Consider the following 56,555-nt stretch of genomic DNA (forward strand, 5'->3'; position numbering starts at 1 on the left):
TTCGTTGAAGAGGGCTTGGGCCAGGCAGGCCAGGGAGCGGGCCTGGGCCGGGCTGGTGCCCAGGGCTTGGGTGATCCATCCGGCCAGGGTGCGTTGTCCGCCGACTTCGAGGAGGTTACCGGTGGCCTGGATTTGGGCCAGGCGCAACAGGATGGCGAGTGTGGCCTGGTCCATGTCCTGCCACAGGTGGCAGATCTCGTCCAGCACCCCCGCCACCGCACCGGCCGGAGGTACCTCAGCCAGAGCGTGGGTGACCTGTTCCCTCGCGTGGCGCATCGCGGTCACAGCGGGAGAGTGTCCCGCCATTACCGTGTGGTGCGCGAAGGAGAAGGTCATGCTTCCATTGTATGCGCGAATAGAAGAAAAAGGAATGGAAGGCAAGAGGGAATGCGACCTGGAATGCCAGGTTTCTTTCCCTCGAGAAATGGGTTTGTGGATAACCCGCGAAAGCCGACCGGGTGTGTTATGTAATACGCCCCAGGCGGTAACCAGCCGCGACACGGGGCACCTTTGGGCGCAGGCCTGGGGGCGCTGCTTCCTTCGCTGCCGCTTTTCGTCCGAGACATTGACCAGCCGCGACACGAGAAACGATCCGCGCCGATCCCGGGCAGGAAAAAGCCCCCTGGGCAAGCCCCTGCCAAGGAGCTTGCCCAGGGATCAGGGGACGATGCCGGTCATGCTGTTCCGGACGACGGGGAGTTGGACCAACACCGGCGCGGGGGTGACGGGCAGGACACTGAGGGCATCCCCTGAGCGCAGCACGCGGGCGGCGTAGACCGGGCCGGAGCCCTCCAACAGCTCCAGGCGGACCGCGTAGCCGTCCTCGGGGTCGGCTCCCGAGGGGACTCCCCAGCCGTCGGTGTCGGTGCCCAGGACGTGGGTGGTACCGGCGGCGACCTCGGCGCGGACGGCGTCGCCCATGCTCCCGTCGGCGGCGATCGGGGTGGCCACGACTCTGGCGTCCTCGTCGACGGCGCCCAGGACCAGTTCCATGTCGGTGTCCTCGGGCATGTCCGGGATGACGGCCGTGGTGTCGAGGGGCCCGGTGAGGGGGTCGACGGCGGCGGTGTAGGCGGTCTCGACGACCTTCTTGCCGTCGACGGCCTCCGCGATCACCCCGGCGACGACGGGTCCGTCGGCCTCGACAACGACCGTTCCGGGGGCCTCGGCGAGGGCGCTCTCCAGGGTCAGCCAGGCGGACGCGGCCGGGGGGACGTTCAGGACGAGGGGCTCGTCGTCGGTGTCGTTGGGCTCCTCGGTCACCACGCGCACGCGGGCCTCGACGGGCTCGTCGCCGGGGGCGGCCACAAACAGGCGGCGGGTCCCCTCTCCCCCGGGCACTCCGGGGATCACGTGCTCTTCGTCGGGAGAGCGGGTGGGCGGGACCCAGTCGCCGGTGCCGGATGAGTGTTCGGCGAGCAGCGATGCCGCGACGCGGCCGGTGCTGGTGCGCACGTGGACGCCGAGGGAACCGGTGTTCTGGATGAGCTCGGTGACGTCGAGCTCGGTCGACTCCCCCGGCCCGAGGTGGATGCCCCTGCTCTCCGAGGAGTAGGAGGGGCCCTCCATGGTGTAGATGTCGACGCTGACCGTCGCCCGGAAGTCCTCCGGGTTGGCCAGGTACACGGTGAGGGCCTCCAGGTCGACGTCGTCGGGGTCGTCGGCGCCGGGCAGGGCGAACCAGGTGCCGATCGACGGCGCGGCGCAGCGGACCTCGGTGATGGCGTCGTCGGAGACGGTGGTCTGCGCCGAGTCCAGCCCGGACGCGAGGGAGCCCTCGGAGTGCAGGGCTGTGGGCTGAGTGGCGTCCCCGGTGTCGGTGCGCCAGACCCGGCCGGGTTCGGTGAGCTCCTCGCCGAGCGTCTCGGCGTCGGCGCCGCCCTCGTCCACCTCGGCCAGGGGGACGGCCCACAGCTCGCCCTCGTCGTCGCGGCTGACCCGGGGCGCGAAGGCCGCCACCGAGCTGTCTGCGTCGTCGGACGACTCGTGCGGGGCCGGACAGACCCGTGCAGCCAGGTCCGGGCGGACGGTGTCGGGCTCGGAAACGCCGAGCTCGGCGTTGACCGGCCGGATCACGAACGCCACCCCGAACAGGGCGAGCAGCGCCAACGCGACCAGCCCGAACAGGGCGAACCGGTTCTCCACGATCAGTCGCATGTCCTACCCCTCGTCCTCGGTGCGGCGCCTTACGGAGGCCCGGCGGGTTCCGGCCCTTCGTGTACCCCTCGTCCCCCGGCGCTTGCCTCGGACGACCGGGATGGACCCGGTGGTGGTCGGCCCCGGGTCGGGTTCCGGATTCTCCTCCGGGACGTTCGCGTTCTCCGGAGCCGCGCGGCGGGACCTCCCCGAGCGGCGGGGACGACGGGGCCGGGGCATCGGGGTGGCCTCGATGAGTCGGCGCTCCTCCTCCGTGCGCACGCCCGGGGCCGCGAGCACCGCCACGATCAGCAGCAGCACCCCCTGGGTGATCCGCCAGGCGGTGTGCACGAGGTCGGTGTGCCACACCCGGAGTTCGCCGCCCTGCACCGGGAGGGCCCAGGCCTGCGTCCCGTTCTCGGTCTCGACGGGGGTGAGGTCGGCGCCGTCCAGCGTGGCCCGCCATCCGCCGTCGGCGGGTTCGGCGAGGGCGAGGCTGCGGCCGGTGTGGCCCCCACCGATCTCGGCGGTGAGGTGGTCGGCGGGGCCCTCCACTCGGAGCGCCTCGGCCTCGAGACCGTCCTCGGAGACCACGCGCAGCGCGCCGGTGGGTTCGGCGATCCGCCAGAGACCGTACTGGTTGGACAACGACTGCCTGCCGAGCCCCGGGGTGCCGTCGAGGGTGTCGACCATGGTCGCGTCGGCGGGCCCGCCGAGCTCCGGCCGGGGGTAGAGCACGTACTGGATACCGTGGTCGAGCAGGGAGACCAGCTGGTCGCTGCCCTGGCCGGCCGCGAGTTCGGCGACAGCCTGGTCCATAGCGGCGCGGTTGGCCGGTTCGGGGACGATGCGCTCCTCCCCCAGCCGGGGCTCGCGCCCCCGGACCACCACGTAGTCGACGCTGCCGTCCTCGGCGGGGGTGACGATGACCGTGCGGGGTTCGGTGCCATCGGAGCTCACGCTCTCCAGGGCCCCGGGCACGGCGCGGGGCGCGTTCGCGGTGACCGGCCCGTCCACTCCCTCCCACATCCACAGGGCGGCGGCCGAGACCGGCGTGGCCAGCGCGAGCAGGGCCACGGCCAGCGCGAAGTACCTCCGCAGGCCTCCGTGGCGGATCATGTTCCCGAAGGCGCGGGCTGCGGTGGCGGCCGTCAGGAGGACGGCGGTGGAGGCGAAGGACAGGGCGACGCCGGGCCAGACCTGCGCGGGCGGGCCACCGAAGTAGGGCTCGATGACGATCCGGCTGGTCAGGACGGCGACGAGCATCCCGAACAGGGCCAGGCTCCAACCCGCCGCGACCAGCATGCGGTTGCGCAGCAGCAACAGGGAGCACAGTGCGGCGGCGATGAACCCGGCGGTCACCCAGAACGGGGGCGTTCCGGGGCCTCCCGGAGACAGCATGAGCAGTTCGGTGGGGGTCGCCCCGGGGTTGGACAGTTCGGGCCGGTGCAGCCCCGCCTCCAGCAGCCACAGGCTGGGGTGCCGCAGGAGTTCGAGGGTCCAGGGCATGAGGAGCACGGCGGGCGTGCCCAGGCTGATGGCCACGCTGACGAAGATCCGGCGGCCGAGGTGCCCGAAGGCGAACGCGACCAGCACCCCCGTGACCAGGCACAGCAGCCAGACGATGGGCACGAACGCGGTGGCCACTGTGAGCGCGAGGCCCAGCCCCCAGGCCGCCCTGCGCGAGGGTTTGGGCGGCATCGAGACCAGGCGGACCAGCAGCAGTCCGAGGATCGGCAGCAGCGCGTGGACGAGGGCGGTGCCCAGCCTGCCCTGCGCGACGGCTCCGGTGGCCATGGGGAGCAGGGCGTAGGCCCCCGCCATCCACAGGCGTGCCGGGCGGAAGCGCAGCACCTCGCGTGCGAGTAGGTAGGAGGTGAGTCCGGCCAGTGGGACGCACCCGAGGAGGATCACCATGACGGCGATCCACGGCTGGCCGAAAGTGAGGGTGGACAGCAGCGCCAGGAACCCGACGTAGGGCGGGACGGCCCCGGCGGAGCCCACGCCGCTGTCCGGGTGTCCCGCCAGGTAGAGGTTCCACAGGTCGAGGGCGTTACCGGTGACCGGCGGCAGCGCCCCGCCCGCGAGCATCCCGCCGAGGAGGAGGGAGCGTTCGGCGATGATCGTCACCACGGTCAGGCCGATGACGAGCAGGACCCCCGGTTGGAGGACCACGCGCCGCAGGAAGGACGTGGAGTCGTCGGCGGGGCCGTCGTCCTCCTCACCCGGTGGCGCGGTCACCGCCTGGTGGCGCCCTGCGGTGTCGGTCATCCGTTCCCCAGTGAGGATGCCGGTGACCGCGTCGGCGAACTGCCGCATGGCCACACCCCGGGCCAGGAACGGGCGGATGGCGCTGTAGGTGCGGCGGCGGTCGCGGCGGCGACGGAACCGGGCCCGGGCCAGGCGGAACGGCCTGCCGTAAACGAGGGTGATCGCGGCCGCCTCGTCCAGCGCGTTGGCCGGTTGTTTGATGAGCAGGTACATGACCACGCGCAGCAGCGAGCCGACGGAGTTGCGCAGCAACGCGAACACCATGCCGCCGACGGGCAGGTTGGCGAGCAGCACGAACACGGCGTGCCTGCGGTCCACACGGCGGGGGTGGTTGCGGGTGGCGGTGATCCGCCTGCGACGGCGGGCGGAGGCCTCCGCGTGGTAGGCGACGGCGTCGGTGACCAGGCGCACCCGGAGCCCGGCCCCGCCCACACGCCAGCAGAAGTCGATGTCGTCGCGGAACAGCGGCAGCGCCGGGTCGAACCCGCCGAGGCGTTCCCACACGTCGCGGCGAACCAGCATGCCCGCGCTGGAGACGGCCAGGACCTGGCGGGTGCCGTCGTGCTGCCCGTGGTCGAACTCGCGCTGTTCGAGGCCGGTCTCGCGGCGGCCCGCGCCGTCGATGGTCACGCCCGCCTCCACGAGGAGGCGGCGGTCGAACCAGTCGCGGAGCTTGGGCCCGAGGACCGCGCTGCGGGGGTCCTGTTCGGCTGCGGCGAGCAGGTGTTCGAGGGCGTCCTTCTCCGGGGTGAGGTCATCGTGGATCAGCCAGATCCACTCCGTGGCGTCGTCCTCGAACCCGTGCACCTCGGTGGTGGACCTGGGCAGGTCCAGCGCGGCCTTGACGGCGTCGCCGTAGCCGGTGCGGGCGGGCAGGTCGATGACGGCGTCGGCCGGGAGGTGGTCGGCGAGGACGTCGGGGCTGCCGTCGGTGCTGCCCGTGTCTGCGGCCACGACCCGCTGTACGGCGCGGGTCTGGGCACGGAGCGCGGACAGGGTTTCCGGCAGCCATCGTGAGCCGTCGTGGGACACGATGACCGCGGTGACGACGTGGCGGGCGGAATCCAGGTCAAGCACGGCTGTGGTCGGTTCTCTCCGGGAGAAGGGGCGGGCCCGTGCGCGGGCCCGGGGTGTGCCGACCGGGGCGGTCGGTGGGCGCCTGTGCGCGCCGGGGCGGTTCGCGGACGCGAACGCGGGACATCACGATACGCCACCCCGCACCATTACGGATCATTTTGGTCGGGGGCGTGAGGGTCTCCCATAGTGGCGCATTCGACACTCAGCGGACCTGTCGGACCAATCCTGTCCAAGGGCCCGAAGGGTATGGAACATGAAAAAGGCGCGCCCGGGCTCGTGGCCCGGACGCGCCGTGACGCGTACCCCTACAGCATGTCCGCCAGGAAATCGAAATCTCCCCCGGCGGCCTTCTTCAGCCTTCGGCGCTCGCGCTCGGAGAGTCCCCCCCAGATGCCGAAGCGCTCGTCGTGCTCCAGCGCGTATTCCAGGCACTCCGCACGTACCTCGCACGACTGGCAGACCTTCTTAGCCTCCCGGGTCGAGCCGCCCTTCTCGGGGAAGAACGCCTCCGGGTCGGTCTGCGCGCACAGGGCACGTTCCTGCCAGCCCAGATCTTCGTCCGAGCCGTGCGCCAGCGGGATGACCTCGCTCATGCGCACCTCCTGTTGCCCCCCAATAGATGTACCCGACCCTTTTCGTCCCCCGGGTCGGGCGAAAATCCCACATTGGAATTACACGCGCGCGCATCACTGTGAGTCAAGCGCACTGCGTGGTAATCCACTGAATATCATGTAACCCACCTCCAACGGCAGGCCCGCGATGTCCGTCTTGTGGATTACCACGCAATTCACGTACCTTCCCAAGGCGTGGAGAGCGTGGCGAACCGAGTCGGTTCAGCGCTGGCCGTCGGTGCCGTACCAGTTCTGCTGGCCGTCGGTTCCGCCCTGTCCTTGCTGGTCAGAGCCGTATCCGGAGCCGGAACCGTACTGGCTGCCGTAGGTGCCGCCGCTCTGGTCGGCCGCCTCCGACCCATTGTTCTCGCCGGAGTTAAAGAATGGTTCAACTCCGGGGTCGGCCTGGGCTTCCTGCCCCTGCTGACCCTGGTCCTGGTACCAGCCATTGGCGATGGCGTCCTGGGCCTGCTGGTCCACGGCGGGCTGCGGCGCGTACTGCGAGGGGTCGTAGGCCTGGCCGTAGGACTGCTGGGCGCCGGTCCCGTACGCCTGCTGCTGCGCGGCGGCGTCCTGGCCGTAGGCGGCCTGCTGACCGGAGGCGTCGTAGTTGTACGCCTGCGGCTGGCCGGAGGTGTCGTAACCGTAGGCCTGCTGGGCGGCGGGGTCCTGGCCGTAGGCGGCCTGCTGCTGGGCGGCGGCGTCGTAACCGTAGGCCTGCTGGGCGCCGGTTCCGTAGGCCTGCTGCTGAGCGGCAGCGTCCTGACCATAGGCCGCCTGCTGACCCGAGGCGTCATAGCCGTAGGCGGCCTGCTGCTGGGCAGCGGCGTCCTGACCATAAGCCTGCTGGGCGCCGGTCCCGTACGCCTGCTGCTGAGCGGCAGCGTCCTGACCATAGGCCGCCTGCTGACCCGAGGCGTCGTAACCATAGGCCGCCTGTGGCTGGGCAGCGGCGTCGTAACCGTAGGCCTGCTGCTGGGCGGCGGCGTCCTGGCCGTACGCGGCCTGCTGCTGGGCAGCGGCGTCGTAACCGTAGGCCTGCTGCTGGGCGGCGGCCGGGTCGGTGGACGGGTAGCCCGCCGGGGCGAAGGACTGCTGCGCACCGGTCGCGGGCGGGAACGGCTGCTGGTTGTACATCTGCTGCTGCGGCTGCGCCCGGGGCACCACGGTGGGGTCGTTGAAGATCTTGATCAGGTAGAACCCGAAGAAGCCCAGCACCGCACCCTGGGCCGCGCGGCCCAGGAACCCGGCGAAGACGATGCCGCCAGCACCCGGCGGAATATCGATGAAGCCGCTGATCAGGGCGATCAGCCAGAAGAGCAGACCGACACCGACCAGGATCATCGAGGTCAGGATCACAGGGAAGGAGTTGGGGCGGGTCCGCTCGCTGGTCAGTACCAGGCCGACCACGACCACGAGCAGGAGCGTGACGGTGAATCCGAAGAAGTCGCCACCGTTCGCCACCATCGCTCCGGCGAAGCTGGACTGCGGTGATGCGCTGGAGCCGATGATCACCGAGATGAGCCCGGCGAGCATGTGGACGCCCAGGGCGCCGAGCAGGACCCAGGCCCCGGGCAGGCGCAGGCGGTCGAGTGTTTCGTTGTTCAAGAGAGGTTCCCCTCTGCTGCTTCGCCGTCGCGTCGGAGGAAGCTTGGCAATCGTCGGGCTGTCGGGTGGATCGGCCAAGGCGCGCTCGAGAGGCATGGGGACAGCGAGCGCGGGGCCGATGAAGTGGGATGGCGACCACCGTCCGATGGTTCACACACCGTCGGTACCGGAAGGGTCACGCTGGATCGTACCCACGCAGGGGCAGACGACCCATACTCGCCCCCAGCCTGCCAGACTTGGGCGCATGCGGATAGTCGTACCGGCTGGCGGTATCGGCGGCGCGCGCTTCCTCCGTGGCCTCAAGGCCACCCTGGGAATCGACGCCGCGACCGAGTCCGACCAGGCCACAGACCACCAGATCACCGTCATCGGCAACACCGGTGACGACATCACCCTCTTCGGTCTCCGGATCTGCCCGGATCTGGACACCGTCATGTACACCCTCGGCGGCGGGATCAACGAGGAGCAGGGCTGGGGCCGTACCGACGAGACCTTCACGGTCAAGGAGGAACTGGCGGCCTACGGCATGAAGCCCACCTGGTTCGGGCTGGGTGACCGCGACACCGCCACCCACATCGTCCGGGCCCAGATGATCGCCGCCGGGTACCCGCTCTCCGCCATCACCACGGCCCTGTGCGACCGCTGGCAGCCGGGAGTACGGCTCATCCCGATGACCGACGACCAGGTCGAGACACACGTGATCGTCAACGACGAGGAGGGCCGCCGGGCCATCCACTTCCAGGAGTGGTGGATCAGGCACCGGGCCGCGCTGCCCGCCGAGCAGATCATCAGCATGGGTGCCGAGAAGGCCAAGCCCGCCCCCGGCGTGGTCCGCGCCATCCGCAACGCCGACGCGGTGATCATCCCGCCGTCCAACCCCGTGGTGAGCGTGGGCTCCATCCTCAACATCGAGGGCATTCGTGAGGCCATGGTGGGCAAGACCGTGGTGGGCGTCTCTCCGATCATCGGTGGCGCCCCCGTGCGCGGGATGGCGGACGCCTGCCTCAGCGCCATCGGCGTGGAGACCAGCGCGGGCGCGGTCGCCGACCACCTCGGCTCCGACCTTCTGGACGGCTGGCTGGTGGACGAGGCCGACGCCGACACCAAGGTGGACGGTGTGGAGGTGCGGTCCCGCCCGCTGTACATGAGCGACCCGGAGTCCACCGAGGCGCTCGCCCGTGCCGCCGTGGACCTGGCCGTGGAGCTGTCCGCGCGAGGGGAGCAGGGCCGTTGACCGTCCAAACGCGCTCCGAGAGCGACCACGAGGCCCAACCCAGGGTGGGTGAGCTGCGGGTCCGCGGGCTTGCCGGAATCCCCGAGGTGAGCGCGGGCGACGACCTCGCCGCGCTGGTCGCCGACGCCGTGGCCGCTTCCGGCCAACCGCTGGTGGACGGCGACGTCCTGGTGGTCACCTCCAAGATCGTGAGCAAGGCCGAGGGGCGTTCCCAACCGGGTGACGACCGGGAGGCGGCGATCGACGCCGAGACCGAGCGGGTGGTGGCGCGGATGGGCCACATCCGGATCGTGCAGCACCGGTCGGGCCTGGTCATGGCCGCCGCCGGAGTGGACGCCTCGAACGTCGCTCCCGGCACCGTGCTGCTGCTGCCCGAGGACTCCGACGCCTCGGCGCGCGCCCTGCGGGCCCGCCTGGCCGAACTCCTGGGCGTGCGGGTGGGCGTGGTGGTCTCGGACACGTTCGGCCGCCCGTGGCGGATGGGCCAGACCGACGTGGCCATCGGCGCGGCCGGGATCACGGCGGTCCAGGACCTGCGCGGCACCACCGACTCCCAGGGCAACGTCATGGAGGCCACGATCAACGCGGTGGCCGACGAGGTCGCCGCCGCCGGTGAGCTGGTCAAGGGCAAGACCTCCGGGGTGCCGGTGGCCGTGGTCTCGGGCCTGGGCGACCTGGTCACCGAGGAGGACGGCCCCGGGGCGGCGGAACTGATCCGCCCCGCCGACGACGACCTGTTCCGTTACGGCTCCCGGGACGTGGTGGCGGCCCGGCGGACCGTGCGCTCCTTCACCGAACAGCCGGTGGACCCGGCCCTGGTGCGCCGTGCGGTGGCCACCGCCGTGACCGCCCCGGCGCCGCACCACACCACTCCCTGGCGGTTCGTCCTGGTGGAGTCCGCGGAGACCCGTGAGCGGCTGCTCGACGCGATGCTCCGGGCCTGGGTGGAGGACCTGCGCGGCGACGGGTTCACGGAGGAGCAGATCGCGAGGCGGACCAGGCGCGGCGACGTGCTGCGTGGCGCGCCCAGCCTGGTGGTGCCGTTCCTGGTCGCGGACGGGGCCCACCCGTATCCGGACGAGCGTCGCGCCGACGCCGAGCGGTCGATGTTCCTGGTGGCCATGGGCGCGGGGGTGCAGAGCCTGCTGGTGGGCCTGGCTATGGAGGGCCTGGGCTCGGCGTGGATCTCCTCCACGATGTTCTGCGCCGACGTGGTGCGCGAGGTCCTGGAGGTGCCCGAGGACTGGCGTCCGATGGGCGCGGTCGCCGTGGGCTACGCGGCCGAGGCGCCCAAGGACCGGCCGCCCCGGGACCCGGACGCCTTCATGGTGGTGCGCTGACCCCGAGGTCGTCGGCGGCGCGTCCTCCGTCGCGGCCCGTCCCCGCCCCGGCATGCTGGGGCGGGGGCCGGGCCGTCGGAGGGAGCCGGTATGTCCGTCGAGCACTACGTGATCGCCACGCTGGTCGTGGTGGTCGCGGTCATCGTGGGCCAGCTGGTCGCCGGGCGGATCAGGATTCCGGGCGCGGTGGTGCTGGTGATGCTCGGCATGCTCCTCGGGGTGGTGCCGTGGATGAACTCGATGTCCATCGCACCGGAGGTCATCCTCCTGGTGTTCCTGCCACCGCTGATCTACAACGCGGCCTTCTTCTCCTCGCCCAGGGACATGCGGGACCTGGCGCGGCCCATCATCGTGATGTCGGTGGGGATGACGCTGGCGACGGCGTTCGGTCTGGCCGCCGTCATCCACCTGCTGATCCCTGACGCGGGCTGGCCCGCCGCGATCGCGCTGGGCGCGGCGATCGCCCCGACCGACGCGGTGGCGGCCTCGGCGATCCTCAAGAGGGCCGGTACCCCGCGCCGGGTGCTGACCATCCTCGAGGGTGAATCCCTGATCAACGACGGGGTCGCGCTGACGCTGTTCAGTCTGGCGATCACCGCCATGATGCGCCCGCTGACGCCGGGGGACGCCTTCCTGGAGCTGGGCAAGGTGGTGCTGGGCGGACTGCTCTACGGCGTCGTGGTCGCGGTGGTGATCGCGTGGGGACGCAGTCGGATCCAGGACCCCTCCCTCCAGTTGATGACGGTGCTCATCACCCCCTTCGTGGCCTACATCCCCTCCGAGATGGCGGGGTTCTCCGGGGTGCTGTCGGCCGTGGTGGCCGGGTTCTACCTGGGCACCCACGGTGAGGGGCTGCTGCCGCCCCGGGTGAGGGTGAGCGGCCAGACCGTCTGGAGCACCCTGGTGAGCCTGTTGGAGGCGATGCTGTTCGTGCTCCTGGGGTTGCAGCTGGACTCGGTGGTGCGGGCGGTGCGGGAGAACTTCGCGTTCGTCCAACTACTGGCGGTGGCGCTGGTGGTGACGGTCACCGCGATGGTGTTGCGCATGGTGCTGATGTTGTTCCTGACCTCAGTGCAACGTTTCCTGACGAAATCCCGGCTGGACGTGTCGAGCTTCCGTGAGCGCGTCGCGATCGGCTGGAGCGGGATGCGCGGGGCCGTGTCCCTGGCCATCGCGTTGTCGTTGCCCGCGACCCTGCAAGGGCAGGAGTTCACCGAGCGGGGCGCGCTGATCTTCATCGCCGGCGTTGTGGTGATGGGCACGCTCGTGGGTCAGGGCACGACACTTCCGTGGCTGCTGCGCAAGTTGGGACTGACCGACGAGGGCACCCGACACAAGGAGTTCCTGCGCGCCGAGTACGAGATGGACTGCGCGGCCGTGCGCAAGGTGGACGAGATGCTCACCGAGGGTGATCTGGACGACAAGTCAGCGGACGCCATGCGCGATCGGTTCAGCAAGCGGATCGGGCACGTGAAGGGGCTGCTGGACGGGGACGGGGCCGACCTCGCCCAGGTCAAGGAGGACGCCCGGGACCGCAAGGAGACGCTGGCCCAGATCAACCAGGCCCGCCGTGACTCCCTCATGTCCCTGTACCGCTCGGGGGACATCGACTACGACGTGTTCACGAAGCTCGCGCGTGACTTGGACATTCGGGACAGCGGGAGCGGTCACTACGGAATGTGACTGGTACCGGGTGCCCAAGAAAACCACAAACTTTCCTAACCATTTCCGTTGACTGTCGCGGACCGTAACTTTAAAGTTTCCTAACAATTACCGGCTCACAGAGCACGCCTTCGTCACCCCGCTCGACGAAAGGAGCACTCCCCATGCTCAACACCCGGAACACCAGGCTCGCGATCCTCAGCGGCCTCGCCGCGGCGGCCACCGCGTTCGTCACCTCAGGCGGCGCACTGGCCCCGGAACCCGCACAGGCCTCGACCACCCCCGAATCAGTCGAGACCCAACAGACCAGCCAGTGGCTCACCGGCTACTGGCACAACTTCGACAACGGCTCCACCGTGATGCCGCTGTCCGACATCCCCAGCGAGTACAACCTCGTGGCGGTCGCCTTCGCCGACAACCACCCCGAGCTCGACGGCGGCATCACCTTCAACCTGGCCAGCGACGAGCTCAACGGCTACACCGACGCGGAGTTCCGTGAGGACATCGCCGCCATCCAGGCCGAGGGCCGCAAGGTGATCATCTCCGTGGGCGGCGAGATCGGCCACGTGGACGTCACCAACCCCACGCAGGCGCAGAACTTCGCCGACACCACCTACGAACTCATGCAGGACTACGGGTTCGACGGCGTGGACATCGACCTGGAGCACGGCATCGACGCCGAGCACATGACGAGCGCCCTCCAGGACCTCAGCGGCCAGGCCGGGTCCGAGCTCATCATCGCGATGGCCCCCCAGACCATCGACTTCCAGAGCCCCAGCGCCGGGTACTACCAGCTGGCCAGCAACATCTCCGACATCCTCACCATCGTGAACATGCAGTACTACAACTCGGGCTCCATGCTCGGATGTGACGACAGCGTGTACCAGCAGGGCACGAGCGACTTCGTCGCCGCGCTGGCCTGCATCCAGCTGGAGATGGGCCTGAGCCCCGACCAGGTCGGACTGGGCCTGCCCGCCGTCCCCTCCGCCGCCGGAGGCGGCTACCTGGCGCCCAGCGGCATCGTCTCCGCCCTGGACTGCCTCGAGACCGGCAGCGACTGCGGCTCCTTCTCCCCCGACACCCCGTACGGGCAGATCGGCGGCGTGATGACCTGGTCCATCAACTGGGACGCCACCAACAACTACGACTTCGCGAACACCATCTCGGCGCGACTCCAGTAACCCCGACCCCGCGGGGTCACTCCCACCCCGCGGTCAGCGCCCCGTCGCCTCACTCCCATCCCCGACGGGCCGCCCCGAGAAAAAGGGGCGGGACGCCATCCCCCCGGCGTCCCGCCCCTCCTTCGTGACCGGACCCAAAAACTGAGAAATACCCACCTGACACACAGGTCCTGGTAAGAGTGGAAATACCCCAGCTCTGATGGGGACACAAATCATGAGACTCCGGAACAAATGCACGCGCAGAAGCATGTGCAGTTCGAGTCCTCCTCGCAATCCCACCTCACCCGAGGTCAGAGCCTTCGAGGCGCACCACCAGAGGCAGCGTGGTTTCCCTCGGGAAAAACTCTCCCAAGTGTTCCTGTGGGAGGCTCAGGAGTTCACGGGCACGCTTATCCCCGCCCCAGCGTTGAAAGGAACCACATGGAACGTCTCTGGGATGTCGACCCCTCAGCACGCTTCGCGAGGCGTCTGGGCAGGACCGCAGCGGAACTCGAGGTGAGCCGGGTCAACGACGACTGCCCGGAGATCTGGGAGCTCGACAACGGCGACGTGGCGGTGGTGGGTCGCGACGCGACCGAACTCTTCCACGACCGGCTTCCGGAGGGCCTCAGGGTCGGAAACGACGAACGCCTCGTGGTGATCCCGGGGAGCATGCTCCGATCCGCCAAGAAGGACATCGCTGACGCCTGACCCCCTCCTCGCCCCAACGTCCCTTCCCGGACGTGTGGTGGGCCGACGCTCCCAACACGGCCGTGGCCGGTGCGGTCCTCACGGCGCTGGGACGCCGCAGAGGCTGACCGAGGAGGGGCGGGACGCCAGCCCCCGGCGTCCCGCCCCTCCTTGGTCGTTCCTGGTCAGGCCAGGGGGAGCCGGGGGCGCAGGATGCTGGGCGCCACCCCGTCACTGGCCTCGGCGACGCGGCGGCGCTCCTCCGGGACCGCCCCGTAGGTGGTGGTGCGCTGGCGGACCGGTCGGCCCGTGGGTTCGACGAGTGCCTTGATGTCGCTGATCGTCTTGTACGAGCCCTGGCCGGAACCGGCCATGCGGCTGATGGTCTCCTCCATGAGGGTGCCGCCGACGTCGTTGACGCCGCCTCGCAGCAACTGGCGGAAGGTGTCCTCTGCGAGCTTGACCCAGGAGCCCTGGATGTTGTGGATGCTTCCGTGCAGGAGGAGACGGGCCAGCGCGTGCACCGCGCGGTTCTCCCGGACGGTCGGTCCCGTGCGGGCGAGCCCGGCGAGGTAGATCGGCGCGTTGGTGTGCACGAACGGCAGCGGCACGAACTCCGTGAACCCGGGCCTGCCGTTGCGCTCCATCGACCGTTCCTGGAGTGAGCGCAGCAGCTTGATGTGCGCCACCCAGTGGTGAGGCGAGTCCACGTGCCCGTACATCATCGTGGACGTGGTGGGAATGCCCAGGTCGTGGGCGTTGGTGATGACCTCGATCCACTCGCTGGCGGGGAGTTTGCCCTTGGTGAGCACCCACCGGACCTCGTCGTCGAGGATCTCGGCCGCGGTCCCCGGGACGGACCCCAGTCCGGCCTCCCGGGCACGGGTCAGCCACTCGCGCACCGGCAGGTTGGTGCGGGCCGCGCCGTTGACCACCTCCATCGGGCTGAAGGCGTGGACGTGCATGTCCGGGACGCGTTCGCGGACGGCCCTGGTGATGTCGAAGTAGGCGGTCCCGGGCAGATCCGGGTGGATACCGCCCTGCATGCACACCTCGGTGGCACCGGCCTTCCAGGCCTCCTCGGCGCGGTCGGCCACCTGGTCCAAGGACAGCGTGTAGGCGTCCGCGTCGGTGCGGCGCTGGGCGAAGGCGCAGAACCGGCAGCCGGTGTAGCAGACGTTGGTGAAGTTGATGTTCCTGGTCACGACGTAGGTGACGTCGTCGCCGACGGTGTCACGGCGAACCCGGTCGGCGAGGTCGGTGAGCGCGTCCAGGGCGTCGCCGTCGGCGTGCAGCAGGGCCAGCGCCTCGGCGTCACTGAGCCCGGCCGGGTCGCTTTCGGCGCTGCGTAGGGCGGCGGCGATCTCGGGGTCCAGGCGTCGGGGTGTGGCTCCCTCACGGTCCACGCCGGGGGCGAGTTCGTCCCAGTCGCCGTAGACCGCGTCGAAGTCGCCGCGCCGGTCACCGGTGCGGCCCTCGGAGTCGATCTCCGTGTGCAGGTCGGTGCGGCCGGAGGAGGTCAGGACCGCTTCGGGCTCCTGCCAGGGGCGTCCCACCAGGGGCGCGTCCTCGCGGGCCAGGCCGGTCTCCGGGTCCACGAGCGCGTGGACGTGCTCGCGCAGGCGCGGATCGACCCAGGGTTCGCCCGCCCGGATGTACTCCGGGTACACGGTGAGGCGTTCACGCAGGGTGAAGCCCTGAGCGGCCGTGCGGGCGGCGAGGTCGTCGATCTGCGGCCAGGGGCGCTCGGGGTTGACGTGGTCGGCGGTGAGGGGTGAGACACCGCCCCAGTCGTCGATGCCCGCGCGGATCATCAGCTCGTATTCGTCCACGCCGCCCTGGTCCGCGCCGATGAGGTTGGGCGGCGCCTGGACGTGCGCCTTGGGACCCATGACGAGGCGGGTGACGGCGATGGTGGCGGCCATCATGTCGCGTTCGGCGTCGGGGCGGTGCATCATCGCGGTGTCCGGCTTGGCCCGGAAGTTCTGCACGATGACCTCCTGGACGCCGCCGTATCGGCGGGAGACCCCGCGCATCGCGAAGATGGACTCGGCTCGGTCGGCGACCGTCTCGCCGATCCCGAGCAGGATGCCGGTGGTGAAGGGGACGCTGGAACGCCCGGCGTCCTCCAGCGCGCGCAGCCGTACGACGGGGTCCTTGTCGGGGCTGCCGTAGTGGGGCTGCCCCTTCTCGGTGAACAGCCGCCTGGAGGTGGTCTCCAGCATCATCCCCATGGAGGGGGCGACGGGCTTGAGCCGTTGGAGGTCCGACCAGGTCAGCACGCCGGGGTTGAGGTGCGGGAGCAGACCGGTCTCCTCCAGGACCATGATCGCCATGGCGCGCACGTAGGAGAGGGTGTCGTCGTAGCCGCGTGAGTTGAGCCACTCGGCGGCCTGTTTCCAGCGGTCCTCGGGGCGGTCCCCCAGGGTGATCAGGACTTCCTTACAGCCCATGGCGGCGCCCTCGCGGGCGATCTCCAGGACCTCGTCCGGGGACATGAAGGGCGCGTCGAGTCGGCCGGGGACCGTGGCGAAGGTGCAGTAGTGACAGCGGTCGCGGCACAGGCGGGTCAGGGGGACGAAGACCTTGCGGCTGTAGGTGATGACGCCGGGACGGCCCGCCGCCTCCAGGCCCGCGTCACGGGCCCGTCCCGCGTACTCGAGGAGTTGGTCGAGGTCCTCGTCCCGGGCGTGCAGCAGCACCTCGGCCTCGGTGACGTCGAGAGTCTTGCCGTCCCGGGCGCGGGCCAGGGCCCTACGCATGGCGGACGCCGTCGGTGTGGGAATGGGGGCAGGGTCGTTCGCACCACTCATAACGGCTCAGCCTACGCGTCCGGCGGTACCGGGTCTCGGGCGCCACCCGGTGACCGCGGCCCCGATCCGGCCTGTGGACAACCGGGGGCGCCCCGCGCGCCCGGCATAGGCTTGGGGGGTGCTGACTCGGCTTCGACGGAACTCCTGGGTGCGCCTGGCCCTGCTCGCGGTGGTGTGCGCGTGCGCGGCCGCCGCCCTCTACGCCAACTGGACGCAGGCTCGGGCCGCCGTCTCCGAACTCCCCCTCTGGGTGCTGCCCACCGCGGTCCTGGCCGGGATGCTGGGGCTCGCCGCGCAGATGATGGCGTGGCGGTCCCTCCTGGCCGGACTGGGATCGCCGTTGCCGAGGGCGGCTGCCGCCCGGGTGATGTTCGTGGGCCAGCTCGGCAAGTACCTGCCGGGGTCGGTGTGGGCGTTCGTCGCCCAAGTGGAGCTGGCCCGCGACTGGAGGGTCCCGAGATCACGCGGGGCTGCGGCCACCTTGCTGGCGATCGCGGTGACGGTGGCCGTGAGTCTGGCGGTCGCGGCCGTGGCCCTACCGCTATCCTCCGCCGAAGCGGCCCGACGGTGGTGGTGGGCACTCGCGGCCGCGCCGGTGCTGTTGGCCTGCCTGCACCCGAGGGTGTTGGGGTGGGGAGTGCGGTTGGCCGCGCGTCCGTTCGCGCGGTTCCGCGAGGTGGCGGACGCCGGTCCGCTGGTGATCGGTGGGCGTTCGGTCGCGGCGTCCGTGGCCTGGACCCTGGTGGCGTGGGTGCCGTTGGGCGCGCACGTGTGGTTGCTGACCTGGGCCGTGGGCGGCGAGGCGCTGAGATCGGTGGGTCCGGCGGTGGGAGCCTACGCGCTGGCCTGGACCCTGGGCCTGCTGGTGGTCTTCGCGCCCGCGGGGCTGGGGGTGCGCGAGGTGGTGTTGGTGGTGGCACTGGCCCCGGTGGTGGACGCGGGCGCGGCCCTGGTGGTGGCGGTGCTGTCGCGTCTGGTGATGACGGTGGCGGACGTGGGTTGGGCGGGATTGTCGCTCCTGTCGTCCAAGCCCCCACAGGCCGAGCCTGACCCCGGATCGGGGACGGGCCCGGAACCAGACACGAGGGCGCGTACCAGCTCCGGCTCAGGCTCCGGCTCCGGCTCCGGCTCCGGCTCCGGCTCCGGCTCCGGCTCCGGCTCCGAAGAGGATCTCGGGCCGGGCCGCCAGCGTTGAGAGGCGTGCACTGGGCCAGACCGTGTTGCCGGGACGAACCTGGCCCAGCGAGCCGAGCCGCGCCCCCGGGCACGCGAGCGCCAGGGCGCGCACCGCTCCGGCTCTGAGGAGGAACAGGGGTTCAAGCAGCAGAGTCGTCCGCGGAGCCCGGGCGGACTCGCTCGCGAGCGCTCGAAGGCCCCGGGTCTCGACCGAGCCTCTGCGTCGAGAGGTACGGAGCCGAACCGGTCTCCGGCGCGGGCGGGCGATCGGGGGTGGGGGGAGCGCGAAACCCGAACCCGCCCGGCAGCCCGGACGCTCGCACAACAAAACAGGAAAGAAACCTTCTTTTTTGCTTGGGTGCGGCCTATGCTCATGCCGTATGAACTGGGCCCCCCGCTTCCCACGTGTCCTGTCCGCCCTCGCCGTGACCCTTGTGCTGGCACCGGCCACCCTCGGCGCGGCCGAACCCTCCCCCGAAGGCCCCTCCCACGCCTACGTCAGGCCCGCTGACGTCTCCTGCGACCAGGGCTCCGGCACTCTCACCGTGATCGGGCAGCTCTTCCCCGTGGTGAGCAGCTCCTCCGACGGCCAGCCCGAGGTCTCCCTGTCCCTTGCCGCCGAACTCGAGCCCGAGGAGGAGACCGGCGAGGAGGCCACGACCGATCTCGAACTCGTCGTGGTGCCCAACCCCGAGCCCCTCCCGGGGATCAGCGCCGACGACATGGCGGCGGCCGCCGAACGGGCCGGAACGCTCACCGCCGACCTCTCCGGCAGCGACGGCAGGCTGCTCACCGGTGACGATCCGCCCACCCTGGCCTGGGAGGACTGGGAGCCCCCGCTGGGCTTCTACGAGGTGCGCGTGGCCACCGAGACCTTCACCCTGCCCGGGTTCGGCGACTGCACGGTGAGCGCCGCGACCCCGGTGAGCAGCGTCCAGGTGGGCACCGAGGACGAGTTGGAGGAACAGCGCGCGTCCGGCGACGATACCTCCGGCCTGCGCGAGTACCTGCCGTGGATCGTGCTGGGCGTGGGCGTGCTCGGCGCCGTCTGTCTCCTGGTGCCCGCCGTACTCCACCTGCGCCGCCGGACCTCCTGAGGTCAGGCCGACAGCAGCCGGTCGGTGTAGGCCCTCCAGTACGGTTCGGCCTCCACCGGTCGGACACCGTCTCTGAGCCGCGCGGGCACGCCCGGCTCGTAGAAGGCGGCCAGCGCGCGGGCGAGGTCGCCCGTGTCCCCCGGCTCGCAGAGCAGGCCGTCCACACCCTCGCGCACGTGGTCGGCCAGGGTGCCCGCCCGGGTGGCGATCACCGGCAGCCCGTGCTCGTGTGCCAGCCACACGTTCTGGGTGGCCGTCGCGGAACGGTAGGGCAGCACCAGGGCGTCGGCCTCCGCGAGCAGCCCGGGCAGCTCGTCGGCGGGCACGTACCCCTCACGGAACCGGACCCGACCGGTCAGGCCCAGCTCCTTGGTCAGATCGGCCAGTTCCGTGGAGCCTCCCCAGAACTCACCGGCCACGGTCAGGGTGACGTCGTCGGGCGCCCCTTCGGCCAGGGCGCGCAGCAACACGTCCACACCCTTGTACGGGCGCACGATCCCGAAGAACAGCAGGTTGCGCTTCTCCTCGGGGGCGTCCGAGGCGGGCGCCGCCCCGGTCTCGGGCAGGTGCGGCGGCATCTCCGCGACGACGGGGCGCGGTCGGTCCGGACCGAGCAGCCCCTCGGCGAGGTGAGCCTGTTCGGCCGAGTGGGTGAGGACCCCGTCCACGCGACGCAGCAGCGCCCGGACCAGGGAGACGTCCACTGCTCGGCGCTCGTGCGGCAGGACGTTGTGGCACAGCGCCACCACACGGGTTCCCGAACCCCGCCGCGACCTGATCCCGGCGAGGACGCCGAGGTAGGCGGGGACCTGCACCGGCGAGAAGAGGGTGAGCACCACCAGGTCGTTCTCGTCCGCGAGCCGCCTCCCTGCGCGCCACCAGCCGTCCGGCCGGTACCAGGCCAGTTCGTGGCGGGTGTCCGGGGAGGGCTCCCCCTCGGGGTTCGTGATGGTCTGCGTGCCCGGGTAGAGCGCCGCCGGGTACTGCGCCCGCCACGACTCGATGCCCGTCTCGTGGCCGAGGGCGCTCAGCCGGTGCGCGAGCTCGGTGGTGTGCCGGGCCCCGCCGCCCTTGTAGGGGTGCGCGGGGCCCACGAGGGTGATCCGTCCCGTCACGGGTGCTCCCTCGAACGCACGATGAGGTCGGCCAGGAGCGCGATCGCCGCGATGATCAGCCCGGCCATGAGGATCATGACGGTGTTGTTGGGCATGTAGAGCGGGTTGCGGATCTGGTCGTAGACGAACTTGGCCGTACCGATCCCCAGCAGCCACAGGGCGGGCGGCATGAGGACCTTGAGCGGGTTGAAGTACATGACCATGCGCAGCACCTGGAGGATGTACCTGTAGGCGTCACGCACAAAGTGGAACTTGGACGTGCCCGCCCGCTTCGCGTACTCGATGGGCACGTACCTGAGGGGGTGCTGGTTGGACAGGAAGGCCAACGTGATGGTGGTGACGCAGGAGAACCCGGGCGGCAGCAGCCTCAGGTAGGGGCGCGCCACGTCCCTACGGAACACCCGGAGCCCGGAGTTGAGGTCGGGAATGCGGGTGTTGGTGAGGCGTTCGGCGACCTTGCGGATCATCCACTTGGCGGGGACCCGCAGCGCCTTGTGCGACCCCATCTCCTGGGTGCGCGCGCCCACGACCTGGTCGATCTCGGGGTCGCTGTCCAGCATGGCGACGAGCTCGGGGATGCGCTCGTTGGGGTAGCTCATGTCGGCGTCGGTCCACACCACGAACTCGCCGCGCGCCCGTTGGCTGCCGATCCGCCGCACGGTGCCCGCGCCGCCGTTGTGCCCGAAGGGGACCACCCTCATGTGGGGGAAGAGCCCCTCCACCTCACGCAGGCGACTCAGGGTGTCGTCGGTGGAGGCGTCGTCCACGGCGAGCAGTTCGTACCCGTACCCGGAGGCGTCCATCGCCGAGGAGATCCGTTTGATCTCGTCGACGACGTGCTCCTCCTCGTTGTAGCAGGGCAGGACGATCGTGACCCTCACCGGCGGGGCGTCGTGCTCCGGGGCTCGGTCCTGGGCGTCTGGGTGGCTCATGGTCCTTCTCAGCGGGGTGGTCGGGGGAGGGGGCGGTCTCACGCCGGATCGTTCGTGGCGGGCAGGACGGCTGTCCACACGCTGCCGTTGAAGGTCCAGTGTCCGGTCGGGGGCTCCATGAGGGTACTCGGGTCCATCTGGGCGACGACGTGGAAGTGCCGTTCGGGCTCCACCTCGGAGTCGGTGAGCTCGTCGAGCTGCTCCCAGTGCGAGGCGGCCAGAACGGCGTCGCGGCCCCGTTGGTGCACGGCGCGCACGACCCTGTCGACGGTCTCCGGGGAGGCCTCGTCGAGGGCGGCTGTGGGCACACCGCAGACGTTGCGCAGCAGCGGCATGTAGTTGCCCGCCATCCCGGAGTCAACCACGACGACCGAGGCGTCGGGTGGCAGTGACGCGCAGAGTTCCTCCGTCGCCGCCACCGTGCCCACGTCCTGCCGGTACCCCATGATCCCCCACGCGGAGGTGACCACCCCGGGCCCGAGGAGGGCGACCGCAGCCCCGGCGGCCACCACGGCGGGGAGCGAGCGGACCATCGAGGTGGTCCGGGAGTGGCGCACGGAGTTCTCGCAGTAGCGGGTCAGCCAGGCCAGGAACCACACCGCGAACAGCACGAACGCGGGGATCACCAGCACGATCAGCCGCCTGCTGGCCCAGGGGTGGTCCGGGGTGATGGCCGGGCGCAGCAGCGTGGTGGTGACCGTCCACACGAGCAGCATGGCGGGCAGGAGCCACTGGAGGTCGCGCCGCTGTGTGAGGCGCCGCAGGACCAGGGCCACACCCAGGGAGGCGAACAGGACGGCGCCGAGGCCCACGTACCAGCCCACCCAGTACAGGCTCATGTCGTAGTAGGTGCGGCTGCCCTCGATCGGCAGCCCCTCGATCTCCTGGACCGAGGCCACCCACTGGTCGGTGAAGTCGCTCCCGTGCCCGTAGTCGGGCCAGAGCAACGGGCGCACGGCGAAGCCCACCATGACAAGCAGCGCGGCCAGCGCCATCGCGTTGGGCAGCCAGAGCACCCGTTCGGTGTGCGGCAGCCCGAAACGCCACAGGGCGGCGGTGAGCGCGACGGTGGCGGCGATGACGGCGGCGCTGATGAGCAGGAGGGGGTTCATGGAGTCGGACAGGTACTCCAGGTACGGCAGCGAGTAGCCGTATCCGGCGACCAGCCCGTAGGCCACGCCCACGCTGAGCCCGGCGAGCAGGGGCAGCGCCTGCCCGCGCCGGGCGACCAGCAGCAGGCCGACGAAACCCACCACCGGCAGGAGGTCGCGGATGGCGTCGATGCGCACCAGCACGCCGAGACCGAACACCAGCCCGGCCACCAACGCCAGTGCCTGCGGGCCACGCCACCGGTCGGTGAGGGCACGGCGGCTGCTCAGGGCGTCGAAGGCGATCACCATGCCGCCCAAGAGCAGGATCTGGGCGAGGGGCTCGCTGTAGGTGAACCGGCTGACCCACTGCTGAGGCAGGCACACCGCCAGGATCAGGGCGGCCAGAGGAGCCCAGCGCGCGCCGACCAGGCGGGCGGTGAGCCCGGCGAAGGTGAGCACTCCCAGCGCGCCCAGCACCGGGGTGGCCACCAGCATGCCGTCCAGCCCGCCGAGCCAGTAGCCGACCGACAGCACCAGCGGCGCCCCGGCCATGAACTGCGGCCAGATGACGTCGTCACGCTGGTAGTGGGCGAGGCTCTGGTAACTGAGCGCGGGGTCGTCCCCCGCGATGAGCTCGGCCTGCGTCGGGATGGGCAGGAAGCCGTTCTCCGCGATCCAGGCCGTGTACATGGCGTACGAGGCCGGATCGCGCCGGATCACCAGGGCCTCTGCGTGGTACGCGATCTGTACCGCGGCGAAGGCCACAGTGATGAGCAGGACCGCGGCCACCGGCCACCAGGGCACCTCCTCCTCGTCCGGTGGGTCCGGAAGCACGCGCGGCACCAGGGCGCACGCCGCGACCACGGCGGGAAGCCCCAGGACGAGTCCGGTCAGCGGGGTGAACTGGCCGAGGACCAGCAAGGGGAAGGCGACGAGGAGCCAGGCCGAGAGGGCGATCGCGGGGAGCGCGGTCACACGGGCGAGGAGCCGTCCGGGAAGCAGGCGCATGAAGCAACTCTGGCACTTCGTCCCGCGCTACGCACACTCCGTCCCCAACCATGGCGGGACCGTGACAAAGGGGGTTCGGGCCCGCTGGAGCGGCCGGTGGGAGCGCCTAGCATGGGCGCCATGTCCGACTCTCCCGCGCGACTCTGGCGCGCCCTCGTCTCCTCCGATCCCTCACGCCCGTTCGTGACCTCCCACGACGACCTCGGCGACCGGATCGAACTGTCCCGGGCCACTCTCGACAACTGGGTGTCCAAGACCTCGAACATGCTCGTGGACGGTTTCGGCACGCAACCGGGTGACCGGATCACGCTCGCCCTGCCGCCGCACTGGCAGTCAGTGGCGTGGGTGCTGTCCTGCTGGTCGGTGGGGGCCACCGCGGTGCTCTCCGAGGACGGCGCGGAGCCCGAGGTCATGGTGGCCGGTCCGGACCGTCTGGAGGCGGCGCAGGACAGCGGTGCCGAGGAGGTCGTGGGCACTTCACTGGACCCGCTGGGCCTGCCGCTGCGCGATGTCCCGCCGATGGTCACCGACTACACCGTGGAGGTGCGCGGGCACGGCGACCACTTCCCCGCCTACCCGGTGGACGCCGCCGAGCCCGCTCTGGAGTCCGCAGGGCGGATCTTTACCGGCGCCGAGGTGGTGACTGCCGGACAGGAGCTGGCCAAGGCCTGGGAACTGGGCGAACGGGACCGGCTCGCGGTGGTCGTGGCGCCCGACGCCCCGCTGGACGCGTTCGGCGGGGACCTGTCCGTGCTCACCGCCGCGATCGCCTCCGGGGTCCCCCTGTTGCTGACCCCACCGCCCGCCGAGGGCGACCTCCAGCGGTTCCTGGACCGGATGGGGGCGGAGGGCGTGACCGTGCTGTACGGCACCGAGCCCGTCGGTGACCTGCCCTTCCGCCGGGTCTCGCTCTAGGCGTGGCTTCCGGATGCCTGGCCGGTGGCTGGCCGTCACCGGTGCGAGCGTCCGCCGCCCCCACCGGTGCCCCGCTGGGCGGGTTCCGCGGAGCCGCGCGACAGCGGGTACCCGCACAGGCCGGGCCGTTCCGAGCCCCACCGGTGCGGAGAGAGACCTGGCAACGCGAGTGCGGCGTGACCCAAGAACCAAGGCCCGGGTGCCGCGAGGGTTCCCGCCTACGTCCCGTGGGCGGGAACCCACCGGCCCGCGCTCCTGCGCGACTCCGCGCGGGACGGTTCGTCCGGCGCTGAGCCCCGGGCCCGTTCGGCGCGGGCCCTCACCCGCTCGGCGCGGGCCCTCACCCGTGCGGTCTCACGCGCCTCTTTCTGGGCCCTGCGTGCGGCACGCTCCTCGCGGGCGGCCCGTTCGGCCTCGGCCCGGTAGAGGTCTGCGGCCTGTGCGGCGAAGTCCGGGTGCATCATGTCCCCCTCGGTGATCCGTGTCCGCCGGGGCTGCTGCTCCCGGCTGGTTACAGACTCCGGCTAAGGCCCCCGGCCGCACATCGGGAGACTTCACCAGACAGCGGCGCCGTGCCCCGCCTCAGACGAGGCGGAACACGGCGCGGGGACGTCTGAGGTACCTCAGAGGGCCGGTGTGGGGATGCTCGGACCCGGTTCCCTGACCGGGCTCAGGACTCCCGGTAGTAGGCGTCCGCGACGACCCCGGCTCGCTTCGACTCGTCGTAGGTGTACACCTCGCGACCGTCCACGAACACGCGCTGGGCGCGGCTCATGATGTCGAGCGGGTCGCCGGACCACACCACGACGTCGGCGTCCAACCCGGGGCGCAGGGAACCGACCCGGTCGTCCAGGCCCATGATCTCGGCGGGGTTCACCGTGAGCGCGCGGATCGCGGAGTCGCGGTCCATGCCCTCCTTGACGCACAGGATCGCCTGGTAGACGAGGAACTCGATCGGGATGACCGGGGCGTCGGTGGTGAGGGCGACCTTCACGCCCGCGCGGTCCAGGATGCCCGGGTTGGCCAGGGTGCGGTTGCCCACCTCCACCTTGGAACGGCTGGTCATCAGCGGACCGGTGATGACGGGGATGCCGCGCGCGGCGATCTCGTCGGCCAGCAGGTGGCCCTCGGTGCAGTGGTTGATGATGAGCCGGTAGCCGAACTCGTCTGCCAGGCGCATGGCGGTGTGCATGTCGTCGGCGCGGTGTACGTGCTGGCACCAGGGCACCTCGCCGTCGAGCACCTGGACGAGGGTCTCCAGGGTGTTGTCGCGGTCGAAGGGCGTGCCCTCCTGTGCGGCGTGGTCCCGCTTGGTCCGGTAGTCCTCGGCCTTGGTGAAGGCGTCGCGGATGACCGCGGCCACGCCCTGCCGGGTGGAGGGGAGGGTGTCCTTCTTGCCGTAGACCCGCTTGGGGTTCTCACCGAGGGCGCTCTTGACGCTGGCGGGCTCCTTGAGCAGCCGGTCCTCGACGCTGCGGCCCCACATCTTCAGGGCGACGGTGCGGCCGCCGATGGGGTTGCCGGAACCGGGCTTGATCACCGAACTGGTGACGCCCCCGGACAGGGCGTCGGCGAACCCCTGGTCAGCGGGGTTGATGGCGTCGATCGCACGCATGCGGGCGCCGTTGGGGTCGGTCATCTCGTTGGTGTCGTCACCGGCCCAGCCGATGGTCTCCTCGTGGATGCCGACGTGGCCGTGGGCCTCGACGAAGCCGGGCAGGACCCACTGGCCCGCCGCGTCGACGATCTCCGCGCCCTCGGGGACCGTGACGTCCGCGGCCGGCCCGACCGCGGCGATCTTCCCGTCGGAGATGAGGACCGTGCCACCGTCGATGGGGTCGCCGTCGACGGGAACCACGTATCCGGAAGTGATTGCGATATCCATGGCGGGCAACCTAGCCCATGCACGGTCACGTTCCCAAGGGTGTTCCGTGACCGATCACCCAACACATCGTCATTCCTGGGACCAGCGCGCGGTGAGGAGTTCGGACTCGGGGCTGAGGTCCACACTGGACTCCTCGATGGAGTCGCGCACCATGCGGCAGTGGCCGACGTCCTCGGTGTCCCCGGTGAGCTCGCCCCCCTGTGCGGCGAAGGCGTAGACCATGCTGGGGCGGTCGGCGAACTCCATGATCCGGAACGCGCCGCCCAGTCCCGGGTGGTGCGGGGTCTCCTCGGGGATCACCGCGAGGCTGACGATGCCCGCCTTGACGAGGTCGGCGAGGAAGTTGCGCTGGCCGTTGAGGACCTCGGCGCCGCCTTGGGGCCGCTGGAGCACGGACTCGTTGAGGACCACGCGCAGGGCGGGGCCGTCGGGGCCCGTGGTGGCCGCGCGCTCGGCCATCTCGTCGTCCACCATCGCCTCGATCTCCTCGTGGTCGAGGTTGGGGTGGCGGGGTTCGAGGATGGCCCGCGAGTACTCGCGGGTGCGCAGGAAGACGGGGACCGCCATCGGCTGGTGCTCCCACAGCTGCGCGGCGTGCGTGCCGAGCTCGCTCATGTCGCCGAACTCGCTCGGGAAGGCCTCGGCCTGGAGGGTGATCGCCCAGGCGTCGACCAGCTGGTGCTCGGTGCCCAGCGCCGTGTCGACCCGTTCGACCAGGGATCTTGCCGGGCGGCAGTGCGCGTCCTCGACCTCGCGGAGTTTGTCGTCGGTGACCCCGACGTTCCTGGCGAGCTCGGCGCGTGAAAGTCCCAGGTCGGAGCGGGCCCGCAGCACCCGTGCCCCGAAGGGGAGCCACATCGCCGACGGCAACGCGGTGTTCACGTCCATAACCTCTCCCGTTCTCGGCCGGTCAGCAGACACCTGAGGGGACATGTGGTGACGTACCCTCTGTGCGACGCCCCAGCCCCTGTGGTCCGACCTTCTCCCGGCTCGGGGCGGCTGGTCAAGCGACCGGGCGGGTGCGGCCATCCGTGATAAGTCAGTACAAAGTCGATGATGTCGCCCCAGCGCTGTCGAGTGTTTCCCCCGATTGGAAGGTCCGTTGGTCTACTTCGCCCTCTTCCTCGCCCTCTTGTCGCTCGTCTTCTGGGTGTACGTGCTCTTCGACGTCATCGGATCCGACTCCGCGAGGATCCGTCTGCTGCCCAAACCGGTGTGGGCGGTGATCGTCCTGCTCCTGCCCAAGGTGGGCGCCGCGCTGTGGTTCCTTCTGGGCCGCCCGCCCCGGGACCCCGTCCTCGCCCAGGGCCCGGCCGGGCCGCCGCCGCCCTTCCCCGAGTACGAGCACCCCGGGCGCGCCCGCGCGATCTCCCCGGAGGAGGACGAGGCGTTCCTGCGGCGCTGCCGCGAGCGCGCCGAGGAGCAGCGCAGCCGCGCCAGGGAGATCCAGGAGCGCGAGTCCCGGGAGCGCCAGGAGCGCGAGCACGGGCGCGGCGGCTCCGGGGAGGAGTCCGGTTCGGACGAAACGAGCCGCGACCGCGACGGGGACGAGGACCCGATCGGCCCGTCGTCCTGACCACGCCCCCGAAGGCCCCGGCGTGCCCCGGTAGGGGCGGTCGGGCCAGCCCAAGGGACCGGTGTCCGACCGTCCGCAGTAACCTGTGTGCCGCCCCGCCGCGAACCTGACCCCGGAAGTGAACCGATGAACCGCTTGACCCTGCCGGTAGCGATCCTCGCCTCCACCGCCCTCCTGGCCACGGCCGCGTGCCAGAACGACGAGCCGGAGTCACCGAACCCGGAGTCGCCGGAGCCGGAGTCGAAGGCCGAGGTGGAGGTCCCCGACGTCGACGGGGCCACGCTGCACACCAGTGAGGGTGACATCGAGGTGGAGCTCTTCGCCTCGGACGCCCCGTTGACCGTCACCAACTTCGTCGAGCTCGCCGAGGGCGACGGCCCGGTGAACGAGGAGACGGGGGCTGCCGAGTTCTACGACGACACGGTGTTCCACCGCGTGATCGACGGTTTCATGATCCAGGGCGGCGACCCGACCGGGACCGGCCGCGGCGGCCCCGGCTACCAGTTCGAGGACGAGTTCGAGTCCGACCACGGCTTCGACGAGCCCGGTCTGCTGGCCATGGCCAACTCCGGCCCCAACACCAACGGATCGCAGTTCTTCGTCACTGTGGCCCCCACTCCGCACCTGACCGGCATGCACACCATCTTCGGCAAGGTGGCCGACGAGGACTCAATGGCGGTCGTGGAGGCGATCTCGACGGTCGAGACGGACAGCGGCGACCGCCCCACCAGTGACATCGTGCTGGAGTCCGTCACCATCAAGCGTTCGGGGGACTGACCCCCACGCCCCCGGCCTCGGGGGCAGTCACGACGGCGGCGGTGCCCTGTGGCACCGCCGTCGTCGTGCGGGTGGTCGGGGTCAGCGACGCCGCTTGGCCATGGCCGCGCGGGCGCGTTCGACAGCCGGGCCGATCGCCTCGACCAACCGGTCGACGTCCTCGTCGGTGGAGGTCCGGCCCAGGGACAACCGAAGACTGCTCAGAGCCCTGTCGGGGTCGGCCCCGGTGGCCAGCAGCACGTGGCTGGGCTGGGCCACGCCCGCCGAGCACGCCGAGCCGGTGGAGCAGGAGATGCCCCTGGCGTCCAGCAGCATCAGCAGCGCGTCGCCCTCGCAACCGGGGAACGACAGGTGGGCGATCCCCGGGAGCCGTAGCCGCGGATCACCGTTGACCACCACGTCGGGCACGACGTCCCGGACCCGGGACTCCAGCTCGTCCCGGAGCGCCGTGAGGTGTTTGGCGTGCTCCTCGCGCCCCTGGACGGCGGCGTGTACGGCGGTGGCGAGGCCGCGGGCGAACGGGGCCGACAGCGTGCCGGAGCGGATGTCGCGCTCCTGTCCGCCGCCGTGCAGGACCGGGGTCGGGGCGAGGCCGCGGGCGACCACCAGGGCGCCGCTGCCCACCGGTCCGCCCAGTTTGTGGCCGCTCAGTGTCAGCGCGCTCACGCCGCTCGCCGCGAAGTCCACCTCGACAGCGCCCAAGGCCTGTACCGCGTCCGTGTGGAAGGGGACGCCGTACTCGGCGGCGACCTCGGCCAGCTCACGCACCGGCTGCACGGTGCCGATCTCGTTGTTGGCCCACATCACCGAGACCACGGCCACGGACGCGGGGTCGCGCTCGATGGCCGCGCGCAGAGTCTTCGGGTCCACCCGGCCCAGGGCGTCCACGGGCAGTTCCTCGTGGACCGCGCCCTGGTGGTCGGCCATCCAGCGCGCGGGGTCGAGCGCCGCGTGGTGTTCGACGGCGCTGACGAGGATGCGTCTGCGCGCGGGGTCCTCGGCGTTGCGTGACCAGTACAGGCCCTTGATCGCGATGTTGTTCGACTCGGTCCCGCCCGCGGTGAACACCACCTCGTGCGGGGTGGAGCCCACCGCCTCGGCGACGCGTTCTCGGGACTCCTCGACGGTACGCCGAGCGGCCCGTCCGTGGCCGTGCAGGGACGATGGGTTACCGAGGGAGCCGAGTTCCGCCGCCACATCGGCGATCACCTCGGGTCGGACCTCGGTCGTGGCTGCGTGATCCAGATACACCATGGCGCATTCCAGGATACGTCCGACCACATCCGCACCTACCCCCCTGCCCCTCCCCCAACGCCGTCCACAGGCCGACCACTCGTTCCTCCGGACCCGGGTCCGGACCGATAACCTTGGAGCATGCCTGACTCCGCGCCCACGCCGTCCACCTCGCCCGCCACTCCCGCCGGGGAGCACTGGCCCGCGCCCGTCGCGCGGCAGCCGGTGCGTGCCCGCGTCAGCCTGCCCGGTTCCAAGTCCGTCACCAACCGGGCGCTGATCCTCGCGGCTCTCTCCGAGACCCCGTGCGTGGTGCGCCGACCCCTGGTGAGTCGGGACAGCGAACTCATGGTGGGGGCCCTGCGCGCCCTGGGCATCCAGGTGAGCGAGCTGCCCTCGGACGACCCCGGGGTCCCGGACCTGTCCGTCACCCCGGTGTCCCCGCACGGTCCGGCCAGCGTGGACGTGGGCAACGCGGGCACCGTCATGCGCTTCGTGCCGCCGCTGGCCGCGCTGGCCACGGGGGACGTGCACTTCGACGGCGACCCGCGCGCCCGTGAGCGGCCGGTGGACGAACTACTCGCGGCACTGCGCGACCTCGGCGCCGACATTGACGACCAGGGGCGCGGCGCGCTGCCGCTGACCATCCACGGGACCGGTGCCGTACGCGGCGGCGAGGTCACCCTGGACGCCTCGGGTTCCTCGCAGTTCGTGTCCGCGCTGCTGCTCAGCGGCGCCCGCTTCACCGAGGGCGTGCACGTGCGGCACGAGGGGCCGCCCGTGCCCTCCCAGCCGCACCTGGACATGACCGTGGAGATGCTGCGCGCCGTGGGCGTGCGGGTCACCACCGGCGAGAACTCGTGGCTGGTGGAGCCCGGTCCGGTCCGCGCCTCGGAGATCACCGTCGAGCCCGACCTCTCCAACGCCGCACCCTTCCTTGCCGCCGCGCTGGTCAGCAAGGGTGAGGTGACCGTGCAGGGGTGGCCGGAGAGCACGACCCAGCCCGGCGACGCCCTGCGCGACCTGTTCACCCGGATGGGCGGGGAGGTCTCCCGTTCGGGCCAGGACCTGACCCTGCGCGGAACCGGGGAGATCCACGGGATCACCGCCGACCTGCGCGACGTGGGCGAACTCACCCCCACCATCGCCGCCGTCGCGGCCCTGGCCGACTCCCCCTCGCGGCTCACGGGGATCGCCCACCTGCGCCGCCACGAGACCGACCGCATCGCCGCGCTGGCCGCCGAGATCAACCGCCTGGGCGGGGACGTGGAGGAGCTGCCCGACGGGCTGGTCATCCGGCCCCGGCCCCTGCACGGCGGGGTGTTCCACTCCTACGACGACCACCGCATGGCCACGTCCGGCGCGGTGATCGGGCTCGCGGTGCCCGGGGTGGAGGTGGAGAACATCGCCACCACGCGCAAGACCCTGCCGGACTTCCCCGGCCTGTGGTCGGAGGTCCTGGCATGAGCCGCACGCGGGGCGGGGGACGCCACCTGGACGAGGACGACATCCGAGTGCGTGCCCGGGGCGGCTCCAAGCCCCGCACCCGTAAGCGGCCCAAGCACGAGGACGCCGTGGAGGGCCTGGTCACCGCGGTGGACCGGGGCCGGTACCGCTGCCTGGTGAACGGTGTCCCCGTGGTGGCGATGAAGGCCCGCGAACTCGGCCGGGGATCGATCGTGGTCGGCGACCGCGTGGACGTGGTCGGGGACCTGACCGGCAGACCCGACACCCTGGCCCGTGTGGTCCGGGTGCGCGAGCGCGCCTCCGTGCTCAGACGCACGGCCGACGACACCGACCCGGTGGAGCGGGTGATCGTGGCCAACGCCGACCAGCTGGCCATCGTCTGCGCCCTCGCGGACCCGGCTCCGCAGCCGCGCTTCGTGGACCGTTGCCTGGTGGCCGCCTACGACGCCGGGCTGGAGCCGCTGCTCTGCCTGACCAAGGCCGACCTCGCCTCGCCGGACGAGATGCTGGGCACCTACAAGCCGCTCGGGCTTCCCTACGAGGTGCTGAGCCCGGAGGGTGACCTCGACGAGCTGCGTTCCCGCCTGGCGGACCGGACCACGGTGTTCGTGGGCTCCTCCGGCGTGGGCAAGTCCACCCTGGTGAATCGGTTGGTCCCGGGCACGGACCGCGCGGTGGGTCACGTGAACGCCGTCACCGGGCGCGGCCGCCACACGTCGACCTCGGCGCTCGCGCTGCGGTTCGAGGGCGGCTGGCTCATCGACACCCCGGGGGTGCGGAGCTTCGGCCTGGCGCACGTCTCCCCCGAGGAGATCGTGTCCGGGTTCCAGGACCTCGCCGAGATCGCCGCCGACTGCCCGCCCGCCTGCTCCCACCAGCCCGACTCCCCGGAGTGCGCCATCGGCGCGGCTCTGGAGCGGGGTGAGGTGGACGCGGAGCGGGTGGCCTCGCTCCGCAGGCTGCTCAGCAGCCGCGAGGGCGACGAGGACACCGACACCACCGCTCCCCCGCCCGGACCCCACTCCTGACCCGGCGGCCTTCGGCGACCGGGTCACGCCGTGCTTTCGACCGGCTGGTCGGCGGCGACGCTCAGGGGACCCGTGGCATCGGTGGTGGCGCTCAGGTGCTGGGGGCTCCGGAGTAGTCGGCGGGAAGGCGGTGCTCGCGTCCCCAGGCTCCGAGGGGCTGCAGGGTGCGGTTCAGGCTCCGGCCGAGATCGGTCAGCGAGTACTCGACTCTTGGCGGAACCTCGGCGAAGTCCTCACGCCGCACGATCCCGTCGTCCTCCAGCTCACGCAGGTGCGAGGCGAGCACCTTCTCCGTGATCCCCGGCAGGGCACGGCGCAGCTCGCCGAACCGGCGGGGCCGCTCGTCGAGCGCCCACAGGACCAGAACCTTCCACTTGCCGCTCACCACGTCCATCGCGGCGTCGATCCCGCAGTGATACGCGAGCTCCCCGCGTCTGGCGGTCATGCCACCACCCCTTCCACCCGTTCGCTTACCCCGAAGTGCGCACCCACTCCAAAGTGCGTACTTGTCCTGGGGCGAGCGCGACACAAGCCTAGACACATGACCAACGACATCAAGCCCCGCGTCGTCCTGCTCGGACTCGGCGCGATGGGCACCGCCCTCGCCAGCGCCTGGCTCTCCGCCGGCCACCCCCTGACCGTCTGGAACCGCACCGCCTCACGGACCGAACCCCTGCGCGCGCTCGGCGCCGACGTAGCCGACACGGCTGCCGAGGCCGTCGCCGCCGGAACGCTCGTCATCACCTGCCTGATGGACGACGCCTCCGTGGGTGACGCGCTGGAGGGCACCGAACTCGGGGGCAAGGACCTGGTGGACCTCACCACCGGCACCCCGAACGAGGCCGAGGCCCGCGCCGAGTGGGCTCGGGAGCGCGGTGCCCGCTTCCTCAGCGGCGGCATCATGTCGAGCCCCTCGATGGTGGGTGTCCCCGAGGCCGGGGGCTACGTGTTCTACAGCGGCGCCCGCGAGGTCCTGGACGAACACGAGTCGACACTGGCGGCCGTCCTGGGCGTGCGCCACACCGGATCCCGTCCAGGTTCGGCCGCCCTCTACGACATCGCGCTGCTGAGCGCCATGTACGGCATGTTCGCCGGGATCACCCACGCCTTCGCACTGGTGCGTGCGGAGGAGATGCCGCTGAGGGAGTTCTCGGGCCTGCTCACCTCGTGGCTCACGGCCATGCTCACGTCCACGGACACCGTCGCCGAACAGCTCGAGAGCGGTGACCACACCAGAAACGTACAGGCCAACCTGGCCATGCTGGTCTCCGGTTTCCGTACCTTCGAGGTCGCCGCGCGGGAGCAGGAGGTGGACTTCCGACTGCTCGCGCCCTACCTGGAACTCCTGGAGGAGCGTCTGGGCCAGGGGTACCCCGACGAGGGCACCTCGGGCGCTGTCGAGCTGCTCGTGCGGCGGGCCTAGTCAACCGAGGGGCCGAGGCGTCCGGCACAGCGCTGGTGCTCGTCACGAGCCCAGGCTCAGAGGTCGACGGTCCCGCCGCAGCGCCAGTAGTGGGTCCGATCACTCTCCATGAACCCCTCGTCCACGAGGCTGCGACGCAACACCACGTGGTCCGCGCTGTACCGGCTCAGAACCGTGTTGAGCTGCTCCTCGGTGTAGCGGACCCCGGGTTCGAAGGCCCGGGCGACGTGGTCCAGGAGGACGAGGCGGTCGGGACGGCGGACGGGGACGGACGTGATCCTTCCTCCGGGCATGTACGCGCGCAGCACCTCGGCGCGTTCGGTACGTCCACGCCCTTCCGTCACCCTCGCCTCCTAGCGGTCCACCGGCAGCATGCCGTGCACGACCATCTCCACCCGGCGGGCCGCCAGGTCGGGGTCCACGGGTTGGAGCGCGTACGAAACGGTCAGTCTCAGGGAGACGTCCGCCACCGCGTCGGCGGTGTCGGGGGGCACCTGCGGGCAGTGCTCCGCCAGGGTCCAGGCGATGCGTTCCCGCAGGGCGTCCAGGAGCGGCGCCGACCGTGTGGTGAGCACCGGGAGGAGCTGTTCGTCTCCGGTGACCAGGGCGAGCAGCAGGGGGTTGTCCCGCGCGGCGAGCAGGACCATCCGGGTGGTGCGGCTCACCGCGTGCGCGGGGTGGTGGCCGTCCGCCTCCAGCATCTCCTCGACGGTGTCCAGGAGCGTGGTGACCTCCCGCACGACCACGGCCTGGAGGAGGCCCTCCTTGCTGCCGAACACGTTGTAGAGGGTCTGCCTGGACACCCCCGCGGTGGCGGCGACGTCGATCATCCGCCGCTCACCCCACCGTCCCGCCAGCACCTCGGCGTGGGCGGCGTCCATCAGCCGTTCGCGGACCCCGGTGCCCTCCCGGGGCCGTATGTCTGTGCTCACGCCCCCATCCTCGCATTCGCGCCCCCGGATGTTCCTCCCCCTAACACTCTGGTCACGCCGGGGGCGCCGCTTTGGGCATGTTCGTGCCTGGGAGGGTAGCGTTACCGGCCATGGTGTCCTATGACGATGATCTGCGGCTGGCCCACGTGCTCGCCGACGCTGCCGACGACATCGCGATGAAGCGATTCCGCGCCCTCGACCTGGTTGTCGACACCAAACCGGACCTGACCCCGGTGACCGAGGCCGACCGCATGGTCGAGGAGACCCTGCGGGGCGTGCTCTCCCGCGCCCGCCCGCGCGACGCGGTGGTGGGCGAGGAGTACGGCCGGAGCGGCAACAGCAACCGCGTGTGGGTCATCGATCCCATCGACGGCACCAAGAACTACGTGCGCGGCGTCCCGGTGTGGGCCACCCTCATCGCCCTGTTGGAGGGCGACCGCCCCGTGGTGGGCGTGGTCTCGGCCCCCGCTCTGCAGCGCCGCTGGTGGGCCTCCAAGGGCAGCGGCGCCTGGTCCGGGCGCAGCCTCTCGAAGGCCTCCCGTTGCCAGGTCTCCAAGGTTCAGGACCTCGCGGACGCCTCGCTGAGCTTCTCCTCGCTGACCGGCTGGGAGGAGCAGGGGCGACTGGAGTCCTTCCTGGGGCTGACGCGGTCCGTGTGGCGGACCCGCGCCTACGGTGACTTCTGGTCCCACGTGATGGTCGCCGAGGGCACCGTGGACATCGCCGCCGAGCCCGAGCTCTCGCTGTGGGACGCGGCTCCGCTGCCGATCATCCTGGAGGAGGCGGGCGGCCGCGCCACCAACCTGCGCGGCGACGGCTTCGAGGACGGCGGCCCCCTGGTGTGCACCAACGGAGCCGTCCACGACCAGGCGCTCACCTGGCTCAACGGTGGTCCCACCCCGTTGCGCCGTCCGGAATAGCCGCCGAACGGCCACGAAAAGCACCTGCGCGATTACTTTCAGTAGTAACGTGCGCTGTGTGCTGACCAAGACAACCCACCGGCGCCGCGCGGTCGCGCTGTGCGGCGCGGTCCTCATCCTGGCCACGGGGTGCGCCCAGAGCCACGGCCACAGCCCGCAGCAGCTCAGCGAGATGATCGCCGACACCGTGCGCGACTCCGCCGCGTCGGGCCCGCTCGGGCTCGGCGTGCCCGACACCCTGTTCGACCCCGCCCGCTACTCGTGCTCCCCCGCCGTGGATCCGGTGCTCCCCGGCGGCTGGCGCAGCGAAGCGCCGCGCGAGACCGTGGAGGACGAGAAGGCCGTGGAACTCGGCCTGTCCGACTCCGAGGGCGACCACTCCGGACCGGTCGCTGCCACCGTGACCGACCCTTCCGGGGAGACCGCAACCGCCGAGGCCGAGCCGGACGACTCCGGCTGGGCACGCCTGGTCTACCCGGACGCCTTCGACGGCGCCGAGGAACTCGCCACGGGCGTCCACACGGTGGTGTGGTCCGACGCGGGGACCGGGGCGCCCATCACCTGCGACGGTTTCGAGGTCGAATAGCGCGGTCACTGTGGTGACCCCGCGTGGCCGGGAACGGCCAAGGGAATATTCGTTCAGGCATGAACCGAAAACCCCGGCACTGGCGATGGGTCTGTTGAAACCCCGCGACTCGCGGGGCGACCCGGCGCCGCCCGATGCCGCGCCGGGCCCTACAGACACACGGGAAGGGGCTCCATGCTGCGTTCCCTCACTGCTGGGATCGTGCTGGCCTTCGCCGGTTCCCGAGCCAACGTGGCCCGGACCATCCTGTCCTGCGCGGGCATCGTCGTCGGTGTCGGCGCCCTGATCATGGTGGTGACCGCGGGCGAACTCGGCCAGCGCTACGCCACCGCCTTCGGCGAGGCCAACGCCGGACGCGCGGCGACCATGGAGGTCACCGTCTTCGACAGGATCACCGACCTCGACGCCTTCGAGGAGGACCTGGGCCGGGCGGGCGGGCTGGAGGTGTCGCTCCACAACAGGACCGAGTCCCCGCCGCCCCTGCGCCAGGGAGACCAGGTCTTCCGTGACGTCGACATCATCGGAGTGGACGTCGCGCTCGGCGACATCCGCCGCGTCAACCTGACCCAGGGCCGGTGGTTCACAGAAGCCGACCTGGACTCGCGCGCCCCGGTGCTGGTGGTCAACGAGGCCCTGGCCGAGGAGCTGGGCGACTTCACCGACGTCCAGCTCGGCCACGGGCACTGGTCGAACGTGCGGATCGTCGGCGTCACGCAGAGCTCCGTGTACGAGCAGGGTTGGCACAGCGCCTACCTCCTGAACGCGCCCGTCACCGGGGAGATCCTCTTCGGCCCCTCCTGGTCGCCCGAGAAGCCGACGGCCTCGCAGGTCACCTACGTCGCGCGGATCGACCCCACCGACTCCGCCGCCGAGGAGATGGACTTCGGAGAGGAGTTCACCGACCGCCTCGCCTCCGCCAGCTGGCGCTGGGGGATCGACAGCCGGGACAGCCTGATGGCCTACCGCGCCGACAACTCGGAGATGACCGACGAACTGATCGGCTACCTCTCCATCGGGCTGATCGGTGTCGCGGTCATCACCCTGACCACCGGACTGCTCGGCGTCCTCAACGTCGGACTGGTCACCGTCCGGGAGCGGCGCCGCGAGCTGGCGACCTACCGGGCACTCGGGGCGAGCCGGTTCACGCTGTTCGTGGCCGTGGTGATGGAGGCTGTGGTGGTCGCGGTCGTGGCCGGCCTGATCGCCCTGGCCCTGTCCTGGTTGCTGGTCGCCGTGGCCGCGGTCGTCATCGGCAACCTCATGTGGCTGCCGCCCGACATCAACATGACCGTTCCGCCCTCCGCCGCCCTGGTCGGGCTGGGCAGCGCGGCCGTCGTCGGGCTCTTGGCCGGGATCATCCCCGCGATCCGGGCGCTGCGCGCGTCCGTCGTCGCAGGGCTGCGGGAATAGGAGACACAAGTGAAGAAGTGGATCATCATCGGCGCGGCCGTCACCCTGGTGCTCGGCCTGGTCGGTTCCGGCTATTTCCTGCTGTCCAGCTTCGGCGGTTCCGGCGGGGAGGAGTTCCTCGGTGAGGCCGCGGTGGACGTCGGCGGCGCGCCGATCGACGTGGAACTGGGCACGGTCAGCTCCCTGCTGGTGCTCGACGCCACGGTGCGGCCGGAGCCGGGCAAGGCGCTCAAGGCCCCTCGGGGCGGGACCGTCACCCACCTGTGGCTGAACGACGGTGACGCGGTGGAACAGGGCGCCCCGATCCTCAACGTGAGGGTGCCCGCCGACACCGCCGCGGCCACAGGCGAGGAGGACGGGGACGACGCTCCCGCCTTCACCGAGGTCTCCCTGTACGCGCCCGCCGACGGGACGATCAAGGGCATGGGCGAGGTGCAGGTCGGCGACGTCCTGGAACCCGGCGCGGCCGTGGCGACCGTCGCCCCGGACCGGTTCCGCGCGGTGGCCACGGTCCCCGCGAACGACCTGTACCGGCTCTACGACGACCCCGACGACATCATGCTGAAGATCGACAAGGGTCCGCCCGCCGCCGCGTGCGCGTTCATCTCGCTGGGTTCCGCCGAGGGCGGCGCTCCCGCGGGCCAGGGCGAGGAGGACGAGTTCCCGGGTGGGACCGAGGGCGGCGGTGGCGGCGCCGAGCTGTCCTGCCGGGTCCCCACCGACCTCCAGGTGTTCGACGGCGTGCGGGGGCAGATGTCGGTGAGCACCGGTGAGGCCGAGGACGTGGTGGTCATCCCGGTGACCGCCGTGCGCGGCACCTCCGAGGAGGGCGAGGTGCTCGTGGTGGCCGAGGACGGTACCGAGGAGCCCCGTGAGGTTTCTCTGGGCCTGTCCGACGGCCAGCTCGTCGAGGTCACCGATGGTCTGGAGGCGGGCGACACCATCTTGGACCCGGTGCCGCTCGACCCGCGCTTCGACGTCCCCGGGGCCGAGTCCCAGGAGGACCTCGACGAAGAGCTCTACGGGATCGGTGGCTAGATGACCTCCGACGCTCCCTCTCCCGTGGTCGTGAACACGCGCCCGACCGGTTCACCGCTCCTCCAGGTGAGGAACCTCTCCAGGCACTTCATGGTGTCGGGCACCCGGATCGACGTGCTGCACGACTGCACCTTCGACGTCGCCCGGGGCGAGGTCGTGGCCATCATGGGCCAGTCCGGCTCGGGCAAGTCGACCCTGCTGAACGTCCTGGGGCTGCTGGACAGGCCCAGCGCCGGCTCCTACGTGTTCGACGGCGTGGAGACCACCCCCCTGCGCGAGGGACGCGTGTCACGGCTGCGGGGGGACGGCATCGGGTTCGTGTTCCAGCAGTTCCACCTGTTGGAACGACGCTCGGCCCTGGCCAACGTCAGCGTGCCGATGGTGCTCGGCGGTGTGCCGGTTCTGCGCCGCCGCAGCCGCTCCAAGGAACTGCTGGAGTCGGTGGGACTGGGGCACCGCCTCCACTCCCAGCCGCACCAGCTGTCCGGCGGTGAGCAGCAGCGTGTGGCCCTGGCGCGCGCGCTGAGCCGTGAACCCTCACTGATCCTCGCCGACGAGCCCACGGGCGCTCTGGACGCGGCCAGCAGCACCATGATCATGGACCAGCTGATCGGCCAGGCCCGGGTGCGCGACGCAGCGGTCGTCGTGGTGACCCACGACCCCAAGGTCGCCGAGCGGGCCGACCGCATGGTGGTGCTCTTGGAGGGCCGCACCCACTGAACCGTTCGCCGGTGCCGTCCCTTCCCAAGGCGGCACCGGCGAACCTTCGTTGCGTATTCCGCAAGTCGGGCACACGAAGAAGCGCCGGGTGGATTTCTCCACCCGGCGCTTCTTTATCTTGGTAGCGGGGACAGGATTTGAACCTGCGACCTCTGGGTTATGAGCCCAGCGAGCTACCGAACTGCTCCACCCCGCGTCGTTGTGATCTCTACTTTAGGGCCTTTCGCCCCAGGTGGCAAATCGGTTTTTTTGGAGCTAAACCGATCGGAGATCCACCCGTTAGTCCTGGTCAGCTTCCCGACCGGGCCTATTGGCTACTCTACCAGGCTTTCCTCGCGGTCCGCACCGGCATTTTCGCCGCGCACACACATTGGCGGCCAAAGAGCCACCGATATGCGCTTCCCGAAACACCCGCCGAAGCGGATGGGCCAGGAAAAGCACCGGACCCGGGATTTCTCCCGGGTCCGATCTTGGTAGCGGGGACAGGATTTGAACCTGCGACCTCTGGGTTATGAGCCCAGCGAGCTACCGAACTGCTCCACCCCGCGTCGTTGTGTCTTCAGATTAGCGCGCCCCGGCGGGAAAGCCAAATCGACCTGCGCGGGCGCTCCTCTGCCCCGTCCGTGCCCCGTTCCCGGTGAGGTCCGGAGGGCCCACGGGGTCCCGACACGGGAACGGGGCGGGACCCCGGAAGGTCCCGCCCCGTCGTACTCGGCGCCCCAGTGGGCGGACGGTACGGCTACGGACTAGTCGCCCGCGGCCTCCTCAAGGGCCTCAAGAGCCTCACGCAGGCGCTCGTTGGCCTCGTCGTTGGACTCCTGGGCTTCCTCCCAGGCCTCCACGGCCTCGTTGAGGGCCTCGGTGAGGTCGCTGGGCTCGCTGTCGCCCGAACCGGCCTCGGAGGTCTCCTCCTCCTCGGTGCCCTGCTCGGCGTCCGGGTCCGGCAGCGGACCCTCGCCGCCCTCGAACAGGTTGTTCAGCGCGTCCTGGAGGTTGCTGCCGATGGCGACCTCCTCACCGAATCCGACCATGACCTGCTGGAGCAGCGGGAAGGACGCCGCTCCGCCGCCACCGGCCTGCACGTAGAGGGGCTCCACGTAGAGCAGACCGCCCGCGAACGGCAGGGTCAGCAGGTTGCCTCGGGTCACCTCGGCGTTGGACTGCTCCAGCGGGAGCAGGACCTCACGCACGTCGGCGTCCGAGTCGAACGCGTTCTGCACCTGCCCGGGACCGAAGATCACCGTGCTCCGGGGCAGCTCCAGCAGCTTCAGCTTCCCGTACTCCTCGGACTCCGGGTTGCTGTCCACCGCCATGAACGCGGCCAGGTTCTCACGGTTGTTCGGCACGAACGTGGTGGTCAGCGAGAAGCTGGGCTCTTCCGAACCGGGGAAGTTGATGGTCTGGCGGTAGGGCGGCTCGGAGACCTCGCCCTCCCGGGTCGGGTCGTTGGGAACCGACCAGAAGTCCTGACCACCGTAGTAGGACGCGGCGTCCGTCACGTGGTACTCGCGCATGATCTCGCGCTGCACCTTGAACAGGTCGTCCGGGTAGCGCAGGTGCTGGATGAGCTCCTCGCTCATCTCGTCCTTGTTGACCACCGTGCCCGGGAAGGCGCCCTCCCAGGTCCTGAGGACGGGGTCCTCGTCGTCCCAGCCGTACAGGGTGACGGTGCCGTCGTAGGCGTCGACGGTGGCCTTCACCGAGTTGCGGATGTAATTGACCTCGTTGCCCGGCAGCGCGCCGACCTGCTGCGCCGAACCGTCGGTGAAGGTGTCGGTCACCGCCTGCGTGAAGTCGACCCGGTTGGCGTACGGGTAGCCGTCCGAGGTGGTGTAGCCGTCGACGATCCACACGACCTTGCCGTCCACGACCGCCGGGTAGGGGCGGCTGTCGACGGTGAGGAACGGGGCGACCTTCTCCACGCGGTCCAGCGGGTCGCGCTCGTAGATGATCCGCGAGTCGCTCGTGATCGCGCTGTTGAGCAGGATGCTCGTTTCCTGGTACTTGATCGCGTACAGGATGCGGTCGAAGAAGTTGTTCAGCGGCACGCCGCCGTCACCGTCGTAGCGGTTGTAGGCCTGCGAACCGCCTGCCGGGTCCTCCTCGGCGTTCTCCTCGGTGGCCTCGGCGTCCTCCGCCGGGGCCTCTTCTCCGCCGTCCTGGCCGTCCGAGGGCGCACGCGCCTCGTCCGGACTCGGGCTGGCATCGACCGCGTCCTCGAGCGTGGGGACGTCGGGCTCGTCCGAGGCGGGGTCGACCGGGTAGTCGTACTCCTCCTCGGCCTCGACGATCACGTAGTCGGCGCCCTCGCGGCCGTAGTAGATCCTCGGCTCGTACTCGCCGACGACCTCGCTCAGCTCACCGCGCGGCGGGATGTTGTACTCGGTGAAGACCGGGCGGCCCTCGTTGTCGATCAGGTTGCCCGCGGCGGCGACCATGCCGAAGCCGTGGGTGTAGATCAGGTGGCGGTTGAGCCAGTTGTCCTGGTCGGCGGGCGGGCCGTCCAGTTCACGCACGGCGACGATCGTGTCGATCAGGTTGCCGTCGGCGTCCGGGTAGCGGTCCACCTCCAGCACGTCCGGGAACTGGTAGAAGCCACGGACCTGCTGCATCTGCTGGAAGGTCTGCGAGACCACGGCCGGGTCGGCCAGACGCACGCTCGGGATCGTGTCGGCCTCGGCCGCCAGTTCCTGGGGCGTGAGCTCCGTGGTGGCGTCGTAGGTCTCCACCTCGGCGTCGGCGATCCCGTACGCCTCGCGCGTGCTCTCGATGTTGCGCTCGATGTAGGGGCTCTCCAGGCGCTGCTCGTTCGGGCTGACCTGGAAGCGCTGGACGATCTCGGGGTAGGCCACACCGACGACCACGCCGGACAGCACCAGCAGTCCGAGGGAGGCCACCGGGATCATCGTGTTCTTGAAGGCGATGTTGGCGAAGAACAGGACGGCGCAGATGACCGAGATGACCGTGAGGATGGTCAGTGCGGTCTTGACCGCGTTCACGTCCGTGTAGGAGGCACCGAAGGTGTAGCCCCGGTCGGAGAAGACCAGCCCGTAGCGGTCCAGCCAGTAGGAGCCCGCGCGCAGCAGCACGAACAGGCCCAGCAGCACCGACAGGTGCACGCGGGCGGCGGGGGTGGCGCGCTGCCCGGAGTCGTTCTGGAGGCGGACCCCGCCGTACAGGTAGTGCACGATCACGGCGGCGATGAACGCCAGGATGACGGCCGCGTACAGGTAGCCGAGCAGGATGCGCAGGAACGGGTAGGTGAACGCGAAGAACGCGATGTCCATGCCGAACTCGGGGTCGTTCACCCCGAAGTCCACGCCGTTGACGAACTGGAGGTAGGAGCGCCAGTCACCGCTGGCGGCCGCGCCGGCCAGGAGCGCCAGGGCGCCGACCGCGATCCAGAAGAAGAGCTTGCGGTGCGGGTCGATGGACTGCCGGTAGCGGTCCAGGCCCTGCTGCTCCAGACTCATCGGTCTGATACCGGGCCGGGCCCGGTAGGCGAAGAAGATACTCGCGCCGACGATGACGGCCATCACGAGTGCCGCGACGGCGAAGAGCAGGACTCGGGTCCACAGTTCGGTCAGGAAGACCGAGGTGTAACCGACGGAACTGAACCACTTGTAGTCGGTCCAGAAGTTCGCGGCGAACATCAGTCCCGCGATGATGACGACCACGGTCGCCGCGACTGGCGCGAGCAACCTTGATCGGCGAGGCATACGCGCAGGTGGTGCGCCGGGCGATCGGAAGCTCACGCCTCCCCCTCGTTCTGGCTTGGTAGGTGCGTTGGTTGCGCGTGTGGCGCCTTCATTACTGAAAACTTAATCGGTGGCCGTCAGGTTCCCGAAATCGCCCTCCACCCGGTGACAAGGCTGCATCGTTGGTGTATCGGAGTCGCATCCTGAGGGCACGGTGCGACCCTACTGCCGCCGAACGGGCCCGGCGAGGTTCCCACATCGGCGACCATGGAAACGTGTCGAACATTCGCGAAGCAGTCATGGACCTGGAACGCCACGCCGCCGAGCAGGGGTGGGACCGCCCTTTGGGGCTGTACGCCCTGGTCCCCACCTCGGAGCTGCTGGCGGCGGAGCCCGCGCTGGCGAGTCTGCTGGGGATCGACTCCCCGGCCGACCCCGACGAGCTGACCCCGGTCGAGCAGGAGGCGCTGTCTCCGGACGTGCCGCTTGAGGAGGCGCTGGGGCGCATGCTGTGGCCCGAGGGCGTGGCCGGGTGCGCGCTGGTCATGGAGCGCCTGGTGGTGAAGGGCTCGGACGAGACCCTGGCCGCCGGGGAGGACCCCTCCGCCTCCGGCAAGGAGACCGAGGAGATCCGCATGGTCGCGGGTGTGCTGCGGAACGGTTCGCGGCACTGCGCCATGCGGATGCGCAGCCACGACACCGAGTCCGAGGTGCTCAACGGCCCTGACCTGATCCCCGCCCTGACCTCCGCGCTGGCGCTCACCCTCGACCTGGACGAGGAGCTCCCCCAGAAGGAGAGCTGACCCCCACCCGTACGAAAGGACCCCCGGACCGCACGGTCCGGGGGTCCTCCCATGTGCTCTTGCTGCTCACTCGGCTTCGCAGCGGGGCAGTTCGCCCTCTCCGCCCCGGATGACGTCCAGGGCGTCCATGGCGTCGGTGAGGGTCTCGACCCGGACGACGTCGAGGTCGCCGTAGGCGGCGGACTGGGAGACCTGGGAGCAGCTGTCGGCGGCGACGAAGAAGTACTCGGCGCCGTCGCGCTTGGCGCTGACCATCTTCTGCGGGATGCCGCTGATCCCGCCGACCTGGCCGTCGGAGGAGATGGTGCCGGAGCCCGCGATGCTGGCCCCTCCGGTGATGCTCTCCTCGCTGAGCCGGTCGATGATCCCGAGGGCGAACATCATGCCCGCGCTGGGTCCGCCGATCTCGCCCACGGAGATGGAGACGTCGACGGGGAAGTCCATGTCGTCGGCGATGAGGACGCCCACCGCGGCGTTGCCCTCGTCACCCTCGACGGTGTCCATCTCGACCTCGACCTCGTCGCCGTCGCGGTCCAGGACGAGCCCGACCGGTTCGCCGGGGGCGCGGTCGCCGACCCGGTCCACCACGTAGGAGCTGCCCACGAGTTCCTCGGTGTCGGTTCCACTGGTGTGCGTGGGGACCTTCTCGCCGTCCACCTCGATGATGCGGTCTCCCGGCTCGACGACCCCGTCTGCGGGCATGTCCGGGACGGTGTCGGCGACCAGCGGGATCGCCTCGTAGTCGATGTTGAGCTGGTTGAGTGCCGCGGCGGTGGCGTCGGTCTGCGAGTCGTTCATCTGGAGGGACTGCCGCTCGGTGACCTCCTCGGGGGACCGCCCGGCCGGGAACAGGAGTTCCTCGGGCAGCACCGCCTGGCTCGGTGAGAGCCAGGCCGTCACGAGGGTGAAGAGGTTGAGCCGGTGGTCGGGGCCGCCCGCGTACTGGACGGTCACCATGGAGAGCGATCCGTCGTGCTCGTAGTTCTCGGCGCCCTCGACACCGATGACGGGCTCGCCGCCCTCCTGCTGTCCCAGAGTGTCCAGCGTGACGCCCGGGGCCGCGACGAGGTAGGGCATGGGCAGGAAGAGGCTGCCGTACCCGAGCCCGGCAAGCAGGACGAGAGCGGCTACAAGGGTCATGACACGACGAACCATGCTGACACCTTAGAGCCCTCCGGGACCTGGAGGGTGGACTCAGGGCGAGCCGACCCACTCCGTCCCGCCGTCCTCGAAGGCCTGGTTCTTCCAGATGGGCACCTGGGCCTTGAGGTCGTCGATGAGCCTGCGACAGGCCGCGAAGGCCTCCTCGCGGTGGGCTGCGGAGGCCGCGACGACCACGGCGAGGTCCCCGATCTCCAGGTCTCCGACGCGGTGCGTGGCGGCCATCCGCACGACCGGTCGGCCCGGTGCCGTGGTGTCGTTCAGCACCTTCTCCATGACGACACGCAACTGCGCCTCGACGGAGGGGTGTGCCGAGTAGGACAGGGCGGCGACGTCGCGCCCGTGGTCGTGGTCGCGCACCGTGCCGATGAAGACGGCGGTGCCGCCCGCCCTGGGATCGGACACGGCCGCCAGGACCTCGTCGACGGACAGGGGCGTGTCGCGTACGGCCGCGAGAGTGATCTGTTCCACCTGGAAACCGTATCAAGCGGTCGGATCAGGACTTCCCACGCTTGCGCAGGTGGCGGATGGCGGCGGCGGTCCCGATGGCCGCGGCCGCCGCACCGGCCGCACCGGCGGCGGTGATGGTGACCTCCTTGCGGCCGAGGCTGCGCCCCGCGATCGCGTGCTTGCCGCTCTTGGACTCCAGGAGGACGGCCAGCGCGGACTCGTTGTCGTGGGCGGGCTTCCATCCGGCCTCGCGCAGGGACGCGCCGTCCACCACGCACGGGTAGACGAGGAACTTGATCTCGCCCGCGGCGGCCGGGGTGATGCGGGCCTGGTGCAGGCGGCGGACGGCCCCGAAGGCGAGGTTGGCGGGGACCTCGAAGTGCTTCATCCCGGCGATCTCCTCCACCTCCCCCTGGGTGAGGGAGCCCTCGCTGCCCACGGCGACCACGCCGTCGGTGCCGGTCACGTCGTGCAGTGCGCAGTGGGCGAGCGCGGAGGCGAGGTCGTCCTCGTGACAGAACTGCCAGTGTTGCTCGTGGCCCTTGACGGTGAGGAGCCGGGGCGCGGAGAAGTGGCGGCTGAGGAGGGTGTCCAGTTCGGGGCCGACGAGCGGCGCCGGTCGCACCACGGTGACGCTCAGGCCGGGGTGGGCTCGGCGGGCCCGCTCGGCCAGCTCCTCGACCTCGGCGAAGTCTCCCATGAGCCCCTCGCTGTTGTCCGAGACGCGGGTGGCGTTCTCGGGCAGGGGCACCGGGTTGTCGGGGGCGGCGCCGTAGACCATGGTGCTGGTGATGAGGAGGACTCTGGGTACGCCCGACGCGGCGGCGGCCGTCAGCACGGTCTGGGCGGCCCGGATGTTGTGGGCCCGGCGCGAGGACGGCCGGGTCTCCAGGGAGCGGTCGTCGGCGGTGTGCACGAGGACGTCGATCCCGTGCAGACGCGAGACCAGCCCGGGGTCCTGGACGTCGGCGATGCGCCAGGTCACGCCGCGCAGGTCGGCGAACTGGTCGTCGATCGCCACGACCTCGCGAGCGGAGATGGAACCTTCTGGCGTGGCCAGGCGTTGCACGAGGAGTCGGCCCACTCCGGAGGCGGCACCGGTGACCGCCACCACCATGCCCGCCCTATCCGAGGGGCTGTGCTGTGGGCGAACCTGGCTGCTTTCGGTATTCACTCCGGGCGACTCCCAGCTAACGTGACAGTGGAGACCAAACCTAATCCTGCCTGAGGTCTGATTGTGAGCGACCTGCCTTTCGGTTTCAGCATGCCGAACGATCCCGATGACGAGTCCGGACGCCGTTCAGGCGACTCCGGCTCGGGTGCCGGCAGCGGCGGCCCGGGCGGGGGGAACCCCGGAATGCCGGACGGATTCCCGTTCGGCGACCCGCAACAGATGGCCAACATGCTCCGCCAGTTCGCGGACATGATGTCGTCCCAGCCCGCCCCCGGTGCGCCGGAGGCCGGCCAGACGTCCTCGACGTCCGGCATCAACTGGGACATGGCCAAGAACATCGCGCGGCACGCGGTGTCCCAGAAGGGGGACCCGAGCGTGCCGCCCGCCGACTACGCACGGATCGAGGAGGCACTGCGCCTCGCCGACCTGTGGCTCGACCAGGCTACCGACCTGCCCTCGGGGCTCCAGACCGCCCAGGCCTGGAGCCGGTCGGAGTGGATCGAGAAGACGATGGACTCGTGGGCGCAGCTGTGCGACCCACTGACCGCCAAGACGGTCCAGGCCATGGGGCAGAACCTCCCTGAGGAGATGGCTTCCATGGCCGGTCCGCTGCTGGGGATGATCCAGCAGATGGGCGGCATGATGGTCGGCCAGCAGGCCGGTCAGGCCATCGGTGAGCTCGCCCAGGAAGTGATCGGAACCACCGATATCGGTCTTCCGCTCGCAGGTGAGGGCAACGCCGCGCTGCTGCCCTCGGGGGTGGCCCGCTTCAGTGAGGGCCTCGAGATCCCCGAGGACGAGGTGCGCCTCTACCTCGCCGCGCGCGAGGCGGCCGTTCACCGGCTGTACGCGCACGTGCCGTGGCTGCGTTCCCACGTGTCACGGCTGGTCGAGGAGTACGCGGCCGGGATGTCCTTCGACGTCAGCGGCCTGGAGGACAAGCTCGGCGAAGTCGACCTCTCCAACCCCGAGGCGCTCCAGGAGGCCCTGTCCGGCGGCATGGGCACCGAGGGTCTGCTCCAGCCGGAGGACACCCCCCAGCAGAAGGCCGCGCTGAAGCGCCTGGAGACCACCCTCGCCCTGATCGAGGGCTGGGTGGCGACCGTGGTGTCCTCGGCCGTGTCCGAGCGCCTGCCGCAGTCCGGCGCGCTCGCGGAGACCACCCGGCGCCGCCGCGCCACCGGTGGGCCCGCCGAGCACACCTTCGCCGCCCTGGTCGGCCTGGAGCTTCGTCCGCGCCGTCTGCGTGAGGCGGGGGCGCTGTGGGCCGCGCTGGAGGAGGCCCGGGGAGTGGAGGGCCGGGACGCCGTGTGGCACCACCCGGACCTGATGCCCACCGCCGACGACCTGGACGACCCGGACGGGTTCGTGAACGGACGCGGCGAGTTCGAGGGCACGGACTTCGACATCTCGTCGCTGACCGACCCGGACGGCTCCGAGCGGCCCCGGCCCGGCGACGACGACGAGGACGGCAAGTAGGTGGGCCTGCACTCCGACGCGCGCTCGGTGCTGGACGCGTGGACCGCGCCCGACGCCGGGCAGGAGGAGCTGCGCCGCTCCTACCTCGACCACCTCGACGCCCACGGCGACGCCATGTGGCGCTCCTGCCTGCCCGGTCACCTGACCGCGAGTTCGGCGATCGTGTCCGACGACGGTTCCCGGGTGGCACTGGTGCTGCACCGGGTCCACCGGATGTGGTTGCAGACCGGCGGCCACTGCGAGACCGAGGACGCCACCCTGGGCGGCGCCGCCATGCGGGAGGCCACCGAGGAGTCCGGGATCCGGGGTCTGACCCTGCTGCCGGAGCCGGTGCGGCTGGACCGCCACGCGGTGCCGTGCGGCGGGGGCAGCTTCCACCTGGACGTGCAGTACGCGGCGGTGGCCCCGGCCGACGCCGTGCTGGTCCGCGATCCGGACGAGTCCGCCGGTCTGGACTGGTTCCCGGTGGGCGACCTGCCCGAGCCCAGTGACGACTCCGTCCGGGCCCTGGTCGACGCCGCCGTACTCGCGGTCCGCGCGCACCGGCGGATCAACGCCACGAGCTGAATCGCGCCGAGGAGGCCCGCCCGGAGAGTACTCCGGACGGGCCTCCTTCGTGGGTACCGAGTCCGATGACGGCCGACCGGTCGTGGACGCCACAAGGAGACGGGAAAGACCATGAACCACCGGCGCGCTGCGAGGCGTTCGCAGTGTCTCTGATCACCGTGCTGGGCCTCCTGGGCGGGCTGGTCCTGGTCGTGCTGGCCAAGCGGGCCCGCAAGGCCGCCGAGCGGCTCCTGGCCGACGAACGCTCGGGGCTGGTGGGGCCGCGTGAGGTCGCACGCGCCCGGGTGGAGCAGAAACGGCGGTCGCTGCGGCTGGGCCAGATGGTCTGCGGATTCATGGGAGTGCTGCTGGTGGCGGTCCTGGGGCGGGCCGCCGTCTCCGGCGCGTGGGGCGGGACCACCCTCTACTACGCCGCCGTGTTCGGGGTGCTGCTCGTGGTGAGCGCCCTGGTCCTGGCGCGCGTCGCGGCCGACGTCAGGGCCGCCGAACAGGAACTCGACGCGTCGGGCGGCTGAGCGGGCGGGAACGGCATGGGAGTTCCGAGCCACTACGGCACGGAAGCAGGCCCCTACTCCTCGAAGGCGACCTCGTCGGGTTCGAGAGCCTCTGGGGGCTCCCCGTGGTCGCAGTCCGAGCGGCTGCCCGCGCTGAACCCCTCCAGGTAGCCGCGGGCCCGGTCTGCCTTGGGGTAGCGGCGGACCAGCTCCCAGAAGTCGCGGCCGTGATGCGGGATGCGCAGGTGCGCGAGCTCGTGCACGAGGACGTAGTCCACCACCCAGGAGGGCATCCCAGCGACGCGGCGGGAGATGCGGATGCTGCGGGTGTCCGGGGTGCACGAACCCCAGCGGGAGTTCTGGTTGTCGACCCAGCGGACGCTCTCGGGCAGGTGCGACCCGTCCAGGTAGCGTTCGGCCAGTTCCACCGCGCGGTCCTGGAGCTCCCGGTCACCGGGGTGCCTCCGGCCCTCTCGGGCCTGGAGCTTTTGCAGCATCTGGTTCACCCAGCGCTTTTCCTCTGCGCGGGAGAACGTCGCGGGCACGAGGACGACCGTGGTGTCCCCGTCCCTGTAGGCCGACACGGTGCGGCGGCGACGAGGACTGCGTCGTACCTCGACTTTGGTGTTCGAGGGCACAATGTTTACGGTATCCGAGGGAGGCCCTCTCGAACAGGTGTGGGTTGTCCGGATATGTGATTTCTTTCGCGCCGTGTCCGGCCCGGGTGTTCGCGGGGCGAAACGGGGTCCCGTCACGGATTCCCCTCTGACCAGGGGGCTTCGGGCCTGGTGAGAGGGCACATACCGGGGCTGGATTCGGGGGCCGCTGGCGGTTTTGGTTACACAAACGAGACCGAACGGCGCGCTCCGGGCGCCCTTCGGTCTCGTCTGTTCACTCACCCGTCAGTCGGCGTCAACACAGCCGTGACCACGCGATTTCCATGATCGCCTGCTCCGCACGACGCTCCTCGCGCTGACGGGCGCGCAGCTGTCGGGCTCCGAGACGTCTGATCTGACGCTCGCGCGGCTCCTCGTCGGTCCGCTCCACCATCTGCATGAGTTCCTGCATCATCGTTTCGAGTCCTTCGGTTTCGTTGGTTCCAGGGGTGGTTCAGGCCGCTACCGGGGCGGGGTTCTTGCGGGGACGGCCACGCGGACGCTTGCGCGCCACGACCTGACCGGAGACGAGCAGCTGCCCGCCCCAGACGCCCCACGGCTCACGCCGTTCGAGAGCGTCCGCCAGGCACTGCTCCCTGATGGGGCAGGAACCGCAGATCGCCTTGGCCGCCTCGACCTCCGCGGGGGACTCCGCGAAGAACAGGTCCGGCTCCATACGGCAGGGGATTTCGACCTCGCCCAGCTGGGGCGCTTCCAGGACCGACGCGAGCATCGGTGCCCTCCAAGATCTTTGATCGTTCGTACAACGCGGTCGGTGTTCAGTCACCGGAACGGGTCCGGTGAGGGACTCGGACTTGCGATGCCGCCGCCTTCTCCCTCGTCCCTGGGGGACGGAGAGCCAACGGAGATACAAAGAAAGCCGCGGCCCCTGTGTCGGGGTCCGCGGCCACGGTCGAGGATCTCGGCCTGTGCTGCTCTAGGCCGGAATCTTCCGTGGACACTCCCCCGATGCGCCATAGCGCGGGGTTTCGTGCGATGCCTTGGTGACGCCACCGGTGAACTTGCCGCGATCAAGGGCAGGCTCGGACTCGTGGCGCGGTTCGCCGACGACACCGGATCCGGACACACCGGTCCCCTGGAGCACGGAGCCAGATCCAACGAGCTGGACCATGCCGAGGGCCTGGATGCCGTTCTGGGCGCGCAGGCGACCGCCGATGGTGCTACCGCTCAGGCCGATGCCCGACACGACTCCTGTCGGGAGCGGACGCCAAGCAGCCTCGGAAGCGAGGGTCAACGAGGTCATCGTGTTCATCTCCGTGGTGTTCATTTGATCGGGCACCTCCTTCGAAGTCGGGTACAGGGTCTCGCACCTGTACCGAGAGCGGCTGGTTCGACGAGTACACACTACGGGCCGCTCACAAAGATCGGCAACCTATTTTTGACCTGGGAAAACGTCCGCATCCGGCCAGAACCCGACGGGAATGGCGAAGGGCCCGGGAGCGTTGCTCCCGGGCCCTTCGCGAACTCCCCTAGGACCAGCCCTCCGCGTCCACGACGCGGATCATGCCCTCCTGCACAACGGAGCAGACGAGTTGTCCGTCACGGGTGTAGACGAGGCCGCGCGCCAGCCCACGAGCGCCCTGGGCTGTCGGTGACTCCTGTGCGTACAGGAGCCACTCGTCGGCGCGGAACGGCCGGTGGAACCACATCGCGTGGTCGAGGCTGGCCATGGCTATGCCCGCGAACGACCTGCCGTGCCGCAGCAGCACCGTGTCCAGCAGGGTCATGTCCGAGGCGTACGTCATGAGGCACACCTGGGTGAGGCGGTCGTCCGGCAGTTCGCCGTCCACCTTGAACCACACCGGGTTGCTGGCCGTGCGCAGGTCGGGGTCGCGTTCGGCCTCGAACGACATCGCACCCACCGGACGCGTCTCGATGGGGTGCCACTGCACGAAGTTGGGCACCTTCCCGAACGCCTCGCGCAGCCGCTCCCGGGTGCTGAGCAGGTCCTCCGGCGGCGGCACGTCCGGCATGGGGATCTGGTGGTCGAGCCCGGGCTCCTCCTTGTGGAAGGAGGCCGAGAGCGTGAAGATCGGCTTGCCGTGCTGGACGGCCACGACCCGGCGGGTGGTGAACGAACGCCCGTCGCGGACCCGGTCGACCTCGTACACGATCGGCACGGTGGGGTCGCCGGGCCGTATGAAGTAGGCGTGCAGGGAGTGCACGTACCGTTCGGCGGGCACCGTCCGCCCCGCCGCCACGAGCGCCTGACCGGCGACCAGACCGCCGAAGACCCGCTGCGGTCCCTCCGCGGGGCTGATCCCCCGGAAGATGTTGACCTCGATCCGCTCCAGATCAAGGACCCTCAGCAGGTCGGCCAGCGACTGGCCCCTGAGTTCGGCGTCGTGTTCACTCATCCTCGTCCTCTCCGTCCCCGGCCTCCCCCGCCGGTTCCCTCCCCGCGACCAGCGCGAGCACCGCCTCACCGTAGCGGTCCAGCTTGGTCGGACCCACCCCGGACACCGCCGTGAGCTGGGAAACGCTGGAGGGCTCCTGCTCGGCGATGGCCAGGAGGGTGGCGTCGGTGAAGATCACGTAGGCGGGCACCTTCTGCTCCTGGCTGGTGTGCTTGCGCCAGTCACGCAGCCGCTCCAGGAGTGCCTCGTCGTAGGTGGAGGGGCAGTCGAGGCAGCGGCCCAGCTTGCGTTCGGTGGCGTCGGAGACCACGTTGGAGCAGACCCGGCAGCGCACCACGCCGCCCTTGCGGCGCTCGCGGCGGTTGGCGGTGGAGGGCGAGGCGGGACGGAGTCCGTCGAGGAACCGGGAGGGCTTGCGGCTCTTGCGGCCGCCCGGGGAGCGCGAGAGCGACCAGGACATGGCCAGGTGTTCGCGGGCGCGGGTGACCCCCACGTAGAAGAGCCTGCGCTCCTCTTCCACCTGTTCGTCGGTCTCGGCGTAGATGATCGGGATCATGCCTTCGGTGAGGCCCACGAGGAAGACGGCGTCCCACTCCAAACCCTTGGCGGAGTGCAGGGAGGCGATGGTCACGCCCTCGAACCCGGGGGCGTGCTCGGTGGCCATACGCGTCTCCAGCTCCTCGACGAACGCGCCCATGGTGGCGGCGCGCCCGTCGGGGCCGGGTTTGGCCGCCATGTCCTCGGCGAGCTGGGCGAGCGCGGACAGCGACTCCCAGCGTTCCCGGGCCTGGCGGCCCTCGGGGGCGCTGTCGGTGAGTCCCATCTGGGAGAGCAGGCTCCGCACCGTCGCGACCAGGGGTTCGGCCACCTCGTCGGCGGCGCCGTGCCGGGCCCCGCGCAGCGTGTGCACGGCCTGCTTGATCTCGGGGCGCTCGAAGAAGCGGGTGGTACCGCGCACCGTGAACGGGACGCCCTCGTCCGCGAGCGCCTGCTCGTAGGAGGCCGACTGGGAGTTGGTGCGCACCAGCACCGCGATCTGGCTGGCCGGGGTGCCGTCCTCCAGCAGGACGCTGATCTTGCGGGCGACCCCGGTGGCCTCGGCCGGCTCGTCGTCGTACTCCTGGTACAGGGGGTCCGGGCCGTCGGGGCGCTGCGCCCGCAGGGTGAGGTGGTTGGCGGAGGTGGTGTCCCTGGCCTGCGCGATGACGTGGTTGGCCACCCGCACCACCTGGGGGGTGGAGCGGTAGTCGCGGACCAGCCGGACGACGGTGGCGTGCGGGTAGCGGTTGGCGAACCCGGTGAGATAGCCGGGGGTGGCCCCCGCGAACGAGTAGATGGTCTGGCTGGGGTCGCCGACCACGCACAGGTCGTCGCGGTCGCCCAGCCAGGCGTCCAGGAGGAGCTTCTGGAGCGGGTTGACGTCCTGGAACTCGTCCACGACGAAGTACCGGTACTGGTCGCGGACCCGCTGGGCGATGGCCGGGTACTCGGTGATCATCCCGGCGGTGAGTTCGAGCATGGACTCGAAGTCGAGGAGGTTGTGCTCACGGCACAGCTCCTCGTAGGCCTCGAAGACCCGGGCGACCTCACCGGTGTTCATCGGGGCCTGCCGCCCTGCCTTGGCCACGGCCTTGTCGTAGTCGCTGGGGCGCACCTGGGTGACCTTCGCCCACTCGATCTCGCTTGCGAGGTCGCGCAGCCCGAGCCGGTCCGGCTGCTGACCCACCGAGTTGGCCGCGCGCGCCACCACGGAGAGCTTGCTGTCGATGAGCTTGGGCTTCTCCCCGCCGATCACCTGCGGCCAGAAGAACCCGAGCTGGCGCAGGGCGGCCGCGTGGAAGGTGCGGGCCTGGACCCGGGGGGCGCCCAGGGAGCGGAGCCGACCGCGCATCTCCCCGGCGGCGCGGGCGGTGAAGGTGACCGCGAGGATCTGTTGTTCGGAGACGACCCCGCTGGCGACGGCGTGCGCGATCCGGTGGGTGATGGCCCGGGTCTTCCCCGTTCCGGCACCGGCGAGGATGCACACGGGTCCGCGCAGGGCGCGCGCCGCCTCGGTCTGTTCCGGGTCCAGTCCCTCCAGGACGCGGTCGGGGTCCATGGTGCTCCTGAATCTGGTTGGGGAGGCTGCGTCCGCCGGGGCGGCTGACTCGCCGTGGGCGCACAGTCTCTCAAGTATCGGTCGTCGCCGGGAGCGGATGGGCCGGGTGCGGGTGTCGGCCGCGGCGCCGATCCCGCGAGCTGCGCGAACAGTCCGGGCCACACATTCCAGAACCAGGAGGCCCTGTGAGGCGTCCCACGTTGTGTCGCACGGTCATGGGAAGCGGCGGGACCCCCTTGGTGTTGGAATGGGCGTACCGATCCCCAAACATGACCGTCGACCAGGAAGACGTGAGCGAGATGACGAGTACGGGCACCGAACGATTCACGATGTACAGCACCCCCTGGTGCGGGTACTGCAAGCGCCTCAAGAGCCAGCTCTCCCGTGAGGGCATCGCGGTGCGCGAGGTGAACATCGAGGAGAATCCGGAGGCCGCGGAGTACGTCATGAAGGTCAACAACGGGAACCAGACGGTCCCCACGGTGGTCTTCAGCGACGAGACCGCGATGACCAACCCGTCGCTCGCTCAGGTGAAGAAGAAGTTGGCCGAGCTGTCCTGAGGACGAACGGCGCGGGCCGCCCTGGTGCGGCCCGCGCGGCGGGACCCCTCCCCCTAGGGGTGGACTCCCCCGAGTTCCGTACGGCGGCGAGGTCGGCACCGTAGCGCGGACGATGACGGGGAGTGTTGAGTGGGGGACGATATGAGGCCTCATGACGTGGCGGTCACCGACACGGTGACCGTCGAAGTGGTGCGACGCACCCCGAACGGGTGGCGCGTTGGCACCGAACAGCACGGGCACGAGGCGCCTGACCTGGTCAGCGCCATGGTCCTGGCGGATCTCCTCACGTCCGAGGCGGGGACCGGGCGTCCTCGCACGCAGGCGCCCGGGCGGGCCCCGGAGGGGGCTTCCGAGGTGGAGCGGCTGCGGCACACGATCACGCAGCTGGAGCACGCGCTGCACTCGCGGGTCGTGGTGGAGCAGGCCATCGGAGTCCTGGCGGAGCGGCACACGATGCCGCCTCGCGAGGCGTTCGAAAGACTGCGCTCCTCTGCCAGGTCGCGTGGCAGGAAGGTCGCCGACCTGGCCCAGGACGTGGTGGACAGCAGCACGAGTCCGCTGACCGTCCTTCCGGACGAGCTGACCACGGGGTCCGGTTGAACTTTTCCGGGTGATTCGGCCCGGGTGGACGGGTCCCGTCGGAGCGGGACCCGAGTGTGTGTGCGGCGGGCGTCCGGCGCGGGGGGACGGACGGCCCGCGGTTCCGGTCGGCTCCGCGGGCGCGGCCTATGGCGCCCGGGGGCCGGTGGGGGCGGTGGCGGTCACGTCCCCGCTGTTCACCAGCCTCCGGGAAGCTCCGCTCCGTACCAGTGCTCGATCAGCGTGCGGGCGATGGACACCCTTCCGGGGAGACTGACCTCCTCCGCGTGCACGGCCTCAGCCAGCGCGGCCCGGCTGAACCAGCGGGTCTCGGCGATCTCGTCGTCGGTGCGCTCGGTCTCGCCCACGGCGCGCGCGGTGTAGCCCATCATGAGGCTGCGCGGGAACGGCCACGGCTGCGAGGACACGTAGCGGGGCGACTCCACGACCACGCCCGCCTCCTCCGCGACCTCGCGGATCACCGCCTGTTCGAGGGACTCCCCGGCGTCCACGAACCCAGCCAGCACGGAGAAGCGCCGGGCGTCCCAGTGGGGGTTGTTGCCGAGCAGGCACTCCTCCTGGCCGTCGCGTTCTCGGTGCACCAGCATGATCACGGCCGGGTCCATGCGGGGGAACTGTTCGGTGCCCTCCTCCTCGCAGACGCGGACGTGTCCCGCCTTCTCGATGCGCGTACGGGAGCCGCATCGGGGGCAGAAGCCGTGGCTGGCGTTCCAGTTGGCGAGGGCGATCGCCCGGGTGAACAGGCCGGTGTCGTGGTCGCTGAGGATCGCGCCGACCTCGCGCAGTGACGCGGGTTCGGCCACGGGGTTGGGCTCCAGCTCCTGGTGGGAGCGCACGGCGAAGTAGGCGCGGTCGCCGTCGCTGCCCAGGAGGTAGCGCTCGCCCGGGGGCGCGTGGTGGGGGTCGGTCAGGACCAGTTCCCGGGTCTGCCCGGTGGTGACCAGAGCGCGGGACTGCTTGGCCATGAGCGCCTGCCAGCCGTAGCTGCCGGGTTCACCGCCCTCCAGCACCAGGACCCGGGTGCGGGCGTCGGCCCAGGCCGCGGCCAGCCAGGCGTCGTCGCCCCGACGGTGTCCGGCGGGGTCGACGGTCGATCGGGCGAGCAGGGGTGTGGCTTCGGTTTCCATGGGACCTTCCGACGTGGTGGTCATCCACCAGGTGTAACGCCTTCCGGGGTCCCGCGCACTCCCGTTGGGCAAACACGCGCGGCCGCCGCCCTGGCTGCGGCGGCCGCGAACGGCGGGCGCGGAACCGCCGCGTACGGGCTCAGGCGTCCCTGGCTGCGCCGAGCTCCTCCCACAGGTACGCGGCGCTCTCGGCGCCCTTCAGCAGGAGGGGCATCTCGACCTTCTCGTTGGGGGCGTGGATACGGTCCTCGTTGAGTCCCACGGCCACGAACACCAGCGGCGCCTCGAGGATGTCGGCGATGTCGGCCTCGGGGCCGCTGCCGCCCTCACGGGTGAAGAGCACCTCCTTGCCGAAGGCGCGTCCCATCGCGGAGCGGGC

51 protein-coding genes, 2 tRNA genes and 1 pseudogene (1 of these 54 running past the window's edge) are annotated in these 56,555 nt (G+C 70.7%); 24 read left to right on the forward strand and 30 right to left on the reverse strand.

Features of this window, described 5'->3' with window-relative positions; all coding sequences use genetic code 11:
- From ADX84_RS11795 to ADX84_RS11815, 5 genes and pseudogenes are all read right to left on the reverse strand, one after another.
- Window positions 1–285, reverse strand: a pseudogene (locus tag ADX84_RS11795) (HNH endonuclease); the annotation flags it as partial.
- 372 nt (window positions 286–657) lie between these two features.
- On the reverse strand, window positions 658–2,157 hold the full coding sequence (locus tag ADX84_RS11800) for a DUF5719 family protein (protein WP_049572149.1): 1,500 nt from the start codon (window positions 2,155–2,157) through the stop codon (window positions 658–660).
- 3 nt (window positions 2,158–2,160) lie between these two features.
- Window positions 2,161–5,484, reverse strand: a complete 3,324-nt coding sequence (locus ADX84_RS11805; protein WP_049572151.1) for a glycosyltransferase family 2 protein — start codon at window positions 5,482–5,484, stop codon at window positions 2,161–2,163.
- A 305-nt stretch (window positions 5,485–5,789) separates the two neighbouring features.
- Window positions 5,790–6,077, reverse strand: a complete 288-nt coding sequence (locus ADX84_RS11810) for a WhiB family transcriptional regulator (RefSeq protein ID WP_014908913.1) — start codon at window positions 6,075–6,077, stop codon at window positions 5,790–5,792.
- Between the two features lie 240 nt (window positions 6,078–6,317).
- The gene (locus ADX84_RS11815) at window positions 6,318–7,703 is read right to left on the reverse strand and encodes a hypothetical protein (RefSeq protein ID WP_049572160.1); all 1,386 of its coding nucleotides are present in this window, start codon (window positions 7,701–7,703) and stop codon (window positions 6,318–6,320) included.
- Window positions 7,704–7,947: 244 nt separating this feature from the next.
- Here ADX84_RS11815 and cofD point away from each other — a divergent pair, with 244 nt between their 5' ends.
- From cofD to ADX84_RS11840, 5 genes are all read left to right on the forward strand, one after another.
- The gene (cofD, locus tag ADX84_RS11820) at window positions 7,948–8,937 is read left to right on the forward strand and encodes a 2-phospho-L-lactate transferase (protein ID WP_049572162.1); all 990 of its coding nucleotides are present in this window, start codon (window positions 7,948–7,950) and stop codon (window positions 8,935–8,937) included.
- Window positions 8,934–10,277, forward strand: a complete 1,344-nt coding sequence (locus ADX84_RS11825) for a coenzyme F420-0:L-glutamate ligase (protein ID WP_247666209.1) — start codon at window positions 8,934–8,936, stop codon at window positions 10,275–10,277. Before cofD ends, ADX84_RS11825 begins: the two co-directional genes overlap by 4 nt.
- A 90-nt stretch (window positions 10,278–10,367) precedes the next feature.
- On the forward strand, window positions 10,368–11,960 hold the full coding sequence (locus ADX84_RS11830) for a Na+/H+ antiporter (RefSeq protein WP_049572166.1): 1,593 nt from the start codon (window positions 10,368–10,370) through the stop codon (window positions 11,958–11,960).
- Window positions 11,961–12,103: 143 nt separating this feature from the next.
- Window positions 12,104–13,120 (forward strand): chitinase, encoded by a 1,017-nt coding sequence (locus tag ADX84_RS11835; protein ID WP_049572169.1) that lies wholly within the window; start codon window positions 12,104–12,106, stop codon window positions 13,118–13,120.
- Window positions 13,121–13,540: 420 nt separating this feature from the next.
- A complete protein-coding gene (locus ADX84_RS11840; protein ID WP_049572173.1) occupies window positions 13,541–13,810 on the forward strand; it encodes a hypothetical protein in 270 nt (89 codons plus the stop codon).
- 164 nt (window positions 13,811–13,974) lie between these two features.
- Here the strand turns inward: ADX84_RS11840 and ADX84_RS11845 are convergent, their stop codons facing one another.
- Window positions 13,975–16,602, reverse strand: a complete 2,628-nt coding sequence (locus ADX84_RS11845) for a bifunctional FO biosynthesis protein CofGH (RefSeq protein ID WP_082206415.1) — start codon at window positions 16,600–16,602, stop codon at window positions 13,975–13,977.
- A gap of 118 nt (window positions 16,603–16,720) precedes the next feature.
- Here ADX84_RS11845 and ADX84_RS11850 point away from each other — a divergent pair, with 118 nt between their 5' ends.
- A complete protein-coding gene (locus ADX84_RS11850) occupies window positions 16,721–17,797 on the forward strand; it encodes a lysylphosphatidylglycerol synthase domain-containing protein (RefSeq protein ID WP_234003935.1) in 1,077 nt (358 codons plus the stop codon).
- Between the two features lie 361 nt (window positions 17,798–18,158).
- On the forward strand, window positions 18,159–18,875 hold the full coding sequence (locus ADX84_RS11855) for a hypothetical protein (RefSeq protein ID WP_049572183.1): 717 nt from the start codon (window positions 18,159–18,161) through the stop codon (window positions 18,873–18,875).
- 2 nt (window positions 18,876–18,877) lie between these two features.
- Here the strand turns inward: ADX84_RS11855 and ADX84_RS11860 are convergent, their stop codons facing one another.
- From ADX84_RS11860 to ADX84_RS11870, 3 genes are read right to left on the reverse strand one after another with little or no spacing between them, the layout of a single operon-like run.
- The gene (locus tag ADX84_RS11860) at window positions 18,878–19,990 is read right to left on the reverse strand and encodes a glycosyltransferase family 4 protein (protein WP_049572186.1); all 1,113 of its coding nucleotides are present in this window, start codon (window positions 19,988–19,990) and stop codon (window positions 18,878–18,880) included.
- Window positions 19,987–20,922, reverse strand: a complete 936-nt coding sequence (locus ADX84_RS11865) for a glycosyltransferase family 2 protein (protein ID WP_049572188.1) — start codon at window positions 20,920–20,922, stop codon at window positions 19,987–19,989. Before ADX84_RS11865 ends, ADX84_RS11860 begins: the two co-directional genes overlap by 4 nt.
- Before the next feature lie 38 nt (window positions 20,923–20,960).
- Window positions 20,961–23,021 carry a hypothetical protein gene (locus ADX84_RS11870; RefSeq protein ID WP_049572190.1) on the reverse strand — a complete coding sequence of 687 codons (2,061 nt, stop codon included), beginning with the start codon at window positions 23,019–23,021 and terminating at the stop codon, window positions 20,961–20,963.
- A gap of 111 nt (window positions 23,022–23,132) precedes the next feature.
- On the opposite strand from ADX84_RS11870, the gene ADX84_RS11875 reads away from it, so the two are divergent.
- Entirely contained in the window at window positions 23,133–23,936 is an 804-nt protein-coding gene (locus ADX84_RS11875) for a TIGR03089 family protein (RefSeq protein WP_199776563.1), read from the forward strand.
- Window positions 23,937–24,154: 218 nt separating this feature from the next.
- Here the strand turns inward: ADX84_RS11875 and ADX84_RS11880 are convergent, their stop codons facing one another.
- The 3 genes from ADX84_RS11880 to ADX84_RS11890 form a co-directional block, all read right to left on the reverse strand.
- Entirely contained in the window at window positions 24,155–24,400 is a 246-nt protein-coding gene (locus tag ADX84_RS11880; RefSeq protein WP_049572192.1) for a hypothetical protein, read from the reverse strand.
- A gap of 206 nt (window positions 24,401–24,606) precedes the next feature.
- A complete protein-coding gene (locus tag ADX84_RS11885; RefSeq protein WP_049572194.1) occupies window positions 24,607–25,821 on the reverse strand; it encodes an amidohydrolase in 1,215 nt (404 codons plus the stop codon).
- A 69-nt stretch (window positions 25,822–25,890) separates the two neighbouring features.
- Window positions 25,891–26,709 (reverse strand): helix-turn-helix transcriptional regulator, encoded by an 819-nt coding sequence (locus ADX84_RS11890; RefSeq protein WP_049572199.1) that lies wholly within the window; start codon window positions 26,707–26,709, stop codon window positions 25,891–25,893.
- Window positions 26,710–26,923: 214 nt separating this feature from the next.
- On the opposite strand from ADX84_RS11890, the gene ADX84_RS11895 reads away from it, so the two are divergent.
- Window positions 26,924–27,397, forward strand: coding sequence for a PLD nuclease N-terminal domain-containing protein (locus tag ADX84_RS11895; RefSeq protein ID WP_049572202.1), 474 nt, complete (start codon window positions 26,924–26,926; stop codon window positions 27,395–27,397).
- Between the two features lie 126 nt (window positions 27,398–27,523).
- Entirely contained in the window at window positions 27,524–28,174 is a 651-nt protein-coding gene (locus ADX84_RS11900) for a peptidylprolyl isomerase (protein WP_049572205.1), read from the forward strand.
- 81 nt (window positions 28,175–28,255) lie between these two features.
- Here the strand turns inward: ADX84_RS11900 and ADX84_RS11905 are convergent, their stop codons facing one another.
- Window positions 28,256–29,428: a cysteine desulfurase family protein gene (locus ADX84_RS11905; protein ID WP_049572208.1), complete on the reverse strand. Its 1,173-nt coding sequence runs from the start codon at window positions 29,426–29,428 to the stop codon at window positions 28,256–28,258.
- 120 nt (window positions 29,429–29,548) lie between these two features.
- Between ADX84_RS11905 and aroA the strand changes: the two genes are divergently transcribed.
- Window positions 29,549–30,874, forward strand: coding sequence for a 3-phosphoshikimate 1-carboxyvinyltransferase (gene aroA / locus ADX84_RS11910; protein ID WP_049572211.1), 1,326 nt, complete (start codon window positions 29,549–29,551; stop codon window positions 30,872–30,874).
- Window positions 30,871–31,902 (forward strand): ribosome small subunit-dependent GTPase A, encoded by a 1,032-nt coding sequence (gene rsgA, locus ADX84_RS11915; RefSeq protein WP_017542416.1) that lies wholly within the window; start codon window positions 30,871–30,873, stop codon window positions 31,900–31,902. The genes aroA and rsgA overlap by 4 nt, the downstream gene beginning before the upstream one ends.
- Before the next feature lie 91 nt (window positions 31,903–31,993).
- Here rsgA and ADX84_RS11920 read toward each other — a convergent pair whose 3' ends face one another.
- The gene (locus ADX84_RS11920) at window positions 31,994–32,347 is read right to left on the reverse strand and encodes a helix-turn-helix domain-containing protein (protein ID WP_049572213.1); all 354 of its coding nucleotides are present in this window, start codon (window positions 32,345–32,347) and stop codon (window positions 31,994–31,996) included.
- Between the two features lie 96 nt (window positions 32,348–32,443).
- Here ADX84_RS11920 and ADX84_RS11925 point away from each other — a divergent pair, with 96 nt between their 5' ends.
- A complete protein-coding gene (locus ADX84_RS11925) occupies window positions 32,444–33,325 on the forward strand; it encodes an NAD(P)-dependent oxidoreductase (RefSeq protein WP_049572215.1) in 882 nt (293 codons plus the stop codon).
- 56 nt (window positions 33,326–33,381) lie between these two features.
- Here the strand turns inward: ADX84_RS11925 and ADX84_RS11930 are convergent, their stop codons facing one another.
- Window positions 33,382–33,618, reverse strand: coding sequence for a DUF2087 domain-containing protein (locus ADX84_RS11930; protein WP_049572285.1), 237 nt, complete (start codon window positions 33,616–33,618; stop codon window positions 33,382–33,384).
- Window positions 33,619–33,678: 60 nt separating this feature from the next.
- Window positions 33,679–34,206, reverse strand: a complete 528-nt coding sequence (locus ADX84_RS11935; protein ID WP_049572289.1) for a TetR family transcriptional regulator — start codon at window positions 34,204–34,206, stop codon at window positions 33,679–33,681.
- Between the two features lie 161 nt (window positions 34,207–34,367).
- On the opposite strand from ADX84_RS11935, the gene hisN reads away from it, so the two are divergent.
- From hisN to ADX84_RS11960, 5 genes are all read left to right on the forward strand, one after another.
- A complete protein-coding gene (hisN, locus tag ADX84_RS11940) occupies window positions 34,368–35,177 on the forward strand; it encodes a histidinol-phosphatase (RefSeq protein WP_049572218.1) in 810 nt (269 codons plus the stop codon).
- 58 nt (window positions 35,178–35,235) lie between these two features.
- A complete protein-coding gene (locus tag ADX84_RS11945) occupies window positions 35,236–35,763 on the forward strand; it encodes a hypothetical protein (protein ID WP_049572221.1) in 528 nt (175 codons plus the stop codon).
- 174 nt (window positions 35,764–35,937) lie between these two features.
- The gene (locus ADX84_RS11950) at window positions 35,938–37,173 is read left to right on the forward strand and encodes an ABC transporter permease (RefSeq protein WP_049572224.1); all 1,236 of its coding nucleotides are present in this window, start codon (window positions 35,938–35,940) and stop codon (window positions 37,171–37,173) included.
- A 9-nt stretch (window positions 37,174–37,182) separates the two neighbouring features.
- Entirely contained in the window at window positions 37,183–38,211 is a 1,029-nt protein-coding gene (locus tag ADX84_RS11955) for an efflux RND transporter periplasmic adaptor subunit (protein WP_049572227.1), read from the forward strand.
- Window positions 38,212–38,931 (forward strand): ABC transporter ATP-binding protein, encoded by a 720-nt coding sequence (locus ADX84_RS11960; RefSeq protein WP_049572230.1) that lies wholly within the window; start codon window positions 38,212–38,214, stop codon window positions 38,929–38,931. It abuts the gene before it with no gap.
- 119 nt (window positions 38,932–39,050) lie between these two features.
- Here the strand turns inward: ADX84_RS11960 and ADX84_RS11965 are convergent.
- The 3 genes from ADX84_RS11965 to ADX84_RS11975 all read right to left on the reverse strand — a co-directional run bounded on the left by ADX84_RS11965 (window position 39,051) and on the right by ADX84_RS11975 (window position 42,650).
- A tRNA-Met gene (locus ADX84_RS11965) sits at window positions 39,051–39,127 on the reverse strand.
- A 275-nt stretch (window positions 39,128–39,402) separates the two neighbouring features.
- Window positions 39,403–39,479: transfer RNA gene (locus ADX84_RS11970), tRNA-Met, on the reverse strand.
- Between the two features lie 198 nt (window positions 39,480–39,677).
- Window positions 39,678–42,650, reverse strand: coding sequence for a UPF0182 family protein (locus ADX84_RS11975; RefSeq protein WP_247666341.1), 2,973 nt, complete (start codon window positions 42,648–42,650; stop codon window positions 39,678–39,680).
- A 254-nt stretch (window positions 42,651–42,904) separates the two neighbouring features.
- Here ADX84_RS11975 and ADX84_RS11980 point away from each other — a divergent pair, with 254 nt between their 5' ends.
- Window positions 42,905–43,432, forward strand: coding sequence for a PPA1309 family protein (locus tag ADX84_RS11980; protein ID WP_234003936.1), 528 nt, complete (start codon window positions 42,905–42,907; stop codon window positions 43,430–43,432).
- A 66-nt stretch (window positions 43,433–43,498) separates the two neighbouring features.
- Here ADX84_RS11980 and ADX84_RS11985 read toward each other — a convergent pair whose 3' ends face one another.
- Genes ADX84_RS11985 through ADX84_RS11995 form a run of 3 tightly spaced genes read right to left on the reverse strand, consistent with a single transcriptional unit; the run spans window position 43,499 to window position 46,157 of the window.
- On the reverse strand, window positions 43,499–44,572 hold the full coding sequence (locus ADX84_RS11985; protein WP_049572239.1) for a PDZ domain-containing protein: 1,074 nt from the start codon (window positions 44,570–44,572) through the stop codon (window positions 43,499–43,501).
- A 54-nt stretch (window positions 44,573–44,626) separates the two neighbouring features.
- The gene (locus tag ADX84_RS11990) at window positions 44,627–45,064 is read right to left on the reverse strand and encodes a molybdenum cofactor biosynthesis protein MoaE (protein WP_049572243.1); all 438 of its coding nucleotides are present in this window, start codon (window positions 45,062–45,064) and stop codon (window positions 44,627–44,629) included.
- Window positions 45,065–45,089: 25 nt separating this feature from the next.
- Window positions 45,090–46,157, reverse strand: coding sequence for an NAD-dependent epimerase/dehydratase family protein (locus ADX84_RS11995; RefSeq protein WP_049572292.1), 1,068 nt, complete (start codon window positions 46,155–46,157; stop codon window positions 45,090–45,092).
- 123 nt (window positions 46,158–46,280) lie between these two features.
- Here ADX84_RS11995 and ADX84_RS12000 point away from each other — a divergent pair, with 123 nt between their 5' ends.
- The 3 genes from ADX84_RS12000 (at window position 46,281) to ADX84_RS12010 (ending at window position 48,778) form a co-directional block, all read left to right on the forward strand.
- Window positions 46,281–47,696: a zinc-dependent metalloprotease gene (locus tag ADX84_RS12000; RefSeq protein WP_049572246.1), complete on the forward strand. Its 1,416-nt coding sequence runs from the start codon at window positions 46,281–46,283 to the stop codon at window positions 47,694–47,696.
- The gene (locus ADX84_RS12005; protein WP_049572249.1) at window positions 47,697–48,263 is read left to right on the forward strand and encodes an NUDIX hydrolase; all 567 of its coding nucleotides are present in this window, start codon (window positions 47,697–47,699) and stop codon (window positions 48,261–48,263) included.
- Between the two features lie 143 nt (window positions 48,264–48,406).
- Complete coding sequence (locus ADX84_RS12010) at window positions 48,407–48,778, forward strand: hypothetical protein (RefSeq protein ID WP_049572252.1); 372 nt, start codon at window positions 48,407–48,409, stop codon at window positions 48,776–48,778.
- Between the two features lie 53 nt (window positions 48,779–48,831).
- Here ADX84_RS12010 and ADX84_RS12015 read toward each other — a convergent pair whose 3' ends face one another.
- The 6 genes from ADX84_RS12015 to ADX84_RS12035 form a co-directional block, all read right to left on the reverse strand.
- Window positions 48,832–49,395 (reverse strand): M48 family metallopeptidase, encoded by a 564-nt coding sequence (locus ADX84_RS12015; protein ID WP_049572255.1) that lies wholly within the window; start codon window positions 49,393–49,395, stop codon window positions 48,832–48,834.
- Between the two features lie 274 nt (window positions 49,396–49,669).
- Window positions 49,670–49,828 carry a hypothetical protein gene (locus tag ADX84_RS26315; protein ID WP_199776564.1) on the reverse strand — a complete coding sequence of 53 codons (159 nt, stop codon included), beginning with the start codon at window positions 49,826–49,828 and terminating at the stop codon, window positions 49,670–49,672.
- A 39-nt stretch (window positions 49,829–49,867) separates the two neighbouring features.
- Entirely contained in the window at window positions 49,868–50,146 is a 279-nt protein-coding gene (locus ADX84_RS12020) for a WhiB family transcriptional regulator (RefSeq protein WP_017542399.1), read from the reverse strand.
- 204 nt (window positions 50,147–50,350) lie between these two features.
- Window positions 50,351–50,701: a hypothetical protein gene (locus ADX84_RS12025; protein ID WP_049572258.1), complete on the reverse strand. Its 351-nt coding sequence runs from the start codon at window positions 50,699–50,701 to the stop codon at window positions 50,351–50,353.
- A 202-nt stretch (window positions 50,702–50,903) separates the two neighbouring features.
- Window positions 50,904–51,791, reverse strand: coding sequence for an acyl-CoA thioesterase II (gene tesB / locus ADX84_RS12030; protein WP_049572260.1), 888 nt, complete (start codon window positions 51,789–51,791; stop codon window positions 50,904–50,906).
- Window positions 51,784–53,889, reverse strand: a complete 2,106-nt coding sequence (locus tag ADX84_RS12035; protein ID WP_049572263.1) for an ATP-dependent DNA helicase UvrD2 — start codon at window positions 53,887–53,889, stop codon at window positions 51,784–51,786. The genes tesB and ADX84_RS12035 overlap by 8 nt, the downstream gene beginning before the upstream one ends.
- 269 nt (window positions 53,890–54,158) lie before the next feature.
- Here ADX84_RS12035 and ADX84_RS12040 point away from each other — a divergent pair, with 269 nt between their 5' ends.
- Together ADX84_RS12040 and ADX84_RS12045 are read left to right on the forward strand one after the other, a co-directional pair.
- Complete coding sequence (locus ADX84_RS12040) at window positions 54,159–54,449, forward strand: mycoredoxin (RefSeq protein WP_017542395.1); 291 nt, start codon at window positions 54,159–54,161, stop codon at window positions 54,447–54,449.
- Between the two features lie 141 nt (window positions 54,450–54,590).
- A complete protein-coding gene (locus ADX84_RS12045; protein WP_049572295.1) occupies window positions 54,591–55,049 on the forward strand; it encodes an ANTAR domain-containing response regulator in 459 nt (152 codons plus the stop codon).
- 176 nt (window positions 55,050–55,225) lie between these two features.
- On the opposite strand, the gene nudC is transcribed toward ADX84_RS12045, so the two are convergent.
- Together nudC and ADX84_RS12055 are read right to left on the reverse strand one after the other, a co-directional pair.
- A complete protein-coding gene (nudC, locus tag ADX84_RS12050; RefSeq protein WP_049572266.1) occupies window positions 55,226–56,176 on the reverse strand; it encodes an NAD(+) diphosphatase in 951 nt (316 codons plus the stop codon).
- Window positions 56,177–56,315: 139 nt separating this feature from the next.
- Window positions 56,316–56,555, reverse strand: the 3' portion of a protein-coding gene (locus ADX84_RS12055; RefSeq protein WP_049572267.1) for a dipeptidase. The gene runs 1,143 nt beyond the window's last position; 240 of the gene's 1,383 nt are visible here — the last part of the coding sequence; its start codon lies beyond the right edge, outside the window; the stop codon is at window positions 56,316–56,318.

The sequence above is a fragment of the Nocardiopsis sp. SBT366 genome (genome assembly GCF_001083815.1).
In the GTDB taxonomy this organism is placed as follows: domain Bacteria; phylum Actinomycetota; class Actinomycetes; order Streptosporangiales; family Streptosporangiaceae; genus Nocardiopsis; species Nocardiopsis prasina.

Excerpts from the sequence above, each read along its gene's own strand:
- ADX84_RS11800 (WP_049572149.1), bottom strand. The coding sequence starts at position 2,157 with ATGCGACTGATCGTGGAGAACCGGTTCGCCCTGTTCGGGCTGGTCGCG.
- ADX84_RS11810 (WP_014908913.1), bottom strand. The coding sequence starts at position 6,077 with ATGAGCGAGGTCATCCCGCTGGCGCACGGCTCGGACGAAGATCTGGGC.
- cofD (WP_049572162.1), top strand. The coding sequence starts at position 7,948 with ATGCGGATAGTCGTACCGGCTGGCGGTATCGGCGGCGCGCGCTTCCTC.
- ADX84_RS11830 (WP_049572166.1), top strand. The coding sequence starts at position 10,368 with ATGTCCGTCGAGCACTACGTGATCGCCACGCTGGTCGTGGTGGTCGCG.
- ADX84_RS11835 (WP_049572169.1), top strand. The coding sequence starts at position 12,104 with ATGCTCAACACCCGGAACACCAGGCTCGCGATCCTCAGCGGCCTCGCC.
- ADX84_RS11840 (WP_049572173.1), top strand. The coding sequence starts at position 13,541 with ATGGAACGTCTCTGGGATGTCGACCCCTCAGCACGCTTCGCGAGGCGT.
- ADX84_RS11845 (WP_082206415.1), bottom strand. The coding sequence starts at position 16,602 with ATGAGTGGTGCGAACGACCCTGCCCCCATTCCCACACCGACGGCGTCC.
- ADX84_RS11855 (WP_049572183.1), top strand. The coding sequence starts at position 18,159 with ATGAACTGGGCCCCCCGCTTCCCACGTGTCCTGTCCGCCCTCGCCGTG.
- ADX84_RS11865 (WP_049572188.1), bottom strand. The coding sequence starts at position 20,922 with ATGAGCCACCCAGACGCCCAGGACCGAGCCCCGGAGCACGACGCCCCG.
- ADX84_RS11870 (WP_049572190.1), bottom strand. The coding sequence starts at position 23,021 with ATGCGCCTGCTTCCCGGACGGCTCCTCGCCCGTGTGACCGCGCTCCCC.
- ADX84_RS11875 (WP_199776563.1), top strand. The coding sequence starts at position 23,133 with ATGGGCGCCATGTCCGACTCTCCCGCGCGACTCTGGCGCGCCCTCGTC.
- ADX84_RS11880 (WP_049572192.1), bottom strand. The coding sequence starts at position 24,400 with ATGATGCACCCGGACTTCGCCGCACAGGCCGCAGACCTCTACCGGGCC.
- ADX84_RS11885 (WP_049572194.1), bottom strand. The coding sequence starts at position 25,821 with ATGGATATCGCAATCACTTCCGGATACGTGGTTCCCGTCGACGGCGAC.
- ADX84_RS11890 (WP_049572199.1), bottom strand. The coding sequence starts at position 26,709 with ATGGACGTGAACACCGCGTTGCCGTCGGCGATGTGGCTCCCCTTCGGG.
- ADX84_RS11900 (WP_049572205.1), top strand. The coding sequence starts at position 27,524 with ATGAACCGCTTGACCCTGCCGGTAGCGATCCTCGCCTCCACCGCCCTC.
- ADX84_RS11905 (WP_049572208.1), bottom strand. The coding sequence starts at position 29,428 with ATGGTGTATCTGGATCACGCAGCCACGACCGAGGTCCGACCCGAGGTG.
- aroA (WP_049572211.1), top strand. The coding sequence starts at position 29,549 with ATGCCTGACTCCGCGCCCACGCCGTCCACCTCGCCCGCCACTCCCGCC.
- rsgA (WP_017542416.1), top strand. The coding sequence starts at position 30,871 with ATGAGCCGCACGCGGGGCGGGGGACGCCACCTGGACGAGGACGACATC.
- ADX84_RS11920 (WP_049572213.1), bottom strand. The coding sequence starts at position 32,347 with ATGACCGCCAGACGCGGGGAGCTCGCGTATCACTGCGGGATCGACGCC.
- ADX84_RS11925 (WP_049572215.1), top strand. The coding sequence starts at position 32,444 with ATGACCAACGACATCAAGCCCCGCGTCGTCCTGCTCGGACTCGGCGCG.
- ADX84_RS11930 (WP_049572285.1), bottom strand. The coding sequence starts at position 33,618 with ATGCCCGGAGGAAGGATCACGTCCGTCCCCGTCCGCCGTCCCGACCGC.
- ADX84_RS11935 (WP_049572289.1), bottom strand. The coding sequence starts at position 34,206 with ATGGACGCCGCCCACGCCGAGGTGCTGGCGGGACGGTGGGGTGAGCGG.
- hisN (WP_049572218.1), top strand. The coding sequence starts at position 34,368 with ATGGTGTCCTATGACGATGATCTGCGGCTGGCCCACGTGCTCGCCGAC.
- ADX84_RS11950 (WP_049572224.1), top strand. The coding sequence starts at position 35,938 with ATGCTGCGTTCCCTCACTGCTGGGATCGTGCTGGCCTTCGCCGGTTCC.
- ADX84_RS11960 (WP_049572230.1), top strand. The coding sequence starts at position 38,212 with ATGACCTCCGACGCTCCCTCTCCCGTGGTCGTGAACACGCGCCCGACC.
- ADX84_RS11975 (WP_247666341.1), bottom strand. The coding sequence starts at position 42,650 with ATGCCTCGCCGATCAAGGTTGCTCGCGCCAGTCGCGGCGACCGTGGTC.
- ADX84_RS11985 (WP_049572239.1), bottom strand. The coding sequence starts at position 44,572 with ATGACCCTTGTAGCCGCTCTCGTCCTGCTTGCCGGGCTCGGGTACGGC.
- ADX84_RS26315 (WP_199776564.1), bottom strand. The coding sequence starts at position 49,828 with ATGATGCAGGAACTCATGCAGATGGTGGAGCGGACCGACGAGGAGCCG.
- ADX84_RS12020 (WP_017542399.1), bottom strand. The coding sequence starts at position 50,146 with ATGCTCGCGTCGGTCCTGGAAGCGCCCCAGCTGGGCGAGGTCGAAATC.
- ADX84_RS12025 (WP_049572258.1), bottom strand. The coding sequence starts at position 50,701 with ATGAACACCACGGAGATGAACACGATGACCTCGTTGACCCTCGCTTCC.
- tesB (WP_049572260.1), bottom strand. The coding sequence starts at position 51,791 with ATGAGTGAACACGACGCCGAACTCAGGGGCCAGTCGCTGGCCGACCTG.
- ADX84_RS12035 (WP_049572263.1), bottom strand. The coding sequence starts at position 53,889 with ATGGACCCCGACCGCGTCCTGGAGGGACTGGACCCGGAACAGACCGAG.
- ADX84_RS12040 (WP_017542395.1), top strand. The coding sequence starts at position 54,159 with ATGACCGTCGACCAGGAAGACGTGAGCGAGATGACGAGTACGGGCACC.
- ADX84_RS12045 (WP_049572295.1), top strand. The coding sequence starts at position 54,591 with ATGAGGCCTCATGACGTGGCGGTCACCGACACGGTGACCGTCGAAGTG.
- nudC (WP_049572266.1), bottom strand. The coding sequence starts at position 56,176 with ATGGAAACCGAAGCCACACCCCTGCTCGCCCGATCGACCGTCGACCCC.